At 68.6% G+C, this 55,933-nt stretch carries 52 protein-coding genes (2 of these 52 running past the window's edge); 18 read left to right on the forward strand and 34 right to left on the reverse strand.

Translation table 11 applies throughout. The features are described 5' to 3' along the window. Nucleotides 1-326: the 5' portion of a cache domain-containing protein gene (locus ACSFA5_RS13515; protein ID WP_435444548.1), read on the reverse strand. Its footprint begins 1,057 nt before the window's first position; only the first 326 of its 1,383 coding nucleotides appear in the window; its start codon is at nucleotides 324-326; the stop codon falls past the left edge of the window. 145 nt (nucleotides 327-471) lie between these two features. Here ACSFA5_RS13515 and ACSFA5_RS13520 point away from each other — a divergent pair, with 145 nt between their 5' ends. Next, the gene (locus tag ACSFA5_RS13520; RefSeq protein WP_435444549.1) at nucleotides 472-717 is read left to right on the forward strand and encodes a hypothetical protein; all 246 of its coding nucleotides are present in this window, start codon (nucleotides 472-474) and stop codon (nucleotides 715-717) included. Beyond that, entirely contained in the window at nucleotides 708-1,127 is a 420-nt protein-coding gene (locus ACSFA5_RS13525; protein ID WP_435444550.1) for a hypothetical protein, read from the forward strand. Before ACSFA5_RS13520 ends, ACSFA5_RS13525 begins: the two co-directional genes overlap by 10 nt. 61 nt (nucleotides 1,128-1,188) lie before the next feature. Here ACSFA5_RS13525 and ACSFA5_RS13530 read toward each other — a convergent pair whose 3' ends face one another. From ACSFA5_RS13530 to ACSFA5_RS13580, 11 genes are all read right to left on the reverse strand, one after another. Then, the gene (locus tag ACSFA5_RS13530; protein ID WP_435444551.1) at nucleotides 1,189-2,202 is read right to left on the reverse strand and encodes a hypothetical protein; all 1,014 of its coding nucleotides are present in this window, start codon (nucleotides 2,200-2,202) and stop codon (nucleotides 1,189-1,191) included. 15 nt (nucleotides 2,203-2,217) lie between these two features. Next, entirely contained in the window at nucleotides 2,218-3,498 is a 1,281-nt protein-coding gene (locus tag ACSFA5_RS13535; RefSeq protein ID WP_435444552.1) for an MFS transporter, read from the reverse strand. Nucleotides 3,499-3,633: 135 nt separating this feature from the next. Then, nucleotides 3,634-4,572: a DedA family protein/thiosulfate sulfurtransferase GlpE gene (locus ACSFA5_RS13540; protein WP_435444553.1), complete on the reverse strand. Its 939-nt coding sequence runs from the start codon at nucleotides 4,570-4,572 to the stop codon at nucleotides 3,634-3,636. A gap of 141 nt (nucleotides 4,573-4,713) precedes the next feature. Further along, nucleotides 4,714-6,099, reverse strand: coding sequence for a heavy metal sensor histidine kinase (locus ACSFA5_RS13545; protein ID WP_435444554.1), 1,386 nt, complete (start codon nucleotides 6,097-6,099; stop codon nucleotides 4,714-4,716). Then, nucleotides 6,096-6,821, reverse strand: a complete 726-nt coding sequence (locus ACSFA5_RS13550) for a heavy metal response regulator transcription factor (RefSeq protein ID WP_435444555.1) — start codon at nucleotides 6,819-6,821, stop codon at nucleotides 6,096-6,098. Before ACSFA5_RS13550 ends, ACSFA5_RS13545 begins: the two co-directional genes overlap by 4 nt. Before the next feature lie 43 nt (nucleotides 6,822-6,864). After that, on the reverse strand, nucleotides 6,865-10,038 hold the full coding sequence (locus ACSFA5_RS13555; protein ID WP_435444556.1) for an efflux RND transporter permease subunit: 3,174 nt from the start codon (nucleotides 10,036-10,038) through the stop codon (nucleotides 6,865-6,867). Continuing rightward, nucleotides 10,035-11,243, reverse strand: coding sequence for an efflux RND transporter periplasmic adaptor subunit (locus ACSFA5_RS13560; protein ID WP_435444557.1), 1,209 nt, complete (start codon nucleotides 11,241-11,243; stop codon nucleotides 10,035-10,037). Before ACSFA5_RS13560 ends, ACSFA5_RS13555 begins: the two co-directional genes overlap by 4 nt. A gap of 4 nt (nucleotides 11,244-11,247) precedes the next feature. After that, on the reverse strand, nucleotides 11,248-12,774 hold the full coding sequence (locus ACSFA5_RS13565; protein ID WP_435444558.1) for an efflux transporter outer membrane subunit: 1,527 nt from the start codon (nucleotides 12,772-12,774) through the stop codon (nucleotides 11,248-11,250). 339 nt (nucleotides 12,775-13,113) lie between these two features. Then, on the reverse strand, nucleotides 13,114-14,124 hold the full coding sequence (locus tag ACSFA5_RS13570; RefSeq protein ID WP_435444559.1) for an aldo/keto reductase: 1,011 nt from the start codon (nucleotides 14,122-14,124) through the stop codon (nucleotides 13,114-13,116). Nucleotides 14,125-14,227: 103 nt separating this feature from the next. After that, nucleotides 14,228-15,769 (reverse strand): alkaline phosphatase D family protein, encoded by a 1,542-nt coding sequence (locus ACSFA5_RS13575; protein ID WP_435444560.1) that lies wholly within the window; start codon nucleotides 15,767-15,769, stop codon nucleotides 14,228-14,230. An 81-nt stretch (nucleotides 15,770-15,850) separates the two neighbouring features. Then, nucleotides 15,851-17,155, reverse strand: coding sequence for a YVTN family beta-propeller repeat protein (locus ACSFA5_RS13580; protein WP_435444561.1), 1,305 nt, complete (start codon nucleotides 17,153-17,155; stop codon nucleotides 15,851-15,853). 150 nt (nucleotides 17,156-17,305) lie between these two features. Here ACSFA5_RS13580 and ACSFA5_RS13585 point away from each other — a divergent pair, with 150 nt between their 5' ends. Beyond that, complete coding sequence (locus ACSFA5_RS13585) at nucleotides 17,306-17,893, forward strand: sigma-70 family RNA polymerase sigma factor (protein ID WP_435444562.1); 588 nt, start codon at nucleotides 17,306-17,308, stop codon at nucleotides 17,891-17,893. Then, a complete protein-coding gene (locus ACSFA5_RS13590) occupies nucleotides 17,880-18,566 on the forward strand; it encodes an anti-sigma factor family protein (protein WP_435444563.1) in 687 nt (228 codons plus the stop codon). Before ACSFA5_RS13585 ends, ACSFA5_RS13590 begins: the two co-directional genes overlap by 14 nt. 16 nt (nucleotides 18,567-18,582) lie before the next feature. On the opposite strand, the gene ACSFA5_RS13595 is transcribed toward ACSFA5_RS13590, so the two are convergent. From ACSFA5_RS13595 to ACSFA5_RS13635, 9 genes are all read right to left on the reverse strand, one after another. Continuing rightward, complete coding sequence (locus ACSFA5_RS13595) at nucleotides 18,583-19,833, reverse strand: MFS transporter (protein ID WP_435444564.1); 1,251 nt, start codon at nucleotides 19,831-19,833, stop codon at nucleotides 18,583-18,585. 133 nt (nucleotides 19,834-19,966) lie between these two features. Further along, on the reverse strand, nucleotides 19,967-20,659 hold the full coding sequence (gene urtE / locus ACSFA5_RS13600; RefSeq protein WP_435444565.1) for an urea ABC transporter ATP-binding subunit UrtE: 693 nt from the start codon (nucleotides 20,657-20,659) through the stop codon (nucleotides 19,967-19,969). A 512-nt stretch (nucleotides 20,660-21,171) separates the two neighbouring features. After that, on the reverse strand, nucleotides 21,172-22,050 hold the full coding sequence (gene urtD, locus ACSFA5_RS13605; RefSeq protein WP_435444566.1) for an urea ABC transporter ATP-binding protein UrtD: 879 nt from the start codon (nucleotides 22,048-22,050) through the stop codon (nucleotides 21,172-21,174). Continuing rightward, nucleotides 22,047-23,273 carry an urea ABC transporter permease subunit UrtC gene (gene urtC / locus ACSFA5_RS13610; RefSeq protein ID WP_435444567.1) on the reverse strand — a complete coding sequence of 409 codons (1,227 nt, stop codon included), beginning with the start codon at nucleotides 23,271-23,273 and terminating at the stop codon, nucleotides 22,047-22,049. The genes urtD and urtC overlap by 4 nt, the downstream gene beginning before the upstream one ends. Continuing rightward, nucleotides 23,270-24,817 (reverse strand): urea ABC transporter permease subunit UrtB, encoded by a 1,548-nt coding sequence (gene urtB / locus ACSFA5_RS13615; protein ID WP_435444760.1) that lies wholly within the window; start codon nucleotides 24,815-24,817, stop codon nucleotides 23,270-23,272. Before urtB ends, urtC begins: the two co-directional genes overlap by 4 nt. 184 nt (nucleotides 24,818-25,001) lie before the next feature. Then, on the reverse strand, nucleotides 25,002-26,270 hold the full coding sequence (gene urtA, locus ACSFA5_RS13620; protein WP_435444568.1) for an urea ABC transporter substrate-binding protein: 1,269 nt from the start codon (nucleotides 26,268-26,270) through the stop codon (nucleotides 25,002-25,004). Nucleotides 26,271-26,414: 144 nt separating this feature from the next. Then, entirely contained in the window at nucleotides 26,415-26,738 is a 324-nt protein-coding gene (locus tag ACSFA5_RS13625) for a nucleotide pyrophosphohydrolase (protein WP_435444569.1), read from the reverse strand. Between the two features lie 112 nt (nucleotides 26,739-26,850). Then, nucleotides 26,851-28,320: an MFS transporter gene (locus ACSFA5_RS13630; protein WP_435444570.1), complete on the reverse strand. Its 1,470-nt coding sequence runs from the start codon at nucleotides 28,318-28,320 to the stop codon at nucleotides 26,851-26,853. A 75-nt stretch (nucleotides 28,321-28,395) separates the two neighbouring features. Further along, on the reverse strand, nucleotides 28,396-28,788 hold the full coding sequence (locus ACSFA5_RS13635; RefSeq protein WP_435444571.1) for a hypothetical protein: 393 nt from the start codon (nucleotides 28,786-28,788) through the stop codon (nucleotides 28,396-28,398). Nucleotides 28,789-28,907: 119 nt separating this feature from the next. Here ACSFA5_RS13635 and ACSFA5_RS13640 point away from each other — a divergent pair, with 119 nt between their 5' ends. Beyond that, complete coding sequence (locus tag ACSFA5_RS13640) at nucleotides 28,908-29,834, forward strand: AraC family transcriptional regulator (RefSeq protein ID WP_435444572.1); 927 nt, start codon at nucleotides 28,908-28,910, stop codon at nucleotides 29,832-29,834. A 9-nt stretch (nucleotides 29,835-29,843) separates the two neighbouring features. Here the strand turns inward: ACSFA5_RS13640 and ACSFA5_RS13645 are convergent, their stop codons facing one another. Both ACSFA5_RS13645 and ppk2 read right to left on the reverse strand, forming a co-directional pair. Continuing rightward, the gene (locus ACSFA5_RS13645) at nucleotides 29,844-30,887 is read right to left on the reverse strand and encodes an extracellular catalytic domain type 1 short-chain-length polyhydroxyalkanoate depolymerase (RefSeq protein WP_435444573.1); all 1,044 of its coding nucleotides are present in this window, start codon (nucleotides 30,885-30,887) and stop codon (nucleotides 29,844-29,846) included. Nucleotides 30,888-30,942: 55 nt separating this feature from the next. Beyond that, entirely contained in the window at nucleotides 30,943-31,863 is a 921-nt protein-coding gene (gene ppk2, locus ACSFA5_RS13650; protein WP_435444574.1) for a polyphosphate kinase 2, read from the reverse strand. Nucleotides 31,864-32,022: 159 nt separating this feature from the next. On the opposite strand from ppk2, the gene ACSFA5_RS13655 reads away from it, so the two are divergent. The 8 genes from ACSFA5_RS13655 (at nucleotide 32,023) to ACSFA5_RS13690 (ending at nucleotide 40,047) form a co-directional block, all read left to right on the forward strand. Further along, a complete protein-coding gene (locus ACSFA5_RS13655; RefSeq protein WP_435444575.1) occupies nucleotides 32,023-33,657 on the forward strand; it encodes an inorganic phosphate transporter in 1,635 nt (544 codons plus the stop codon). A 9-nt stretch (nucleotides 33,658-33,666) separates the two neighbouring features. After that, nucleotides 33,667-34,710 (forward strand): transporter, encoded by a 1,044-nt coding sequence (locus tag ACSFA5_RS13660; protein WP_435444576.1) that lies wholly within the window; start codon nucleotides 33,667-33,669, stop codon nucleotides 34,708-34,710. A 97-nt stretch (nucleotides 34,711-34,807) separates the two neighbouring features. Further along, entirely contained in the window at nucleotides 34,808-35,665 is an 858-nt protein-coding gene (locus tag ACSFA5_RS13665) for a 3',5'-nucleoside bisphosphate phosphatase (protein WP_435444577.1), read from the forward strand. Further along, nucleotides 35,662-36,639 (forward strand): DMT family transporter, encoded by a 978-nt coding sequence (locus tag ACSFA5_RS13670; RefSeq protein WP_435444578.1) that lies wholly within the window; start codon nucleotides 35,662-35,664, stop codon nucleotides 36,637-36,639. Before ACSFA5_RS13665 ends, ACSFA5_RS13670 begins: the two co-directional genes overlap by 4 nt. A gap of 16 nt (nucleotides 36,640-36,655) precedes the next feature. Next, nucleotides 36,656-37,291, forward strand: coding sequence for an L-threonylcarbamoyladenylate synthase (locus ACSFA5_RS13675; RefSeq protein ID WP_435444579.1), 636 nt, complete (start codon nucleotides 36,656-36,658; stop codon nucleotides 37,289-37,291). Nucleotides 37,292-37,333: 42 nt separating this feature from the next. Continuing rightward, the gene (locus ACSFA5_RS13680) at nucleotides 37,334-38,008 is read left to right on the forward strand and encodes a site-2 protease family protein (RefSeq protein ID WP_435444580.1); all 675 of its coding nucleotides are present in this window, start codon (nucleotides 37,334-37,336) and stop codon (nucleotides 38,006-38,008) included. Nucleotides 38,009-38,026: 18 nt separating this feature from the next. Next, entirely contained in the window at nucleotides 38,027-39,367 is a 1,341-nt protein-coding gene (locus ACSFA5_RS13685) for a tryptophan--tRNA ligase (RefSeq protein WP_435444581.1), read from the forward strand. A gap of 77 nt (nucleotides 39,368-39,444) precedes the next feature. Beyond that, the gene (locus ACSFA5_RS13690; RefSeq protein WP_409169709.1) at nucleotides 39,445-40,047 is read left to right on the forward strand and encodes a LuxR C-terminal-related transcriptional regulator; all 603 of its coding nucleotides are present in this window, start codon (nucleotides 39,445-39,447) and stop codon (nucleotides 40,045-40,047) included. Between the two features lie 90 nt (nucleotides 40,048-40,137). Here ACSFA5_RS13690 and shkS read toward each other — a convergent pair whose 3' ends face one another. Further along, on the reverse strand, nucleotides 40,138-41,553 hold the full coding sequence (shkS, locus tag ACSFA5_RS13695; RefSeq protein WP_435444582.1) for a surface-behavior sensor histidine kinase ShkS: 1,416 nt from the start codon (nucleotides 41,551-41,553) through the stop codon (nucleotides 40,138-40,140). Nucleotides 41,554-41,717: 164 nt separating this feature from the next. On the opposite strand from shkS, the gene ACSFA5_RS13700 reads away from it, so the two are divergent. Beyond that, on the forward strand, nucleotides 41,718-42,119 hold the full coding sequence (locus ACSFA5_RS13700) for a phage holin family protein (RefSeq protein ID WP_435444583.1): 402 nt from the start codon (nucleotides 41,718-41,720) through the stop codon (nucleotides 42,117-42,119). Nucleotides 42,120-42,250: 131 nt separating this feature from the next. Here the strand turns inward: ACSFA5_RS13700 and ACSFA5_RS13705 are convergent, their stop codons facing one another. The 8 genes from ACSFA5_RS13705 to ACSFA5_RS13740 are packed head-to-tail and all read right to left on the reverse strand — an operon-like array spanning nucleotide 42,251 to nucleotide 50,925. Then, complete coding sequence (locus ACSFA5_RS13705; RefSeq protein ID WP_435444584.1) at nucleotides 42,251-43,075, reverse strand: carbohydrate ABC transporter permease; 825 nt, start codon at nucleotides 43,073-43,075, stop codon at nucleotides 42,251-42,253. Then, nucleotides 43,072-43,947, reverse strand: a complete 876-nt coding sequence (locus ACSFA5_RS13710) for a carbohydrate ABC transporter permease (protein WP_435444585.1) — start codon at nucleotides 43,945-43,947, stop codon at nucleotides 43,072-43,074. The genes ACSFA5_RS13705 and ACSFA5_RS13710 overlap by 4 nt, the downstream gene beginning before the upstream one ends. 19 nt (nucleotides 43,948-43,966) lie before the next feature. Beyond that, nucleotides 43,967-45,298, reverse strand: coding sequence for an extracellular solute-binding protein (locus tag ACSFA5_RS13715; RefSeq protein ID WP_435444586.1), 1,332 nt, complete (start codon nucleotides 45,296-45,298; stop codon nucleotides 43,967-43,969). A gap of 28 nt (nucleotides 45,299-45,326) precedes the next feature. Beyond that, the gene (locus ACSFA5_RS13720) at nucleotides 45,327-46,421 is read right to left on the reverse strand and encodes an ABC transporter ATP-binding protein (RefSeq protein WP_435444587.1); all 1,095 of its coding nucleotides are present in this window, start codon (nucleotides 46,419-46,421) and stop codon (nucleotides 45,327-45,329) included. A gap of 27 nt (nucleotides 46,422-46,448) precedes the next feature. Further along, nucleotides 46,449-47,153, reverse strand: coding sequence for a cytochrome b family protein (locus ACSFA5_RS13725; RefSeq protein ID WP_435444588.1), 705 nt, complete (start codon nucleotides 47,151-47,153; stop codon nucleotides 46,449-46,451). 4 nt (nucleotides 47,154-47,157) lie between these two features. Next, on the reverse strand, nucleotides 47,158-48,270 hold the full coding sequence (locus ACSFA5_RS13730) for an ABC transporter substrate-binding protein (RefSeq protein ID WP_435444589.1): 1,113 nt from the start codon (nucleotides 48,268-48,270) through the stop codon (nucleotides 47,158-47,160). 34 nt (nucleotides 48,271-48,304) lie between these two features. Further along, nucleotides 48,305-49,411 (reverse strand): ABC transporter permease, encoded by a 1,107-nt coding sequence (locus ACSFA5_RS13735; RefSeq protein WP_435444590.1) that lies wholly within the window; start codon nucleotides 49,409-49,411, stop codon nucleotides 48,305-48,307. After that, complete coding sequence (locus ACSFA5_RS13740) at nucleotides 49,408-50,925, reverse strand: sugar ABC transporter ATP-binding protein (protein ID WP_435444591.1); 1,518 nt, start codon at nucleotides 50,923-50,925, stop codon at nucleotides 49,408-49,410. The genes ACSFA5_RS13735 and ACSFA5_RS13740 overlap by 4 nt, the downstream gene beginning before the upstream one ends. Nucleotides 50,926-51,140: 215 nt before the next feature. On the opposite strand from ACSFA5_RS13740, the gene ACSFA5_RS13745 reads away from it, so the two are divergent. Further along, nucleotides 51,141-52,151 (forward strand): LacI family DNA-binding transcriptional regulator, encoded by a 1,011-nt coding sequence (locus tag ACSFA5_RS13745; RefSeq protein WP_435444761.1) that lies wholly within the window; start codon nucleotides 51,141-51,143, stop codon nucleotides 52,149-52,151. Between the two features lie 6 nt (nucleotides 52,152-52,157). Here the strand turns inward: ACSFA5_RS13745 and ACSFA5_RS13750 are convergent, their stop codons facing one another. Both ACSFA5_RS13750 and ACSFA5_RS13755 read right to left on the reverse strand, forming a co-directional pair. Continuing rightward, nucleotides 52,158-53,231: an L-idonate 5-dehydrogenase gene (locus ACSFA5_RS13750; RefSeq protein WP_435444592.1), complete on the reverse strand. Its 1,074-nt coding sequence runs from the start codon at nucleotides 53,229-53,231 to the stop codon at nucleotides 52,158-52,160. Nucleotides 53,232-53,259: 28 nt separating this feature from the next. Then, entirely contained in the window at nucleotides 53,260-54,213 is a 954-nt protein-coding gene (locus tag ACSFA5_RS13755) for a 2-hydroxyacid dehydrogenase (RefSeq protein ID WP_435444593.1), read from the reverse strand. A 164-nt stretch (nucleotides 54,214-54,377) separates the two neighbouring features. Between ACSFA5_RS13755 and ACSFA5_RS13760 the strand changes: the two genes are divergently transcribed. The 3 genes in view from ACSFA5_RS13760 to ACSFA5_RS13770 are tightly spaced (at most 4 nt apart) and all read left to right on the forward strand, a layout consistent with a single transcriptional unit that may run on beyond the window. Next, nucleotides 54,378-55,139 carry an SDR family oxidoreductase gene (locus ACSFA5_RS13760; protein ID WP_435444594.1) on the forward strand — a complete coding sequence of 254 codons (762 nt, stop codon included), beginning with the start codon at nucleotides 54,378-54,380 and terminating at the stop codon, nucleotides 55,137-55,139. A 4-nt stretch (nucleotides 55,140-55,143) separates the two neighbouring features. Further along, complete coding sequence (locus tag ACSFA5_RS13765; RefSeq protein ID WP_435444595.1) at nucleotides 55,144-55,710, forward strand: gluconokinase; 567 nt, start codon at nucleotides 55,144-55,146, stop codon at nucleotides 55,708-55,710. Then, nucleotides 55,707-55,933, forward strand: the start of a protein-coding gene (locus tag ACSFA5_RS13770; RefSeq protein ID WP_435444596.1) for an NAD(P)-dependent oxidoreductase. The gene runs 667 nt beyond the window's last position; only the first 227 of its 894 coding nucleotides appear in the window; the start codon lies at nucleotides 55,707-55,709; the stop codon falls past the right edge of the window. Before ACSFA5_RS13765 ends, ACSFA5_RS13770 begins: the two co-directional genes overlap by 4 nt.

A 55,933-nucleotide genomic window follows, 5' to 3' on the forward strand; every position in this document is an offset into this window, starting at 1 on the left:
GAGTGCATGAGGGAGTTGCCCTCGAGGTCGTACACGAAGAAGTAGCCGTCGTCGCCGTAGTTCAGCGCGGCCAGCCGGCGCAGCGCCTCGTTGCGGGTGGCCTCGTCGTCCTGGCCCGATTCGTACAGCGGCAGCAGGTTGCTCACGGCCAGGTCGACGTAGCTGCGCAGCTCGCTGCGGCGCTGGGCCATGTAGCTGCGCTCGATGAGGGCCCGCTCGCGCTGCGCGAGGTCGTGCTCCTGGTGGCGCACGGCCAGGGCCACCAGCACCAGTGCGACGAGCAGCGGGGCCACGGCCAGCGCGACGATCTTGGAGCGGAGGTTCATCGGGGGGCAAGGCTACCACCGGGGTGAAAAAGCGAACCTGGCTCGCCGGTCTGTGCAGGAATTCCGATGCAGTGACGTTGGGTGACAGTGTCCGGCGACGTATCAGCCTAAAACACCGGCACACCAACTACAGAGGGAAGAAAACATGACAAAGGCACGCAAGACGGCGACGCCGAAACAGGACTTAGAAGGGTGGGAGTTGCTGCGTCCGGGAGAGGTCTTGCACTACCGAAAGGCATCCATTCAACGAGTCATCACGGGTTGGAAACCCATCACTGCGTCGAGCGTGGCGACTTACTACAACGCGGGTGGAGATGCGGTGTATGCCAGCAAACTGAGCTATGCCTTGACAGCGGTGCGCAAAGAAGCGGAGGCTCCTGCATGCAACTAGCCAAAGACATCGGACTGTGCCTGCTGGCATTCGCCTGCGCGACTGCCGCCGCCGATACCGCATTCACCGGGGCGTTCAGTGGCACCGGCAGGGCCTGCAACGGCACCCTCGATGTGCGCAGCAAAACCATCGAGTGGAAGTCGAGTTTCAGCGCCTGCCGAAGCAGTGCCTACGAGGTTCTGGAGCGGCGCCTGGTCGACGGGAAACGGGAGGTCGTCTTTCGTCTCAAGGCGCACGGTGGCAGGTGTCTGTACGAAGTGCTTTCGCTGACGCAGGTGGAAGGCACGGACTGGACTGCGGACGGCTATCCGTCCCTCGAGTCCTTCCGCCAGCGCGCACAACCTGAATGGCGCGATTCAGCTCGTTCGGAGCGGCTCGTGCTGGAGTGCCCGATGACGCAATGGCGATGAGGCAGCGCGGGCTTGTCCGCTGACGGCACCGGCTGCTGCAGCAACCAAGGTCACGGGCCGCTCAACGCCCGGCGTTCGCCTGCGGCAGCACGCCCCGCTCGCACAAGGCGTCCAGCAGCGCTTCTTGATCCGCGCCGCCCTCCAGCAACAGGTCTCGCCCCTTGCCCTCCTTCGGCCGAACGGCAAGAAAACTGAACTCGTAGCCAAGCCCGCTCACACGGCGATGGCTGACGCGGGCCTGCAGCAAGTCGGCCTGCCATTCACCGTCGATGCTGCGCAAGCGCGTGCCGTCAAGCGCGAAGGCGCGCACGCGCGTATGCGAGAAGGTGCTGATGCGCGAGAAAGGAACGGCCCACACCAGCCACGCGATCAACGGCATGAGCACGCACAACCCCACCACGGTCTTCAGGAACCCTGCGTCGGATGCGTTCAGCAGCAACGCGATGCCCGCGGCACCGGCCAGCGCGTAGCCCGCCCAGACCCAGGCGAGAAAGCACCGCCAGCAGAACACCATGGCACGGGTTTGCAGGGCGGTGGCGCGCGTTGCCTTGGGCGTTGCCCCGGCGTTGCTTGAGCGTTCGAGGTAGTGGTTGATGGCCGGGGCCAGCTCGTCGACGGGCGCCGTGAGCATCAGCTTCTTGAACGGCCGGGTGTGAACGATCAGGTAGTTGTCGCTGTCGGGAATGCCCTCGAGCGCCAGAACGTCGATCCAGTCGACACGGCCCAGGCCCTGCACGTGCAGGCCGTCTTCGCCGACCTCGACCTGGGTGCTCGCGTGGAACGGCGCCGGTCTGCGCTCGCCCGCTCGCAGCCAGTGCGTTTCGACCCAGATCCAGGCGCGCACGACGACCACCAGGCCCACCAGCCACAGCGCGAACAGCGCCAGCCAGGCCACCATGCCCAGCGCGATGTACCAGCCGGTCGCCTCCATGTCGATGACCCACACCGAGGCCGCGCCGATCAGCAGCGTGTAGAGCGCGCAGACCAGCAGGGTCGGCCAGATGCGCACCCCGTCGATCTGGGTGACCTGGATGTGCCGAGAAAAAACCGGCGGGCTTCCTGCCGACTGCAGCATCGGGTCGGACGCCGTTTATCGGCCCACGGCGACGGCCGCAGGCTGGCTGCGGAACTCGGTCGCGTAGTACAGGAGCGCCACCATCACGTACCCGCCGCCCAGCAGGCACAGCCCGGTCCACCCATGGAAGGCATACACGGCCGCCGCAATGCCCGAGGCCACCGCCGCGCAGATGAAGATGAAGGTCATGAACAGCCCGTTGAGCCGCCCGCGCAGCTCCGGCGCCAGCATGAACAGGCTGCGGAAGTTCAGCACCTGGCACAGCTGCACCGCGCCGTCGAGCAGGATGCCCGCCACCACCAGCCCCGCCAGCGAATGGAAGTGCATGGACACGGCACCCAGCACGAACGACAGCAGCGCCACCACGATGGCCCAGCCGGTGGCCGGGCGGGTGAGCCCTCGGTCGGCCAAGCGGCCCGCCACGGGCGCGAGCAAGGCACCGGCCGCACCGGCCAGCGCGAACAGCGCAATGCCGCGCTGGCCCAGGCCGAACTCGTGCACCAGCGCCAGCGGCACGGCCGTCCAGAACACCTGGAAGCCGGAGAACATCATTCCTTGATAGAACCCGCGGCGGCGCAGCAGCGGCGTGTTCCACACGATGCCGGGCAGCGAGGCCATGGTGCGCGCATAGCCCACCGACGCATGCGGCCGGCGCTCGGGCAGCGCGCGCCACAGCACCGCGATGAGCAAGGCCATCAGCGCGGCCGACACCCAGAACACCGCGCGCCAGCCCAGCGCCGAGGCCACCAGGCTGGCAAAAGGCCGCGCCAGCATGATGCCGCCCAGCAGCCCGGCCATGATGTTGCCGACCACCTTGCCGCGCGAGGCCTCGGGCGCGAGGTGCGAGGCGAAGGGCAGCAGCACCTGCGCCGCCACGGCGCACGTGCCCACGAGGAACGAGGCGGCCAGAAAGGTGACGGCCGAGTCCGACAGCGCAATGCCCACCAGCCCGATGACCGCGCCGAACAGCGCCCCCACGATGAGCCGGCGGTTCTCCACCACGTCGGCCAGCGGCACCAGCAGCAGCAGGCCGGCGCCGTAGCCGAGCTGCGTGAGCGTCATGATCAGCCCGGCCAGGCCGGCGTGCAGCTGCAGCGTCTCGGAGATGGGGCCGATCAGCGGCTGGGCGTAGTAGATGTTGGCCACGCACAGGCCGCAGGCGATGGCGAAGACCAGCGTAAGGGCCGGGCTGAGGCCGGGCGCATGCGCGGCCTCGGCTTGCGCGTTGGCCCGGTCGGACGCGTCGGCGCGGGCGCTCTGCGCGGCAGTGGGAAGGGGGGCGTCGGGAAGCGGCACGAAGGGCCTCGGTAGCTGTCGGGGAGTCGGGAGGTGTCGGGGACGACGGAGAAAAAGAGGGGTGGCCAAGGGTTGACCCGGGCCGGGGCACCTTAGCACGGCCACCCGGTTCCTGCAGGCCAGGCGCCGACCGGCTCAGTCGGTGCTGGTCGGCCGCCCCGAGGCCACCCAGGCATCGAGCCCGCCCGTGAGCGGCAGCGCCCGCCTGGCGCCGCGCGACAGCAGCACGCGTGCGGCCTGCGCGGCCGACACCTCGTTGGGGCAGTTGCAGTACAACACCACGTCGCGCCCCGCCGCATGCGACAGGTCGAGCCCGCGCTGCTGCAGTGCCTTGAGCGTGTACGACTGCGCCCCCGGTATGCGGCGCGGGTCGACCTGCATGCCGGCCTTGCCCCGCACGTCGATGATCAGCGGCGGCGCTTCGCCTTCGAGCAGTTCGTGCAGCTCGTCCACCGAGATGCGCGGCATGCCGGTGAGCCGCATGAACGCGCGGCGGCGCCAGTAGCGCACCGCCAGGATGACCACCAGCAGCACCGCCAGCGCGATGGTGGCGATGCCGCCGGCCTGCGCCATGACGGCCAGCACGTCCTGGATCTGGTTGCGAAACACCCAGCCCAGCCCGAGAAAGAGCCCCGTCCAGACCAGCGCGGCGCCAATGTCGAACCCGATGAAGCGCCGCACCGACATGCCCAGCGCGCCGGCCATGGGCGGTGCCACCACCGAGACGCCCGGCACGAACTTGGCCGCCACCAGCGACAGGCCGCCCCACTCGGTGATGAGCGATTCGCCGCGCCGCACGCAGGTGTCGGGCGACAGCGAGATGCGGCACAGCAGCCGCATGAAGCGGTAGCCGAAGCGCCGGCCCGCATAGAACCAGGCGCCGTCGCCCAGCAGGTTGGCCACCACCGCGGCCAGCACCACGCCGGGCACCGACACATCGCCCGCGGCCAGCAGCGCGCCGGTCAGCACCAGCACGGCGGCGGCCGGCACGGGCAGGCCCAGGCGGGCGGCGAAGCTGGCGGCGAACACCACAAGAATCGCGTTCTGCACGAGCAATGACATCAGCTGTGCCATGCGGGGTGTCCTGGGGGTGCGAGGGGTGCTGCGAGGCGTCGCGGGATGGGTGGGGGGTTCATGCCACCGTCGATTGTCCGGCATGGCCCAAGAACGTACCGGGGGCAGGCCATTGAAAAGCGGCTGAAGCCGGCCGGTTTGTCAGGCGGCGCGCGATACGCTGAATCCGAAGGTATTCAGTCCGTCTTCACTCGATGCAGAGACCTGCCCGCCGTGCATGCTCGCCACCGCCTTCACGATGGCCAGCCCCAGGCCGTGGCCGTGGTGCTCGCCGCCGCCGTCGTTGCGCGCGGCGTCCACGCGGTAGAAGCGGTCGAACAAATGCTGCAGATGCTGCGCGTCGATGGGCGCGCCGGGGTTCGACACGGTGATCCAGGTCGAGGCGGCCTCCTCGCGCAGCGTGACGGCAATCTGCGCGCCCGGCTTCGAATGCTCGATGGCGTTCTGCAGCAGGTTGGACATGGCGCGGCGGAACAGCGCGCTTTCCAGCCGGGCCTGCGCCAGCACGTCGCCTTCGATGGCCACCTGCGTGCGGGTCTCGTCGAGCACGAACTCGAAGAACTCGATGGTCTTGCGCACCTCCTGCGCCACCGGCGTGAGCACCAGCCCGGTGGCCACCTCGCCGCGGTCGGCGCGCGCCAGGAACAGCATGTCGTTGACGATGGAGCGCACCCGCTCCAGGTCTTCCAGGTTGGCCTGCAGCACCTCCTGGAACTCGCCCGCGCTGCGCTGGCGCGACAGCGCCACCTGCGTGCTGCCGATGAGGTTGGCCAGCGGCGTGCGCAGCTCGTGCGCCACGTCGGCGTTGAACGACTCGAGCTGCCCGTAGGCTTCTTCGAGCCGGCCGAGCGCGCCGTTGAAGGCCTCGGCCAGCGCCGACAGTTCCACCGGCAACGGCTCCGAGCGTAGCCGCTGCGACAGCGTCTTGGGCCGCAGCGCCTGCGCCTCGGCCGACAGCCGCTCCAGCGGCCGCAGCCCCACGCGGGCGATCCAGTAGCCCATGAAGGCCACCGCCAGCATGGCGCCCACGCCCAGCGCGACCAGGGCCGTCAGGAAGGTGTGCCGCGTGCGCGCATAAGGCTCGGTGTTGCGCCCGACGATCAGCCGCACGGCCGGGCGCTGCTCGAAGGCACCGATGTGCACGGACAGCGTGCGAAACGGCTTTTCTTCGCCCGGCAGCACGATGGCGCTGGTGTGGCCGTTGGCCTCGCGCGTGAGGCCGTCGATCTCGGCCAGGCCCTTGCCGTACTGGAAGCGCGGGTCGTCGCTGAGCACCCAGAAACGCACGCTGCCGTCTTCCGGCGTGAGCGTGTCCATGCGCGCCTGCACGCGCGCCCAGCGCTCGGGGCTGCCGATGGCGTTGATCCAGAACTGCAGGCTCTTCACGGTGGTGTCGAGCTCTTCGTACTGGTGGCGTTCGAGTTCGCGGGCCAGCACGTTGTGAAGCGCGAAGCCGGCCAGCGTGAAGGTGGCCAGCGCCGCGGCGGCGAACATGAGCACCAGCCGCGCGGTGATCGAGCGCTTCACGGCGCGGCGCCCTCCCCGTGCCGGCCTTGTTCACCGGCGGCGGCGTTGGCCTCGTCACGCACCTCCATCACATAGCCCATGCCGCGGATGGTGTGCAGCAGCTTGGTGCCGAAGGGCACGTCGATCTTGTCGCGCAGCCGCTTGATGGCCACCTCGACCACGTTGGTGTTGCTGTCGAAGTTCATGTCCCACACCAGCTCGGCGATGGCCGTCTTCGACAGGATCTCGCCCTGGCGCCTTGCGAGCACGGCCAGCAGCGCGAACTCCTTGGCCGTGAGGTCGATGCGGGTGCTGCCACGAAAGGCCTTGCGCGCCAGCAGGTCGACCTGCAGGTCGGCGATGCGCAGTTGCATCGGCTCCTGCTTGCGGCCGCGCCGGTTCAGCGCCTGCAGCCGCGCCAGCAGCTCCAGGAACGAGAAGGGCTTGATGAGGTAGTCGTCCGCGCCCTCGTGCAGGCCCTTGATGCGGTCTTCCACGCGGTCGCGCGCGGTGAGCATGATGACCGGCGTCTGCTTCACGGCGCGCAGTTCGCGCAGCACCGAGAAGCCGTCCTGCCCGGGCAGCATCACGTCGAGCACGATCACGTCGTAGTCGTGCGTGAGCGCCAGGTGCTGGCCGTCGATGCCGTTGTGCGCCATGTCGACGGTGCAGCCCTGCTCGGTCAGCCCCTTGGAGAGGTAGTCGGCGGTTCTCAGTTCGTCTTCGACAATCAGGATCTTCATGGCGGGGCGATGTCTCTGGTCGCTGTCGTGGTTCAGCAGGCGCTCATCCGTGCGCCTCGACGACCGGCGGCGCCTCGCCGGCGCGGGCGGCCTTGCGGGCCTTGCGCGCTTCCTTGCGGTTCATGTACCAGTAGTGGGCGCGGTCGAGGTACAGGTAGACCACCGGGGTCGTGAACAGGGTGAGTGCCTGCGAGAGTATCAGCCCGCCGACCATCGCGTAGCCCAGCGGGCGGCGCAGCTCGGAGCCCGAGCCGTGGCCCAGCATCAGCGGCAGGCCCGAGAGCAGCGCGCACATGGTGGTCATCATGATCGGGCGGAACCGCAGCAGGCAGGCCTGGTAGATGGCGTCGTGCGGCGACATGCCCTGCTCGCGCTCGGCCTTGAGCGCGAAGTCGATCATCATGATGCCGTTCTTCTTCACGATGCCGATCAGCAGGATGATGCCGATCAACGCGATCACGCTCAGGTCGTAGCCCCCCGCCATCAATATCAGCAACGCCCCCACGCCGGCCGAGGGCAGCGTCGACAGGATGGTCAGCGGGTGGATGTAGCTCTCGTACAGCAGGCCCAGCACGATGTACACCGCCACCAGCGCCGCGGCGATCAGGTAGGGCTGCGAAGACAGCGAATCCTGAAACGCCTGCGCCGTGCCCTGGAACGAGCCGGTGAGCGACTGCGGCAGCCCCATGTCGGCCTGCGCCTTGTTGATGGCGTCCACCGCGTCGCCCAGCGCATGGCCCGGCGCCAGGTTGAACGAGATGGTCACGGCCGGAAACTGGCCCTGGTGGCTGATCGACAGGTAGGCCGTCTTGCTGGTGTCCACCTTCACGAAGGTCGACAGCGGCACCTGCTGGCCGGTGAGCGGCGAGTTGAGGTACAGCTTGCTGAACAGCGCCGGGTCTTGCTGCAGCGCGGGCGTCACCTCCAGCACCACGTGGTAGCTGTTGAGCTGCGTGAAGTACTGCGCCACCTGGCGCTGGCCGATGGCGTCGTACAGCGTGGCGTCGATCACGGCGGGCGTGATGCCGAAGCTCGACGCCCGGTCGCGGTCGATGGTCAGCACGGCCGACGCGGCGGCGTTCTGCTGGTCGGAGGCCAGGTCGGTGATCTCGGGCACCTGCTTGAAGCGCGCGAGCAGTTGCGGCGCCCAGGTGTTGAGCTCGTCGAGGTTGGCGTCGGTCACCGTGTACTGGTATTGCGTGCGCGACGAGCGGCCGCCCACGCGAATGTCCTGCCCCGCCTGCAGGAACAGGTTCACGCCCTGCACCTTGGCCAGCTGCGGACGCAGCCGCGTGATGATTTCGTCGGCCGTGGCCGTGCGGCCTTCGTCCTTGGGCTTCAGGCTGATGAAGAAGTTGCCGGTGTTGTAGGTCGACGAGCTGCCGTTCATGCCGAAGCCGGTGATGTCGGGGTCCTTGCGCACCACGTCGGCCAGCGCCAGCATGCGCGCGTTCATCGAGGCGAAGGATGCGTCCTGCGCCGACTCGGCAAAGCCCGAGATGAAGCCGGTGTCCTGCTGCGGAAAGAAGCCCTTCGGAATCACGACGAACAGCACCGCCGTGGCCGCCACCGTGGCGAGGAACACCATGAGCGTGATGAACTGGTGGTCGAGCACCACGTGCAGCCCGCGCTTGTAGCCGTTGAGCATGGCGTCAAAGCCGCGCTCGCACAGCTGGTAGAGCCGGCCGTGCTTGCGCCCGTGCTCGTTCTTCAAAAAGCGCGAGCACAGCATGGGCGTGAGCGTGAGCGAGATCACCACGCTCACCACGATGGTCAGCGTGACCGTCACCGCGAACTCGCGAAACAGCCGCCCCACGATGCCGCCCATGAGCAGCAGCGGAATGAACACCGCGATGAGCGACACCGAGATCGAGATGATGGTGAAGCCGATTTCGCTGGCGCCCTTGTACGCGGCCTCCATCGCCGACATGCCCTCTTCCACGTAGCGGTAGATGTTCTCCAGCATCACGATGGCGTCGTCCACCACGAAGCCCACCGCGATGGTCAGCGCCATCAGCGAGAGGTTGTCCAGGCTGTAGCCCAGCAGGTACATGACGGCCACGGTGCCAAGCAGCGCGAGCGGCACCGTCACGCTCGGAATGAGCGTGGCCGGCACGTTGCGCAGGAACACGAAGATCACCGCCACCACCAGCGCAATGGTCAGCAGCAGCGTGAACTCCACGTCCTTCACCGACGCGCGGATGGTCTGCGTGCGGTCGATGATGGCGTTGACTTCCACCGTCGGCGGAATCGATGCCTTCAGGCGCGGCAGCGCGGCGTTGATGCGGTCGACCGTTTCAATGACGTTGGCGCCCGGCTGCTTGGTGATGGCCAGCACGATGGAACGGCCGTTCTGCACGGTGCTGCCTTCGGGCGCGGCGGCGCCCGCGTAGGCCCAGCCGGCGATCTTGGCGTTCTCGGGGCCGTCGACCGCCACGCCCAGGTCGCGCACGCGAATGGGCGCGCCGTTGCGGTAGGCCAGCACCACGTCGTTCCAGGGCTGCGCTTTCAGCAGCTGGTCGTTGGTGTAGACGGTGAAGCTCTGGTTGGGGCCGTCGATGGTGCCCTTGGGCGCGTTGACGGTGGCCGACGCGAGCACGGTGCGCACGTCTTCCAGGCCCAGGCCCAATGCGGCGAGCTTGGCGGGGTCGACCTGGATGCGCACGGCCGGCTTCTGCACGCCGCCGATGTTGACCAGGCCCACGCCCGATATCTGCGAGATCTGCTGCGCCAGGATGTTGTCGGCGTAGTCGTTCACCTCGGTCAGCGGCAGCGTCTTCGACTGCACCGACAGGATCAATATGGGCGAGTCGGCCGGGTTCACCTTGCGAAAGGTCGGCGGGCTCGGCAGGTTGGCGGGCAGCTGGCCGGTCGATGCGTTGATGGCGGCCTGCACGTCGAGCGCGGCGGCGTCGATGCTGCGGTCCAGGTCGAACTGCAGCGTGATCTGCGTGGAGCCCAGGCCGCTGGTCGAGGTCATCTGCGACAGGCCCGCAATGAGCGAGAACTGCCGCTCCAGCGGCTGCGCCACGTTCGACGCCATGGTCTCCGGGCTGGCGCCCGGCAGGTTGGCCGACACCTGGATGGTCGGAAAGTCGACCTGCGGCAGCGGCGCCACGGGCAGCAGCGGGAACACCGCCGCACCCACCAGCAGGATGGCCAGCGCCAGCAGCGTGGTACCGATGGGGCGCTTGATGAAGGCGGCGGAAATGCTCAATTGCTGCTCCCGCCGGCGGGCTTCTTGCCGTCCGCATTCTTCGCGGCGGGCGGCGGCTCCACCGTGCTCACGCCGGCCTTGAGCTTGTACTGCCCGTCGGTCACCACGCGCTGGCCGGCGTTCAGGCCCTTGTCGACGACGGCCGTGCCGTCGGCGATCTGCACCACGTGCACGGGCACGTTCTCGGCCTTGTTCTCGGCATCGATCACCCAGACGTAGGTGTCGCTCTGGCCGCGCTGGATGGCGGCGGCGGGCACGGTGAGCGAGTCGGCCCGGCGCTCCAGCTGCAGCCGCACGTTGACGTACTGGCCGGGCCACAGCGTGTGCTGCGGGTTGGCGAAGCTGCCCTTGAGCTGCACGGTGCCGCTGGTGGTGTCGATCTGGTTGTTCAGCAAGATCAGCTTGCCGGTGCCCAGCATCTGCGCGCCGCTGCGGTCGTAGGCCACCACCGCCAGCGGCTGCGTGCTTTGCTGCTGCACGCGGTTGATGTCCTGCACCGCGTCTTCGGGCAGCGTGAACTGCACGGCGATGGGGTCGATCTGGTTGATGACGACCAGGCCGTTGGCGTCGGTCGCATGCACGATGTTGCCGGGGTCCACCAGCCGCGCACCCACGCGCCCGTTCATGGGCGAGGCGATGCGCGTGAAGCTCAGCTGCACCTCGGCGTACTGCACCTGCGCGGCGTCGTTCTGCACCGATGCCTGCAGCTGGTTGACCAGCGCCTTCTGCGTGTCGACCTGCTGCTGCGTGGCGGCGTCCTGGCCCAGCAGCGTGGTGTAGCGCTGGAGGTCGGCGCGCGCATTGGCGAGCTGCGCGCTGTCCTTGGCCTTGGTGGCCTGGGCCTGGGCGAGCTGCGCCTGCAGCGTGCGCGGGTCGAGCTGCGCGAGCAGCTGGCCGGCCTTCACGTCCTGCCCCTCGACGAAGCCGACCTTGTCGAGCTGGCCGTCGATGCGCGCCTTCACCGTCACGGTGGCCATCGAGGCGACGGTGCCGATGCCCGAGCGGTAGACCTGCACGCTCTGCGAGGCGACACGCGCCGTGGTCACCTGCACCGGCGGCGTCTTGGGCGCGTCGGGCTTGGCGGCGTGGGCCGCATGGGGCGCGAGCGCCCAGGCGCCGCCGCCCACGAGCACCACGAGCGTGGCGGCGGCGAGCCAGGTGGCGCGGCGCTGGTGAAGGGGGGGCGTTGCGGTGGTCGTCGTCATGGCGTCAGTTTCCGGAAGTCTGGGATGCGGCGGCGGTGCTCGCAGCGGCGTTGTCGGTGGCGTTCCAGCCGCCGCCCGTGGCCGCGATCAGCGACACGCTGGCGGCCAGCTGGCGGCCCAGCACCTGCGCGGCGGTGCGCTGGTTGGTGAGCGAGAGCGTCTGCGCCGTCACCACGCTGAGGTAGGTGGCGGTGCCCGCGCGGTACTGGCTCAGCGCCAGGCGCTCGGCGAGCTGCGCAGCGCGCACCGCGTCGGCCTGCAGGGCAGATTCGCTGTCGAGCACGCGCAGCGTGGCCAGGTTGTCTTCCACCTGCTGGAAGCCGCCGAGCACGGTCTGCTTGTATTGCGCCACCGAGACGTCGTAGGCGGCCACGGCCTGGTCGCTGTGCGCCTTGCGCAAGCCGCCGTCGAACACCGTTTGCGCCAGCGCCGCGCCCAGCGACCACACGCGGCTGGGCGTGTTGAACAGCGATGCCATGTTGGCCGCGCTGAACCCGCCGCTGGCGCTGAGCACGATCTGCGGAAAGTACGCCGCCTTGGCCACGCCGATGTTGGCGTTGGCGGCCTGCACGCGGCGCTCGGCGCCGGCGATGTCGGGGCGGCGTTCGAGCAGCGCAGACGGCAGGCCCGTGGGCGTGACCGGCAACTGCACGCGCAGCGCGGCGGAAGAAGACAGCGACTCGGCCGTCGGCGGCTGCGACGGCGACGGCGACTCGAGCCGTGCCAGCGCGAACGAAGACGGCGCCTGTCCCGTCAGCACCGCGATGGCGTGTTCGAGCAGCGCGCGCTGGGCTTCGAGGTCCACGGCCTGGGCCTGGGCGGTCTTGAGCTGGCTTTCGGAAAGCGCCACGTCGGAGCGCAGCACGGTGCCGGCGGCGTACTGGTGCTGCGTGAGCTCGAACGCCTTGGCGTAGGCCGCGGTGGTGCTGGCGTACAGGTCGCGCTGCAGGTCGATCACGCGCACCTGCAGGTAGTCTTGCGCGAGCGTGGTCTGGATGCTCAGGCGCGCGCCGGCCAGGTCGTCGGCGCTGGCCTGTTCGCTGGCGCTGCCGGCCTCGACCGAGCGGCGCACGGCACCCCAGATGTCGGGCTCCCAGCTGGCGCCCAGGCCCAGGGTGTCGGCGGTGACCCGCTTGACGGTGCCGGTGCTGTTGGTCTGCGCGCGGCTGGCGCCGGCGTTCAGCCCGACGGTCGGAAAGAAGTTGGCGCGCGCAGCCGCGGTGATGGCTTGCGCCTCGCGGTATTGCGCCTCGGCGACGCGGATGTTCTGGTTGGCCGCGTTGGCCTGGACGATCAGGTCGCCGAGGGTGCTGTCACCGTAGGCGTCCCACCAGGGGTGGTCGGCGTCGATGGTCTGCGGTGCGGCGGTTTTCCAGGGGCCGCCGGTTTCCTTGTAGGCGACCGGCAGGTCCATCTGCGGGCGAACGTAGTCGGGGCCGACGGCGCAGCCTGCGAGGAGCAAGGCGGCCATCGCGATGGCGGACGGCCTGAAGAGCTTGCGCGATGGGGGGATTGCGGCGAGTGAATCCATGATGAAAGCACTCTAGGCACCTGCATCGAACCGCTTGCTGTCGGTTGACTGACAGTTCTGACAGTTTCGGCTGTTGCTCTTGCTCCCTCCCCTGCTGGGGGAGGGCTGGGGTGGGGGCAAGCGGCGCCTGCAAAAGCGCAGCGCCTGCTCGAAGGCCGCTTGCCCCCATCCCAGCCTTCCCCCAAAGGGGGAAGGAGCGGAGCCCGTCTTGCTCCCTCCCCTTCCGGGGGAGGGCTGGGGTGGGGGCACGGCGGCGCCTGCAAAAGCGCAGCGCCTGCTCGAAGGCCGCCTGCCCCCATCCCGGCCTTCCCCCGGGAGGGGAAGGAGAAATACCCGGGGTCAGCGGGGCGCGTCGCCCTTGCGGTATTCGGCGGTCAGGTCGTCCAGCTTCTGCTTCAACGCCGGGTCCAGCTTGTATTGCGCCGCGGCAAGCGTCGCGTCCAGCTGCTCGGGCCGGCTCGCCCCCAGCAGCGGCGCGGTGATGAGCGGATTCGCCATCACCCACGCCACCGCCAGCGTCGCCAGCGGCACGCCGGCTTCGTCGGCCAGCTTGTGCAACTGCGTCACGGTGTGGAAGCTGCGCTCGTTCCAGTACCGGTCCTGGTACATGTTGCCGGCGGTGCCCAGCGTGAAGCGGGTGTTCTCCTCGGGCTTCGCACCGGCCTTGTACTTGCCGGTCAGCAACCCGCCGGCCAGCGGGTTGTAGGGAATCACGCCCAGGCCTTCTTCACCCACCAGCGGCAGCAGCTCGCGCTCGATCTCGCGGAACAGCAGGCTGTAGCGCGGCTGCACCGACACATAGCGCGTGAGCTTGTGCAGCTCGGCCTTGCCCAGCGCCCGCGCCAGCCGGTAGGCCAGGAAGTTCGACACGCCGATGTAGCGCGCGCGCCCCGACTTCACGATGATGTCCAGCGCCTCCAGGCTCTCTTCGAGCGGCGTCTCGCGGTCGTCGCTGTGCAGCTGGTACAGGTCGACGTGGTCGGTCTGCAGCCGCTTGAGCGAGGCGTCGATGGCGTCCAGCAGATGCTTGCGCGACGCACCCTGGTCCCAGCTGTTGGGGCCGACCTTGCCGACCGCCTTGGTGGCCACGACGAAGCGGCGGCGGCCCGCGGGGCCCTGCTTCTGCAGCCAGCGGCCGATGATTTCTTCGGTGCGGCCGGTGGTCTCGACGGTGCCGCCCAGCGGGTACACGTCGGCGGTGTCGAGAAAGTTGATGCCGCCTTCGGCCGCCTTGTCGAGGATCTGGTGCGACACCGTCTCGTCGGTCTGCAGGCCGAAGGTCATGGTGCCGAGGGCCAGGCGCGACACGGTGAGGCCCGTGCGGCCGAGACGGGTGGTGGGAATGCTCATGGTGCTTCGCTCTCGGAAAGTGAGGAAAAAGGGCGGCGGCCATCATAGACACGGCCGTCCAATCCTTCAGGCGCACGCGGGTTTCAGGCGCCTCCAGGCACCTTCATGCACCTTCGACATGCACGCCCGGCGCACCGCGCTCCACGCCGAGGCGCGCCATGGTGCGCACGGCCGAGCCGGCCTGCGTCTCGTCGTCCACCGCGCGAAACTCCACCGCGGCGCCGCCGGCATCGAGCGTCACGAGCGCGTAGCCGCGCTTGTCCGCGCGCCCGTACCGCAGGTGCGGGTTCTTCGCGAGCATGTTCGCCACGCTCGCGGCGCTCGGCCCCTCCGAGGTGATGGCGCCGCCGACGAACTCGGTCGCGATGGCCGGAGCCTGTGCGTCGCGCCGCAGGTCGGCCGCCCAGAAGGCATGCACGTCGCCGCTGACCACCAGCGCGTTGCCGCCGTTCGCCTTGTTGGCGGCAATGCCGTCGAGCAGGCGCGTGCGCGCCGCGGCGTAGCCGTCCCAGCCGTCCATCCAGTAGCCGTGTTCGGGCCCGCGCTTGCGGTCGGCCTCAGCCAGCAGCGTGGGCTGCGCAAGCACGGTCCAGCGCGCGGGCGGCGCCGCGAGTTCACGCGCGAGCCAGGCCTCTTGCGTCGCACCGAAAAAACTGCGCTCGGGCGCGAAGCGGTCGGCGCAGTCGGCCAGCGGCGACGCGCTGCGGCCCGACAGGCACACATGGTGCGAGCGGTACTGGCGCCCGTCGGTCAGCAGCAGGTCGACCATGCGGCCGAAGCGATGGCGCCCGTAGATGGCCGCGTCGGCGCCGCGCGGGCGCATGCGCTCGGGCACGGGCATGTGCTCGTACCAGGCCTGGTAGGCGGCCGCGCGCATCGCGAGAAACTGCGCGGGGTCGGCGGTGCGCGGCGACACGTCGTTGGTGTAGTCGTTGGCCACCTCGTGGTCGTCCCAGGTCACCAGCCAGGGAAAGGCGGCGTGCGCGGCCTGCAGGTGCGGATCGCTCTTGTACAGCGCGTAGCGGTTGCGAAAACCCGCCAGCTGCGTCGGGATGCCGCCCTGGTGCTGGCGCACGCGACCCGCGCCGCGCGAGCTTTCGTAGATGTAGTCGCCCAGGTGCACGACAAAGTCCAGCGGCTGCTCGGCCATGTCGCGGTAGGCGGCGTAGAAGCCCTGCTCGTAGTGCTGGCAGGAGGCGAAGGCGAAGCGCACGGGCCGCGTCGACTCGTCGGCGTCGGCCGGCGCGGTGCGTGTGCGGCCTGTGGGGCTGCGCACACCGGCGGCCGTGAAGCGGTACCAATACGGCCGGCCCGGCGCGAGGCCGCTCACCTCGGCGTGCACGGAGTGCGCGAGCGCCTCGGTCGCGGTGGCCGAGCCCTTGGCGAGGACGCGGCCGAAGCGCTCGTCGTCGGCCACCTCCCAACGCACCTCGACCGGTGCATCGCCCATGCCGCCACCCTGCAGCGGATCGGGCGCGAGCCGCGTCCACAGCACGAAGCCGTCGGGCCGCGGCGTGCCCGAGGCCACGCCCAGCGTGAACAGCTCGCGTGAAGCCTGCTGCGCCTGCAGCCGAAGAAAGGGATGGCCCAGCGACGCCGCGGCCAGTCCGCCGCACAGCAGGCGCCGGCGCGAAAGTGGTTCCATCTTCATTCGCACGCGACGGTGCCCCCATGACTCATGCGCCGCACTGTCGTTCGCTTCGCTCGCTCCTGTCAACCCGGCAAGTCACGAGCTGGGCCGCGGCGCCACCACCACCGTGACCCGCGCCGTCATGTACGGGTGCACCGGGCAGGCGTAGTCGTACACGCCCGGCTTGTCGAAGCTGCGCGCGAAGGCCTTGCCGGGCAGCAGCAGGTCAATGCCGGCGGTGCCGTCCTTGAAGACCACGCCGTGCGGCGCGCCGTCGTCGTTCTGCCAGGTCAGCGTCTGGCCGACCTCGACGGTGATCTGCGCAGGCTCGAAGGCGAAGTTGCGGATGGCCACGTGCGCCGATGCGCCGGCATGCCCGCCTGGCGAAGCGCCTTGCGACGCACTTTGCGAGGCACTTCGAGATGGGCCGGTGTGCTGCAACGCGATCTTGCGCGGCGCATTGCCCACCGCCACCGTGTGCATCGGCCCGCCCGCCAGGTCGACCACGCTGACGTCGTTCGAGCCCTCGTTGCTCACCCAGAGCTTCTTGCCGTCGGCCGACAGGTCGAGCCAGTGCGGCTGCTTGCCCACGCCGATGCTGCGCACCGACGCATGCCCGACCGGGTCGAACAGCATCACCTCGCCCGGCCCCTGCACCACCACCACGCCGCTCGCCATGCCGGCGAAGTGCTGCGCGATGTGCGGCGACACGCCGGTCGGAATGGGCGCGCCCCACTGGTTGGTGGCCGGGTCCAGCACCTGCACCGCGGGCACGCCGGCCAGCGTGAGGTAGAGCGACTTGCCGTCGGCATCGAACTCCAGGTCGCGCGGCGGCTTGTCGAGCGCGATCTCGTTGACGACCGCGCGGGTGGCCATGTCGATGACGACCAGCGCGAAATGGCCGGGCTCCTGCGACGCGACATAGGCCTGGCGCCCGTCGGGCCGGATGGCGATGGTGTGCGGCTTGGGCACCGCCACGCTGGCGCTCACGCCGTGCGCCGTGGTGTCGACGAAGGCCACGCGGTCGTCGCCGTTGACGGCCACCAGCAGCCACTTGCCGTCCGTGGTCATGGCCAGGCCCTGCGGCCCCTTGCCGACGTCGATGCTGCGCGTGACGCGGTCGGTGGCCGCATCGATCTCGCTCACCGCCGAGGCGCCGGAGCCGCTGACGAACACGCTGCGCCCGCCCGGCGCGACGACGATGCCGTCCGGCCCCGCCGCGACGGGCACGGTGGCGACGACGCGCTCGGTGCCGGTGTCGATCACGCTGACGGTGCTGTCCTTGAAGTTGCCGACGTAGGCCTTGGGGCCCGCGGCGAAGGCAGGCGCGGCCGAGGCCGCAAGGGCGCAAAGCACGACGACGACGCGTGCGAAAACCGGAATGGCGGGCATGGCGATCATGGTGAAAACCTCCTGATGAAAAAAGCGCGAGCGCGCAGAATCCGCACAGGGCATGACGCATGACGTGCCCTGTTTATTCCACGCAGGTCCTTGTTTGAAAAAGAGGGAATAAAACGCCGGGCCGCCCCGTCATGCAGGAAGAAGGAGCCCTTGAGCCCGTTGACGCCCGACCGCACACGCCAGTTCGAAGCCGCCGCGCTGCCGCATCTGGCTGCGGCCTGGAACCTCGCGCGCTGGCTGCTGCGCGACGACCAGTTGGCCGAAGACGCGGTGCAGGAGGCCTACCTGCGCGCGTTCCGCTTCTTCGACGGCCTGCGCGGCGAGAGCGCGCGGCCGTGGCTGCTGGGCATCGTGCGCAACGCCTGCTACGACTGGATGCGGCAGAACCGGCAACTGGCCGACCAGGTGGAGTTCGACGAGCTGCGCGACAGCGAGGCCGCGGCCTTTGCCGCGCCGGTGGACGCGGCCGACCCGGCGCGCCAATGGGAGCTGCGTGCGCAGGGCGAGCGCATCGACGCCGCCATCGACGCGCTGCCGCCGCTGTACCGCGAGGTCGTGGTGCTGCGCGAGCTGGAAGAGATGCGCTACGAGGACATCGCGCGCATCGCGGGCGTGCCGCTGGGCACGGTGATGTCGAGGCTGTCGCGCGCGCGGGCGCTGCTGCGCGAAAGCCTGCGCGACGAACGGCCCGGCGGCCATGCGGACGAGGGAGGAAGGACGCACCATGTCAATGTCTGACGACGAACTGGGCCTGCTGATCCGGCGGCAGGCCGCGCGGCATGCGCCGCCCGGCGGGTTGGCGCAACGCATCGGGCGGGCGGTGCGTGCTGAAGCCGGTCTGGCGTCGGCGCCTGTTTCTGCGCCTGGCGTTGCACCGCAACGCCGAGGCTGGTGGCGCGGACTGGCCTGGTTCGGCACGGGCGCCGCCACCGCCTGGAGCCTTGCCCTGGTGCTGCTGTCGACGCCGGTGGCGCCCTCTTTCGGCGCGCTCGCCGACGCGGTCACCGGCAACCACGTGCGCTCGCTGATGGCCGCGCACCTGGCCGACGTTGCCTCCACCGACCAGCACACGGTCAAGCCGTGGTTCGCCGGCAAGCTGGACTTTTCACCGCCCGTGGTCGACCTGGCCGCGGAAGGCTTTGCACTCACGGGCGGGCGGCTGGACTACCTCGACGGGCGCACCGTGGCGGCGCTGGTGTACCGCGCGGGGCCGCATGTGATCAACCTGTTCGTGTGGCCCTCGGCCGATGGCAAGGTGCTGGCGCCCGCGTTCTCGACACGCCAGGGCTACCAGCTGGCGCACTGGGCGCAGGGCGGCATGCAGGCCTGGGCCGTGTCGGACCTGAATGCGGTGGAACTGCGGAACTTTGCGGCGCTGATGCACGAGCGCACCGCGCCGCGCGCGCCCTGACGCACTGCCGAAAGGCTCAGCAGGTGACGGCGGCCGGCTGCCGAGCCGTGGCGCGCGCGCTTGCCACGGCCCAGCCGAACACGCCCATGCCCGCCAGCGCCAGCAAGGCGCCGACCCAGCCGGTCGAGGTCCAGCCCAGGCCCGAGGCAATGGCCACGCCGCCGAGCCAGGCGCCCAGCGCGTTGGCCATGTTGAAGGCCGAGTGGTTGAGCGCGGCGGCGAGCGTCTGCGCGTCGCCGGCCACGTCCATCAGGCGGATCTGCAGCGCCGGGCCGATGGCCACCGTGGTGCCGATGAGGAACACGTTGAACGCCGCGGTGTAGACGTTGTGCGCCGCGAAGGTGAACAGCGCGAGCACCACCGCCGCATAGACCAGCAGGCCGCCGATGGTGCGCATGAGCGACTTGTCGGCCAGGCGCGCGCCCACGAGGTTGCCCATGACCATGCCCAGGCCGAACAGCGCCAGCACCAGGGGCACGCCGCCCAGCGGCAGGCCGGCCACTTCGATGAGCGTGGGCTTGATGTAGCTGAACACCGCGAACATGCCGCCGAAGCCGATGGCGCCGATGCCCAGCGTGAACCACACCTGCTTGCGCTTGAGCGCACCGAGCTCGCGCCACGGGCTGGCGCCGGCCGGCGCTGCCAGGTCGGGAATGTCGCGGCGCAGCAGCACGATGGCCACCAGCGCGATCACGCCGACGAACACGAAGGCCGCGCGCCAGCCGAAGACCTGGCCCAGCCAGGCGGCGATGGGCACGCCGACCAGCGTGGCGCCGGTGAGCCCCAGCATGACGAGCCCCACGGCGCGCGCCCGGCGCCCCGGCGGCGCGAGCGTGGCGGCCACGAGCGCGGCCACGCCGAAGTAGGTGCCGTGCGGCAGGCCGGTGGCGAAGCGCAGCAGGTTCAGCAACAGGTAGGTGGGGGCCGCGGCGCTGGCGAAGTTGCCGGCGGCGAACACGGCCATGAGCGCGATCAGCAGCGCGCGGCGGCGCCATCCTGCGGCCAGCACCGCGAGCACGGGCGCGCCGATGACCACGCCCAGCGCATAGGCGCTGATGACGTGGCCGGCCTGCGGAATGCTCACGCCGATGTCGTTCGCGACCTCGGGCAGCAGGCCCATGATGACGAACTCGCCGGTGCCGATGGCGAAGCCGCCGACGCCGAGCGCAAGCACCGCGCGCAGAAAGTTGACCGGCGCTGCGGTGGAAGAGGAAGAAAGGGGAATGTCGGTGTCCGCGCTGTCCAGCGCGGGTGGGGAGGCGTTCAAGGCCAGGCTCCTGAGAAGGTGCCCGGCGGCCGCGGGCGGAAGCCGGATTTTAGGGTAAACCCTGAAACCGAACCGGTACGCAGATGCCAAAGACCCTGTACCGGCGCCGCCTCGAAAGGCCTTGCCCAGCGGCTCAGATGGCCACGAGCTGGCGCACGCCCTGCGCTTCCATGTCCTTGCCGAGGCCGCGCGCAATGACTTCGCCGCGCTCCATCACGAGGTAGTCGTCGGCCAGTTCCTGGGCAAAGTCGTAGTACTGCTCGCACAGCACGATGGCCATGTCGCCACGGTCGGCCAGCATGCGGATGACGCGGCCGATGTCCTTGATGATGCTGGGCTGGATGCCTTCGGTGGGCTCGTCGAGGATCAGCAGGCGCGGCTTCGGCGCCAGGGCGCGGGCGATGGCCAGCTGCTGTTGCTGCCCGCCGGAGAGGTCGCCGCCTCTTCGGTGGATCATCTGCTTGAGCACGGGGAACAGTTCGTACAGCTCGGCTGGAATGGGGGTGCTGCCGCTCTTGTAGGCCAGGCCCATGCGCAGGTTTTCTTCGACGGTGAGCCTGGCGAAAATTTCGCGGCCCTGCGGCACGAAGCCGATGCCGGCCCTTGCGCGGTCATAGGGCGTGGCTTTCTGGATAGGCTTGCCTTCGAGCTCGATGCTGCCGCTCTTGATGGGGACCAGGCCCATCAACGATTTCAGCAAGGTTGTCTTGCCCACGCCGTTGCGCCCCAGCAGGACGGTGACCTTGCCCAGGGTGGCCTGGAAGCTCACGTCCCTGAGGATGTGAGAGCCGCCGTAGTACTGGTGGATGTTTTTGACTGTCAGCATTTTTTCAGGCCCTTCCTTTGGCTTTGTTGGAGGCGCCCGGTACGCGGTACGGCCCAGACAGCCCCACTGCGCCGGCCCTTCGGGCTTCCCTGCGGTGCTCGCGTTTCGCGGGGTCTCGCAGAACTCGCCTTCGGCTCAAACAGCTGCGAGCCCTGATCCGCGAAACGCTGCGCTCCTCGGCGGCACAGAGGGGCTGTCTGGGCCGTACCGCATACCGAGCGCTTGCTGTGGCGTTGAGGCTGTGGCCCTCACCCCGACCCTCTCCCAGAGGGAGAGGGAGGAAGTCCAAACACACGACGGCTCTGACCACGGCGATGGGGGTTGAGCCCTTGGGCGGCCGTTGAGGCACCGCCGAGCAGCGGCGCGTCAGGCGGATCAGGGCTCGCCCTTGTTTGAGCGAGGCGAGTTTGGGCGAGACCCCGCCTGACGTGAGCAGCGCAGGGAAGCCGCGAAGCGGCCGGTGACGTCGGCCGCCCAAGGGCTCAACCCCCATCGCCGGACCCCGAACAACATCAGCGCCCAAGATAAACCTCGATCACACGTTCATCGGCCTGCACCTCGTCCAGCGTGCCCTGCGCCAGCACCGAGCCGTCGCACAGCACGGTCACGATCTCGGAGATGGTGCGGATGAAGCTCATGTCGTGCTCCACCACCATCAGTGAATGCTTGCCCTTGAGGGTGAGGAACAGCTCCGCCGTGCGCGCGGTTTCCTCGTCGGTCATGCCGGCCACCGGCTCGTCGAGCAGCAGCAGCTTGGGGTCCTGCATCAGCAGCATGCCGATTTCGAGCCACTGCTTCTGGCCATGGCTCAGGTTGCCTGCCAGGCGCGAGACGCTGTCGGCCAGGTGAATGGTCTGCAGCACTTCCGCCAGGCGGTCGCTCTGCGCCGAGTCGAGCCTGAACAGCATCGACGCGCGCACGCCCTTGTTGGTCTTCAAGGCGAGCTCGAGGTTCTCGAACACAGTGAGGTGCTCGAACACGGTGGGCTTCTGGAACTTGCGGCCGATGCCCAGCTGCGCAATGTCGGCCTCGCGGTGGCGCAGCAGGTCGATGGTGCTGCCGAAGAACACGGTGCCCGAGTCGGGCCGGGTCTTGCCGGTGATGATGTCCATCATCGTCGTCTTGCCCGCGCCGTTCGGGCCGATGATGCAGCGCAGCTCGCCCGGCGCGATGTCGAGCGACAGCTTGTTGATGGCCTTGAAGCCGTCGAAGCTCACGCTCACGTCTTCCAGGTACAGGATGCGGCCGTGCGTGACGTCCACCTCGCCGGGCGTGACGTGGCGGCCGAAGTCGGCGCTGCGGCCGCCCGACTCGGTACTGCCGCTGTCGTACGGCATGCCGTGGGCACGCGCGGCGCGCTCGGCGCCGGCTTCCATCAGGTCGGGCGTCATGCGCGCGCTCCCTTCGGTTCGGCGGCCAGCGGCGCGAGAAGCGACTCCGGCTCCATGCCCTGCGATGCCGCGAGTGCGCGTTGCGCTTCTTCTCGACCGTCGCTCACGGCGGCAGCGGGCGTCTTCTCGCGAGACATCCACTTGCGCACCAACCCCACGATGCCGTTCGGCAGGAACAGTGTGACAGCAATGAACAGGGCCCCCAGAAAGTACAGCCAGTACTCCGGGTAGGCCACGGTGAGCCAGCTCTTGGCGCCGTTGACGATGAAGGCGCCGATGATCGGACCGATCAGCGTGGCGCGTCCGCCCACCGCGGCCCAGATGGCGATCTCGATGGAGTTGGCCGCGCTCATCTCGCCCGGATTGATGATGCCGACCTGCGGCACGTACAGCGCGCCGGCCACGCCGCACATCACGGCCGAAATGACCCAGATCGTGAGCTTGTAGGGCAGCGGGTTGTAGCCCGAGAACATCACGCGCGTTTCGGCGTCGCGAATGGCCTGCAGCACGCGGCCGAACTTGCTGCCGATGAGCCACTTGGCGAACAGGAAGAAGCCCAGCAGCGTGAGACCCGTGAGCGCGAAGAGCGTCATGCGCATTTCCTGCGTGGCGATCGGAATGTTCAGGATGCGCTTGAAGTCGGTGAACCCGTTGTTGCCGCCGAAGCCCGTCTCGTTGCGAAAGAACAGCAGCATGGCCGCGAAGGTCATGGCCTGCGTGATGATCGAGAAGTACACGCCCTTGATGCGCGAGCGGAAGGCGAAGAAGCCGAACACGAAGGCGATGATGCCGGGCACCGCAATGATCATCACCAGCGTCATGACGAAGCTGCCGCTGAAGGTCCAGTGCCAGGGCAGCTCCTTCCAGTCGAGGAACACCATGAAGTCGGGCAGCTCGCTCTTGTAGTTGCCGTCGCGCCCGATCTGGCGCATGAGGTACATGCCCATCATGTAGCCGCCGAGCGCGAAGAACAGGCCGTGCCCCAGCGACAGGATGCCGGTGTAGCCCCAGATCAGGTCCATGGCCAGCGCGCAGATGGCGTAGCACATGATCTTGCCGACGAGCGCCACGGCGTAGTCGCTCATGTGCAGCGGGCTGTCGGCGGGTACCCAGATGTTGAGCACCGGCGCCACCGCGCACACCACGATCAGCGCGACGAAGAAGGCCGTCCAGCCCTTGCCGCTCAGCAGCGGGCCCTTGGTGGGAAGTACGACCTTGCTCATGCCTCTGCGCTCCGGCCCTTCATCGCGAAGATGCCTTGCGGGCGCTTCTGGATGAAGATGATGATGAAGACAAGCACCGCGATCTTGGCGAGCACCGCGCCCGCCCAGCCTTCGATGAACTTGTTGAGAATGCCCAGCCCCAGCGCCGCATACACGGTGCCTGCGAGCTGGCCCACACCGCCCATCACGACCACCATGAAGCTGTCGACGATGTAGCTCTGGCCCAGGTCGGGGCCGACGTTGCCGATCTGGCTCAGCGCGCAGCCCGCCAGGCCCGCGATGCCCGAGCCGAGCGCGAAGGCGTAGGTGTCGATGCGCGCGGTGTTCACGCCCATGCACGAGGCGATGGGGCGGTTCTGCGTGACGCCGCGCACGAACAGGCCCAGGCGCGTTCTGCCGATGAGCCAGCCCATGGCCAGCAACACCAGCACCGCGAAGATGATGATGCCGATGCGGTTCCACGGCAGCGTGACGTTGCTGAGCATGGTGAAGCCGCCGCTCATCCAGCCGGGGTTTTCCACGCCGACGTTCTGCGCGCCGAACAGCGTGCGCACCAGCTGCTGCAGCATCAGGCTGATGCCCCAGGTGGCGAGCAGCGTCTCCAGCGGGCGGCCGTACAGGAAGCGGATGACGCCGCGCTCCAGCACCGCGCCCACCAGCGCCGACGCCATGAACGACACCGGAATGGCGGCCACCAGGTACCAGCCGAAGGCCGACTCCGGCAGGTACTTCTGGAAGATGCCCTGCATCACGTAGGTGGCGTAGGCGCCGATCATCATCAGCTCGCCGTGCGCCATGTTGATGACGCCCATCAGCCCGTAGGTGATGGCCAGGCCCAGCGCGGCCAGCAGCAGCACCGAGCCCAGGCTGATGCCGCTGAACACGGCGTTGATGCGGTCGCCCCAGACCAGCGAGCTGTCGATGCTGGCGATGGACGCGACGATGGCCGCCTTGACGTCGGCCTCGGTCTCGTCGGCCAGGCGCTGGTTGAGCAGCAGCTTGGTGTCGGGGTTGCGGTTGTTGCCCAGCTCTTTCGCGGCGGTGAGGCGCTTGGCCTTGTCGGTGCTGGTGAGCATGCCGGCGGCGCGCACGAGTTCGAGCTGCGCCTTGATCCTGGGGTTGGTCTCGGCGGCCAGCGCCTTTTCGACTATGGGGATTCGGGATTCGTCGGGGTCCTTGAACAGGGCCTGCGCGGCTTCGGCGCGCACCGCGTCGTCTTTGCTCGTGAGCTTGAGCGCGGCCTGCGCGGCGTCGAGCGCACCGCGCATGAGGTTGTTGTTGACGACGTCTTCGGCGGTGTCGGGCACCTTCAGTTCGGCGCCGGTGACGGGGTCGTAGCCTTTGTCGTCCTTCATCACGAAGACCTTGTCCTCGGTGTGCTTGACCGCGTCGTCGGACATGGCCTGGATGAACGCGGCGGTCTTGTCGTCGGCCGTGAGCACGGCCTTGTTGAGCGCGGCGATGCGGGCTTCGGACTCGCCGGAGGCGATGGCCCGGGCTTCGTCGGCGGTCAGCGCGTGGGCGGCCGTTGCCATGAGCAGCATGGCGGCGAGTGCGCAGTGAAGGGTTCGTCGAAGCATGGTGAAAGTGGAAGTTGGGGTTGGCTCCCTCCCCTTCCGGGGGAGGGTCGGGGTGGGGGCACGCGGCGCCCGGACAAGCGCAGTGCTCGAGTCGACCGCCGTCAGCCCCCACCCCTGCCCTCCCCCAGCGGGGGAGGGAGAAACACACTTACATCGACTTGCCAGCCGGGTAATCCGGCTTCTTGTCGTTGCCTTCGATGTACGGGCTCCACGGCTTGGCCTTGACCGGGCCCGGCGTCTTCCACACCACGTTGAACTGGCCGTCGGCCTTGATCTCGCCGATGAACACGCTCTTGTGCAGGTGGTGGTTCTTCTCGTCCATCTTCGACACGATGCCCGAGGGGGCCGTGAAGGTCTGGCCGGCCATGGCTGCAATCACCTTGTCGGTGTCGGTCGACTTGGCCTTCTCGACCGCCTGCTTCCACATGTGGATGCCGATCCAGGTGGCTTCCATCGGGTCGTTGGTGAGCGGCTTGTCCTTGTGGCCGGCGATGTTCTTGGCCTTGGCGTAGTCGCTCCACTGCTTGATGAACGCGGTGTTTGTCGGGTTCTTGATCGACATGAAGTAGTTCCATGCGGCCAGGTGACCCACCAGCGGCTTGGTGTCCACGCCGCGCAGTTCTTCCTCGCCCACCGAGAAGGCCACCACAGGCACGTCCTTGGCCTTCAGGCCGGCGTTGCCCAGTTCCTTGTAGAAGGGCACGTTGGAGTCGCCGTTGATGGTCGACACCACGGCCGTCTTGCCGCCGGCCGAGAACTTCTTGATGTCGGCGACGATGGTCTGGTAGTCGCTGTGGCCGAAGGGGGTGTACTTCTCGTCGATGTCGGTGTCCTTCACGCCCTTGCTCTTCAGGTAGGCGCGCAGGATCTTGTTGGTGGTGCGGGGGTACACGTAGTCGGTGCCCAGCAGCACCCAGCGCTTGGCGCCGCCGCCTTCCTTGCTCATCAGGTAGTCGACAGCCGGAATGGCTTGCTGGTTGGGCGCGGCGCCCGTGTAGAACACGTTCTTCGACAGCTCCTCGCCTTCGTACTGCACGGGATAGAACAGCAGGCCGTTCATTTCCTCGACCACCGGCAGCACCGACTTGCGCGACACCGAGGTCCAGCAGCCGAAGATCACCGAGACCTTGTCCTGGCCGAGCAGCTGCTTGGTCTTTTCAGCGAACAGCGGCCAGTTGGAGGCGGGGTCGACGATCACGGGCTCGAGCTGCTTGCCCAGCACGCCGCCCTTCTTGTTGATGTCTTCGATGGCCATCAGGACCGTGTCTTTCAACACGGTTTCCGAGATGGCCATGGTGCCCGACAGCGAGTGCAGCACGCCGACCTTGATGGTGTCGGCAGCGAATGCCGGCGCAGCAGAAATGCTGGCCAGCGCGACGGCGGCGGTGAGCGCCTTGAGTGTGAAACGACGTTGCATGTGGACTCCTGCTCCGGGGTGGTTTGAACGGGGTCGCCAGCACTGTGCTGGCGTGGAGAGGAGTCTGCGGAATGCACCATGAAGGTGAAATACGCCGGGTGGCGTACACGGAGGTACTCAGCCGGTTCGCCCCGTTCGGCGAATTCAGGCGGGCGGCGGTGCGGGGTACTTCTGCGCGTTCAGCACCATCTTGCTTCTGGCCGCCTCGATCACGTCGATGCCAAGCTTGTCGGCCAACTGCAGCAGGTAGAGGAACACGTCGGCGATCTCGGTGCCGATTTCGGCGCGCTTGTCGGCCGGCAGCGAGCGGCTCTGCGCTTCGGTGAGCCACTGGAAATGCTCCAGCAGTTCGGCCGCTTCGACCGAGAGTGCGGAGGCGAGGTTCTTGGGTGAGTGGAAGGGCTCCCAATGTCTCGCCTCGGCGAAGTCGCGGAGGTCTTGAATCAGCCCGTGGAGATCGGTTGCCATGCGTGTCGTTCCTGTTGTGCGGAAACGAGTGTGGCACGCGCCGGAAAGCCCAGATTGGGCATGAAGCTACCCAATTTGGGCAGGTTGCCCACAGGGAACGAGCCGCTCGTCCCTACGCGCTGGCCTTGCCGGCCCCTCGCCGATGCAGCACCGCCACCACCAGTGCACAGACCATCAGATACACCAGCGCGACACAGAACGCGCCCGCATAGCCCGCCGCATCCGGCGCGCTGCCCAGCCGCCCATAGAACAGGATGCCGATCAACGCCACCCCCAGCGCGTTGCTCGCCTGCTGCACCATCGACAGCACGCCCGACGCCACGCCCGCGTGCTGCGGCGGCAGGCCGGCCAGCACGGTGGACACCAGCGGCGCCATCACCATGCCCAGCCCCGCGCCTTGCAGCAGCAGCAACGGCACCATCAGGGCGACCACATGCGAGTGCCCGACCCATCCGGCGATGTTGACGAGCTGCAGCGCGTGGCCCGCGGCCAGCACGAGGGCGCCGAGCGCGATCGGCGGCTTGCCGCCGAAGCGTCGTGCAAGCCGTGCACCGGCCATCGAGGTTGCGAAGAAGCCGATCGCCAGCGACGTGAAGACGATGCCCGAAGTCAGCGGGTCCAGCGCCAGGCCTTGTTGCAGGTAGAGCGCCAGCACGAAGTAGAGCGAAGCATTGCCGACGTAGAAGGCCAGCGTGGTGACAAGCCCCATCACGAAGCGGCGGTTCGCGAGCAGTGCCGGCGCCACCAGCGGCGCACCGCCGGTCGCGGCAAGGCGGCGCTGCTGGAAGGCGAATGCGGCCAGCAGCGGCACCGCGGCCGCCAGGCACAACCAGCTCCACAGCGGCCAGCCTTGCTCGCGCCCCTCCACCAGCGGCAGCACCACGGCCACGGAACCCGCTGCCACCAGCAGCATGCCGACCAGGTCGAGCCTGCTGGTGCTGCTGTTCCTGAGCGGCGGAATGACACGCGGGGCCAGCACCCATGCCAGCAGGCCGATGGGTACGTTGATCAGGAAGCAGCTGCGCCATCCCAGCCCCGCCACATCGGCATGGATCAAAAGGCCACCCACCAGTTGGCCCAGCGTGGCACCCAGGCCCAGCGTGAGCCCGTAGGCTGCAAAGGCCCGCGCCCGGTCTTCGCCGGTGTAGGCCAGGCCGATCATCGCCAGCACCTGCGGCTGCAGCAGCGCACCGGCCAGGCCTTGCAGCACGCGGGCGGCCACCAGCAACTCGGCATTCGGCGCGAAGCCGCAGGCGGCCGAGGCCATGGTGAACAGCAGCAGGCCCAGCATGAACATGCGGCGCCGACCGAACAGGTCGCCGAGCCTGCCACCGGTGATGAGGCCCGCGGCGGTGGCCAGGCCGTAGCCGGCCACCACCAGCTGCAAGGTGGCCGTGCTGGCCAGCAACTCGCGCTGCATCGACGGCAGCGCAACGTTGACGATGAAGAAGTCCAGCACCACCAGGAAGGTGCCGCTGAGCATGACCCACAGGCCCAGCGGGCCGGGCTTCGTCGCGGCCCCGCCTTGAATGCCTGGGGAGGAAGGCGATGTGGCCGAAGCAGCGGGGTTGGATGAGGTCATGGTGGGCTCGAGTGTTGGGGTGACGGCGCGTGGCGGCAATTACCTCGAAGGTCATGGCCGGGCTTCTTCAGGCGATCAGACGGCAGGCGTGGGCAGGATGAACTGGTAGTCGATGGCGATGCGGCCGTCTTCGGCCAGCTGCAGGAACTCCAGCCCGACAGCAGCCACGGGGCCGCCGGCGGCGGGGACCATTTGCCAATGGAACATCACGGTGTCGCGCAGCAGCTGGGCGTCGCCGGTGGCGCGGAAGACGAAGCCGGCGTCGCGCACGTTCTTTTCGTGCGAACTGGTGACGCGCTGATCGAGCGCCTCGTAGCCCTTCGCCTGCAACGTGCGTACATGGTGCTCGCCCTGCGGCACCCAGAGGCTGGCGATGGCATCGCGGCGGGCGCCGGCGTCGCTCAGGTTCCAGAGGGCGATGTAGCGGTCGGCGAGCTCGGCGAAGTGGGTGTGGGTGTTGGCGTTCATGGGGTCTGCTCCTGGTTGTCTTGAGGGTGAGGCTGCAGTTTCTTCCCCGGCGGGTGGACAGTGAATGCCTGCAAAGCCGACAATCTTGTCCATTCGTCCACCGCTATCGGAGCCACCCCATGGACCCACTCGACGACGTTTTCGCCGCCATGCGCGTGCGCAGCGCCTTGTATGCCCGGCTCGAAGCCGGCGCGCCCTGGGGCGTGAGCCTGGCGGGCGGCGAAAGCGCCCGCTTCGGCCTCGTGGTGCGCGGGGGCTGCCTGCTGGAGGTCGAGGGCGTGGCGCAGCCCGTATCGCTGGCCGCCGGCGACTGCTATGTGCTGGCGCACGGCACGCCCTATGTGCTGCGCGACCACCCGAACACGCCCACGGTGAGCTGCGCCTCGGTGATCCGCGACCGCATCGGTGGGCTGGTGGAACTCGGCGGCACAGGCACCTCGGCCTCGGTGATCTGCGGCTGGTTCCACTTCGACCAGCGCGCTGCGCGCCCGCTGCTCGACCTGCTGCCGGTGCTGCTGCACGTGAAGATGGAGCAGGCGCGTGCGCTGGCCCTGCAGGGCACGCTGCAACTGCTGGCAATGGAGACCGGCGAACCCGGCCTGGGCTCCAGCCTGCTCGTGAGCCGGCTGGCCGACATCGTGTTCGTGCAGGCGGTGCGCGCCCACGTGGCGGCTGCCGGCGATTCGCAGACGGGCTGGCTGGCCGCGCTGGGCGATGTGCGCATCGGCCCGGCGCTGCGCGCGATGCACAAGGACATGGCCCGCGACTGGACGGTGGAATCGCTGGCCTCGGCCGCGAACCTGTCGCGCTCGGCCTTCGCGCAGCGCTTTCGCGAGCGCGTGGGCCAGGCGCCGATGGAGTACCTGACGCAGTGGCGCATGTTCAAGGCCGGCAACCTGCTGGGCCAGGGCAATGCGGCGCTGGGCACCATCGCCGGTGCGGTGGGCTATGAGTCGGAAGCCGCGTTCAGCAAGGCCTTCAAGCGCGAGAAGGGCATGGCGCCGGGTGCCTGGCGCTCGGCGGCGCGCGAGAGCGTCGCGGCCTGACGCGCGGCTTCAGGCCTTGGCCGCGTGCTTGAACTGCGTGGTCGCAAAGGCCCAGGTCATGCGCGTGGCATCGGGCCCGGCCGCATCGCTGAACAGCAGCTTGGACGCACCACCGCTCCACGCATGCCCCAGCCCCGTGATCTCGCACAGCGTGACCACCGTGCGGCCCTTGCGCTTGAAGTCGGTCACGCGCATCGGGCGGCGCTTGCCGCGCTGAACGTCGCGCGGCAATCCGGGGCGTGCGCCCATGGCCGTGGCCCATACCGCGGCGCTGTTGACGGCATTGCTGGGCACCACCACCGCATCCGCATCGCCGTGCAGCACCAGCATCGGCGGCAGGGTCGAGAAGACGGCCGCGGCGCCCATCGCCTTGCCGACCGCCGTTGCGGGCATGGGCGGCACGTTCTGGCCGCGCATCGCGCCGAGCGCGGTGGCCGACGACTTGGCCGCGCCGGGCGCCACGCCCGAATGCATGACGACCGCACGAAAGCGCTGCGGATAGCGCGTGGCCACCAGCGCCGCCATGCTGGCACCGGCCGAGAGGCCGACCAGCACGACGCGCTCGCGGTCCGCGGGGTACAGCACGCAGGCCTGGTCGACCGCGGCCATCAGCGTCGCGGCCTCGGCGTCGGCCTTGCCCGAGCGGCGCTCGTACCAGTTCCAGCAGCCCTGCGGATGCGCGAGCCGGTCTTGTTCGGGGTAGAGCACCAGGAAGCGCTGGCGCACGGCCAGCGCGTTCATGCGCGTGCTGGCGGCAAAGTCGCGCCCGCTCTGGCCGCAGCCGTGCAGCATGACCATGAGCGGCAGCTTCTCGCCGGGCTTCAATTGCAGGCCGGCCGGGCGAAACAGGTGATATCCGCGCGCCCCGCCGGCGCCGATCGCCACGCCGCTGAGCCAGTCGCCCTTGCCGGGCGGCGGCTTGAGCCGCTTGGCGGTGGCGCGCTGCACCTGGCCCGCCACGCGCCTGCTGTTGCTCAGCGTGATCTTGGTGAGCGCCTTCAGGTTGCGCTCGTAGGCGCGGGCGAAGACGGAAGCGGTGGAACGACGGACCATGGCGCAGTGTGAGGGCAAAGCGCCGGCCGGCCAAACGGCCTCGGGCCGCGAGGCCTCAATAGATCTCTGGAACGATCATGTCGGCTGGCACGGCCTGGCGCAGGTAGTCGTCGTGACGAACGCGCGACGGCAGCTCGACCGGCGCATGCGCCACCTCCTGGTACGGCAGCTGGCCCAGCAGGTGGCTGATGCAGTTCAGCCGCGCCTTCTTCTTGTCGACCGCCTGCACCACCCACCACGGCGCTTCGGCGATGTGGGTGCGCTCCAGCATGATTTCCTTGGCCTTGGTGTACTCCTCCCAGCGGCGGCGGCTCTCCAGGTCCATGGGGCTCAGCTTCCACTGCTTGAGCGGATCGTGGATGCGGCCCAGAAAGCGCATGTGCTGCTCGTCGTCGGTGATGGAGAACCAGTACTTGATGAGCTTGATGCCCGAGCGCACCAGCATCTTCTCGAACTCGGGCACGGTGCGGAAGAACTCCTCGTACTCGTCGTCCGAGCAGAAGCCCATCACCCGCTCCACGCCGGCGCGGTTGTACCAGCTGCGGTCGAACAGCACCATCTCGCCGGCGGCGGGCAGGTGCGCGGCATAGCGCTGGAAGTACCACTGCGTGCGTTCGCGGTCGTTGGGCGCGGGCAGCGCGGCCACGCGGGCCACGCGCGGGTTCAGCCGCTGCGTGATGCGCTTGATGACGCCGCCCTTGCCCGCCGCATCGCGGCCTTCGAACAGGATCACGACTTTCTGCTTGCTGTGCTGCACCCAGTCCTGCAGCTTCACGAGCTCGCCCTGCAGGCGGAACAGCTCCTTAAAGTAGGCCTGGCGGGCGGCCCTGTCGTTGGTGGCATTGGCCGCAGGGTCGAGCCCGTCGATGTTGCGGTCCTCGATTTCCAGCTCGAGCTCTTCGTCGTAGCTGTCGATCAGGTCGCGGGCGATGCGTTGCATCAGGTCTTCGTGGTCCGGGAGGGCGCTGTTCAGCATGATGGAAGGCTCGAATGGAGAGGCGAAGAAAAAAGCATGCTGCGCTGCAGATATGACCGCTGCGTGACGGACGAACGCTCTTTTACAGGTCCCGACACAAAGTTGTCATATGGCCGGAACACCATCCGCGGCATACCAACAGCCTAAAAAAACGCCGCCATGAACACCCTCGCCGCCCCCCAAGCCGAGATGCCGCAGGCGCCCGGCGCCGCGCACCGGCCCAAGCTCGACGCCAAGCCCGGCCCGGTCACGCTGATCACCTTTGTGGGCCTGCTGGCCGCGGGCCTGCTCTTCACGGCCTGGAGCCTGGTGGGCGACGTCACCGCCTCGGGTGCGCCGGTCACCACCTGGGTGCCCTACATCCTGCTGGGCGTGGCGCTGCTGATTGCGCTGGGCTTCGAGTTCGTCAACGGCTTTCATGACACGGCCAATGCGGTGGCCACCGTCATCTACACGCACTCGCTGCCGCCCAATTTCGCGGTCGTGTGGTCGGGCTTCTTCAACTTCCTGGGCGTGCTGGTGTCCAGCGGCGCGGTGGCCTTCGGCATCATCGCGCTGCTGCCGGTGGAGCTGATCCTGCAGGTGGGCTCCGTGGCCGGCTTTGCGATGGTGTTCGCGCTGCTGATCGCCGCCATCATCTGGAACCTGGGCACGTGGTGGCTGGGGCTGCCGGCCTCTTCCTCGCACACGCTGATCGGCTCGATCATCGGCGTGGGCGTGGCCAATGCGCTGATGCACGGGCGCGACGGCACCAGCGGTGTCGACTGGGTGCAGGCCACCAAGGTGGGCTATTCGCTGCTGCTGTCGCCGCTGGTGGGGTTCGGCTGCGCCGCCCTGCTGCTGCTGGCGCTGCGCGCCTTCGTGAAGAACCGCGCGCTGTACGAAGAACCCAAGGGCAGCGAGCCGCCGCCGTGGTGGATCCGCGGCCTGCTGATCCTGACCTGCACGGGCGTGTCGTTCGCGCACGGCTCCAACGACGGGCAAAAGGGCATGGGGCTGATCATGCTGATCCTGGTGGGCACGGTGCCGATGGCCTATGCGCTGAACCGAGCGATGCCCGCCGACGAGACCATCAAGTTCGTGGCCGTGGCCGAGATGGCGCAGAACACGCTGAGCCGCGGCGTGCCGACCTCGCTGCCGGCGCTGCAGCCCGCTGCGGCGCGCGACACGCTCTCCACATACGTGCGCACCCGCGAGTTCACGCAGGCCGTGGTGCCCGCGCTGGCCGCCACCGCCGGCAGCATCGGCGAGCAGGTGCGCAAGCACGGTTCGCTGGCCGCCGTTCCGGCCGAGGCCGTGGCCAACGTGCGCAACGACATGTACCTGGCCTCGGAAGCCATTCGCCACCTCGACAAGAGCGGCGCGGCCAAGTTCGACGCCGAGACGAAGATGCGCGTGAACGCATTCCGCGAAGAGCTGGACAGCGCCACGCGCTTCATTCCGCTGTGGGTCAAGGTGGCCGTGGCCATTGCGCTGGGCCTGGGCACGATGATCGGCTGGAAGCGCATCGTGGTCACCGTGGGCGAGAAGATCGGCAAGACGCACCTGAGCTACGCGCAAGGCGCATCGGCCGAACTGGTGGCCATGGTCACCATCGGCGCGGCCGACATGTACGGGCTGCCGGTGTCGACCACGCACGTGCTGTCTTCCGGCGTGGCCGGCACCATGACGGCCAGCGGTTCCGGCCTGCAGATGTCCACGTTGCGCAACCTGGCGCTCGCCTGGGTGCTGACGCTGCCGGTGGCGATGCTGCTGTCGGGTTCGCTGTACTGGCTGTTCACCCGCTTTTTCTGACCACGCACCTTGTCGGCATTCCATGACCTCGCCGCCCAGTCCTATGGCGGCGACGAAGCCGGGCTGATCTCCGGCTATCTGTTCGACGCCTCCGCGCCGGAGCCTGCACGCGCCATCGACTCGGCGCAGGCCGCGGCGTGGCTGGCCGAAGAGCGCGACCGCGAATGCACCGCGGACGATCCGGCCTACGTGTGGCTGCACTTCAACCTGAGCCATGCGCACGCGGAACGCTGGCTGCTGCGGCACGCGAACCTGTCGGACACCTTCTTCGAGACGCTGCACGAAGGCTTGCCCTCCACGCGCATCGAGCGCGCGGACGACTCGCTGATCGCCGTCATCAACGATGTGCACTTCGAGTTCAGCTTCGAGCCCTCGGACATTTCCACGCTGTGGATCAGCGTAGGCCCGCGCCTGGTGGTCACGGCACGCACCAAGCCGTTGCGCTCGGTCGATGCGCTGCGCACCGCGGTGAAAGCGGGGGACGCGCCGCGCTCGAGCACCGAGCTGCTCGAACACCTGCTGCGCGCGCAGGCCGACGTGCTGGTGAAGATCGTGCGCGGTGTCACCGCGCGCATCGACCGCATCGAAGACGAGTTGCTCGCCGGCCGGCTCGACAACAAGCGCGCGCGGCTCGGCGTGCTGCGCCGGCTGCTGGTGCGGCTGCAACGCCTGCTGGCGCCGGAGCCCGCCGCCCTCTTCCGCCTGCTGCAGGGTCCGCCGGCGTGGATGTCCGAGCCCGATGCGCAGGAACTGCGTGGTTCGACGGAAGAGTTTTCGGTGGTGCTGCGCGACATGCAGGCGCTGCAGGAGCGCATCAAGCTGCTGCAGGAAGAAATTGCCGCCAACGTGAACGAGGACAACAACCGCAGCCTGTTCGTGCTGACGGTGGTCACGGTGCTGGCGCTGCCGATCAACATCCTGGCCGGCCTGTTCGGCATGAACGTGGGCGGCATTCCGCTGGCCGACCACAAGCACGGCTTCTGGATCGTGGTCGCCATCGTGGCCACTTTCACGGCGGTGGCGGCATGGGCGGCTTTTCGCAAGAAGCGCTGAGCCGCATGCAGCGGTGCGGTAATGCTATTTATTTAGTAGCGCAGTGCGCAGCATCCATGCGCCCGCACCGATGTTCCAGACCCCATAGAATGCAGGAGTGTCCTCCATTCTCAACGCCGATCTTCACTGCCATTCCGTGGTCTCCGACGGCACGTTGACGCCCGAGGAACTGGCCGCGCGCGCGGCCGCCAACGGGGTGGAACTCTGGGCCCTCACCGACCACGACGAGGTGGGTGGCCAGCACCGCGCCGCGGCAGCGGCCCGCGCGAACGGCATGCGCTACCTCACGGGCACCGAAATTTCAGTGACCTTCGCGAACGAAACGGTGCACATCGTCGGCCTGGGCTTCGACCCCGACGATGCCGCCATCTCGCGGGGCCTCTACGACACGCGCGGCGGCCGCGGCAAGCGCGCACAAGAAATGTCCGAGGGGCTGGCCAAGGTCGGCATCCAGGGCGCCTACGAAGGCGCGCTGCGGTTCGTGGGCAACCCCGAACTCATCTCCCGCACGCACTTCGCACGCTTTCTGGTCGAACAAGGCCACTGCCGCGACACCCCCGAGGTGTTTCGCAAGTACCTGACCGAAGGCAAGCCGGGCTACGTGCCGCACCGCTGGGCCTCGCTGAAGGACGCGGTGCACTGGATCACCGACGCCAAGGGCATGGCCGTCATTGCGCACCCGGGCCGCTACAAGTTCACGGCCAACGAGGAGTACGCGCTGTTCCTCGAATTCCAGGCGCACGGCGGCAAGGCGATCGAGGTGGTCACCGGCAGCCACACGCCGGCCGAGTATGTCGAGTACGCCGACAAGGCGCTCGAGTTCGGTTTCGCCGCCTCGCGCGGCAGCGATTTCCACAGCCCCGACGAAAGCCATTGCGACCTGGGCAAGCTGCCGCCGCTGCCCGGCGCGCTCACTCCCGTGTGGGAACTGCTCGGCGACCGCATCCAGCAGTGAGCCAGAGCGCGCGGCCCGGCAGCGACAGTGCGGCAACCGCTGCGCTGGCCAATGCACGCGCCGCCGAGCAGCAAAGCCGCAGCCGCGAGTCCGAACGCATCCTCGCGGGCATCGGGCTGGTGATTCTGGCGGTGGGCTGCTTCGCCACGCTCGACACCGCCACCAAGTTCTCCACCCTCGGCGTGCCGATCCTCATGGGCGTGTGGTTCCGTTATGCCTTCCAGGCGGTGGCGACCACGCTGGTGCTGCTGCCGCTGCACGGCACCGCGCTGCTGCGCACGCGCCATCCGCGCTACCAGGTGCTGCGCGGGACGCTGCTGCTGGCGTCGAGCGTCTTCGCCTTCTTCAGCCTGCGCTACATGCCGCTGGCCGAGTTCACGTCGATCGTGCTGATCGCGCCGCTGGTGATCACGCTGCTGGCGGCCACCACGCTGAAGGAGCACGTGTCGCCGCTGCGCTGGACGCTGGTGGCGGGCGGCTTCGCGGGCACGCTGGTCATTCTTCGTCCGGGCGGCAGCGCCTTCAGCTGGGCCATCCTGCTGCCGCTGGGGCTGGTGCTGACCAACGCCTGGTTCCAGGTGCTCACCAGCAAGCTCGCGCAGACCGAGAACCCGCTGACCATGCACTTCTACACCGGCTGGGTCGGCACGCTGATCGCCTCGGTGGCGGTGCCCTTCGCGTGGACGGCGCTGCCCTCGTGGGAATGGTGGGCGCTGCTGTGTCTCATGGGTTTCATGGGCACGGTGGGACACTTCATGCTGATCCTGGCTTACCAGCGCGCGCCGGCATCCACGCTCACCCCTTATCTTTATGCGCAGATCGCGTTCGCGATGCTGGGCGGCTGGCTCATCTTTTCGCATGTGCCCGACCGCTACTCGCTCATCGGCATGGCGATGATCGCGGTCTGCGGCGCCGCCGGCGCCTGGCTCACGGTGCGCGAGCGCCGCGTGCCGATAGAACCCGCCGAATCCTGATCAGGAGACATCTCTTATGGCCCAGTACTTCGAAGTCCACCCCGAGAACCCCCAACAGCGCCTGCTGAAGCAGGCCGTGGCGCTGCTCGCGCGCGGCGAGATCGTCGCCGTGCCCACCGACTCCAGCTATGCGCTGGCCTGCCACCTCGACGACAAGGACGCGGTCGACAAGCTGCGCCGCATCCGCCAGGTCGACGACAAGCACCATCTCACGCTGCTGTGCCGCGACCTGAGCGAGCTGGCCAACTACGCGCGCGTGGACAACAAGCAGTACCGCCTGCTGAAGGCCGCCACGCCCGGGCCGTACACCTTCCTGCTCGAAGCCACCAAGGAAGTGCCGCGCCGCGTGAGCCATCCGCAGCGCAAGACCATCGGCCTGCGCGTGCCCGACCACAAGGTGCTGCTGGAGCTGCTGGCGCTGCACGGCGCGCCGCTGCTGGCCACCACGCTGATCCCGCCCGGCGAGACCGAGGCACTGAACGACGCCGCCGAGATCCGCGAGCGCTTCGAGAAGCAGATCGGCGGTGTCATCGATGCCGGCGCCTGCCCGTCGCAGCCCACCACGGTGGTCGACCTCACGCCCATGGGCACGGGCGACGATCCGGTCGTGGTGCGCCAGGGGCGCGGTGCATTGGCCGTGCTCGGCCTCTGAAATCGGGGCTGAGAAGCACGCCCCGTCTGACACAATCGCCCCGTGGATATTTCCAATCTGATACAGACCGTACTGATCTACGCACTGCCGGTGATCTTCGCGATCACCGTGCACGAGGCGGCTCACGGCTATGTGGCGCGCCATTTCGGCGACAACACGGCCGAGGTCATGGGACGCGTCACCCTCAACCCGCTCAAGCACATCGACCCCATCGGCACCATCCTCATGCCGCTGATGCTGTACTTCGCAACCTCGGGTGCCTTCCTGTTCGGCTATGCCAAGCCGGTGCCGGTCAACTTCGGGCGGCTGCGCCATCCGAAGCGCGACATGATCTGGGTGGCGCTGGCCGGGCCGGTGTCCAATTTCATCCAGGCCATCCTCTGGGCTGTGCTGTTCGTGGCGCTGGTAGCGGCCGGCTTCGACAATGAAAACTTTTTCATCCAGATGGCGCGTGGCGGCATCCTGGTCAACCTCGTGATGTGGGCCTTCAACCTGTTCCCGCTGCCGCCGCTGGACGGTGGCCGCGTGCTGGCGGGCCTGCTGCCCAACGGCCCGGCGCAGCAGTTCCTGGCGCGCATCGAGCCGTACGGCTTCTTCATCGTGATGGGCCTGGTCATCGCCGGCGTGGTCAGCAACTACTGGCTGCGCCCGCTGATGGACGTCGGCTACTACGTCATCAACCTGCTCATCACCCCGCTCAAGGCATTGCTGCTCTAGGTTCTTCCCTTTCGTTCCATGGCTACGTCTCCCCAAGCTCCCCTGCGCGTCCTGACCGGCATCACCCCGTCGGGCACGCCGCACCTCGGCAACTACGTCGGCTCGATCCGCCACTCGGTGCGGCAAAGCGTCGCGCCCGGCGTGCAGAGCTTCTTCTTCCTGGCCGACTACCACGCGCTCATCAAGGTGCAGGAGCCGGCGCTGATCCAGCGCTCCACGCTCGAAATCGCGGCCAGCTGGCTGGCCTGCGGGCTCGACCCCGAGCGCGTGACCTTCTACCGCCAGTCGGACATTCCCGAGATCCCCGAGCTGACCTGGTTCCTCACCTGCGTGACCGGCAAGGGCGTGCTCAACCGCGCGCATGCCTACAAGGCGCAGCTCGACAAGAACGTGGCCAAGGGCGAGGACCCCGACGCCGACGTGACGGCCGGGCTGTTCATGTACCCGGTGCTGATGGGCGCCGACATCCTGATGTTCAACGCCCACAAGGTGCCCGTGGGCCGCGACCAGGTGCAGCACATCGAGATGGCGCGCGACATGGCGCAGCGCTTCAACCACCAGTACGGCGAGCACTTCACGCTGCCTGACGCCGAGATCGACGACGCCGTCGCCACCCTGCCCGGCCTGGACGGCCGCAAGATGAGCAAGAGCTACGGCAACACGATCCCGCTGTTCGCGCCGCGCGCGCAGTTGCAAAAGCAGATCGCCAGCATCGTGACCGACTCGCGCGCGCCCGGCGAGCCCAAGGACACCGAAGGCTCGGCGCTGTTCCAGATCTACCAGGCCTTTGCCAGCGCCGAAGAAACCGAGGCGCTGCGCAAGGCGTATGCCGAGGGCATCGGCTGGGGCGACGCCAAGCACACGCTGTTCGAGCGCATCGACCGCGAAGTGGCGCCGCTGCGCGCGCGCTACGACGCGCTGATGAACGACCCGGCCGAGATCGAGCGCATCCTGCTCATCGGTGCCGAGAAGGCCCGCGCGCTGTCGAAGCCCTTCCTCACCCGCCTGCGCCATGCGGTCGGCCTGCGCAACCTGGCGGCAGGCAAGGACAAGGCCGGCGCCAAGGCGGCCAAGGGTGCCAAGGTCGCGGTGGCGAGCTTCAAGCAGTACCGCGAGAAGGCCGACGGCCTGTTCTATTTCAAGCTGCTGGACGCACGCGGCGAGACCTTGCTGCAAAGCCGCGGCTTCGCGTCGCCGCAGGACGCGGGCCGGGCCGTCGCGCTGCTGCAGGCGCAGCGCGGCGAGGCACTGGGCACGCTGGGCGCACAGCTCGAACCCATCGACCCACAAGGAACACACGCCATCACCGAGGCGCTGGAGGCACTGGCGGAGGCAACTTCCGCCACCCAAGGGAGTTGACCTGCCAAGCCCACCGGCCGACCCGCCGGTGAGCAGGAAGACAGAGAGAAGACGGTGCGATCACAAAGGAAGAAAACATGAGCATTTATGTCATCGACGACCACCCCCTGATGCGCGACGCGATCGTCATGGTCCTGCGGCGCCTGCGCCCGGCCGAGAACATCGTCGAGCTCGAGCGCCTCGACAAGCTCGCGAGCTCGGTGCAGCAGCGCGGCGCGCCCACGCTCTTCTGCCTGGACCTGAAGCTGCCGGACACCAACGGCGTGTCGGGCGTGATCGCGGTCAAGCAGGTCTATCCGAACGTGCCGATCGCCGTGTACTCGGCGGCACCGGCAGCCGACATGGAAGACGCCTGCATCGAGGCCGGTGCGGACACCTACATCGAGAAGTCGGCCAGCTCCAACGAGCTGGCGGCCGCCCTGCGCGGCCTGCTGATGGCGGGTTCGGAAGAGGAAGACACCGACATGCCGGCCGCCAACAGCGGCAAGCTGTCCAAGCGACAGACCCAGCTGATCGCCATGCTCGACAAGGGCATGAGCAACCGCGACATCGCCACCGACCTGGAGATCAGCGAGCACACGGTGAAGGTGCACCTGTGGCGCCTGTTCCGTCGCCTGGGCGTGAAGAGCCGCACGCAGGCCCTGCACTACGCGCGCACCAACGGGATGCTGTCGGGCTGAGCAGTTTTCCGCTCACATGAATGAAAAAACCGCGCAACAGCGCGGTTTTTTCATGGGCGCTCGTTCGCTCGTGCGCTCCTGCGTTCCCCGTCAGCCGCCCGAAGCCGTCACCCGCGCCTGCGCCACCGCCTCGTCGGCATCGTGCAGCGCCACGCGGAACACGCTGCCGCTGCCCACGCGCGAACGCACGCTGACGGGGTGCCCCAGCACGTGCGACAGCCGCGCCACGATGGCCAGGCCCAGGCCGAAACCGTCGGACGTACCTGCATGGTCGGCCACCTTGTAGAACTCCAGGAACACATCGCGCAGGTGCTCGGGCGCAATGCCGATGCCGGTGTCCCACACCTCCACGCGCAGGCCGTCGCGCGTCGTGCGCGCGGCCAGCAGCACACCGCCCTCGCTGGTGTACTTGATGGCGTTGGCCAGCAGGTTGCCGATCATGCGGCGCACGCGGATCGGGTCGGTCAGGAACGAGCCTTCGCACACGTGCACGCGAAAGTCCAGGCCGCGGCTCTCCGCCACCGGGCGGTATTGCAGCTCCAGGTCGTGCAGCAGTTCGGGCACGTCGACCCGCTCCACGTGCAGGCGCACCTGGCCGGAGTCGATGCGCGCCAGGTCGAACATGGAGTCGAACAGCGCATTCACCGCGTGCGTGGCGCGCACGATCTTCGGCGCCAGCTCCAGCACCAGTTCGGGTTCGTTGCGCAGCCAGTCGGCGTACAGCGACAGCGCCAGCACCGGCTGGCGCATGTCGTGCGCGGCGCTGGCCAGGAAGCGGTTCTTCATGGCCACGGCCGACACCGCCGCCTGGCGCTGCTGCGTGAGCGACTTGATCAGGATGTGGTTGTGGAACAGCAGCTCCAGGCTGTTGCGCGCGGTCTCGTGGATGTGCCGGCCGGCACGCAGCAGCAAGAACCAGTGCAGCATGGGCAGCACCGGCATCAGAAAGCCGTACTGGAAGTGCACATGCTGCAGCTGCAGGCTGATCATGCGCAGCACCACGGCGCCGAGCATGGTGATGAACAGCGTGTTGACGTAGCGCTTGAGCAGCGGCGGGTGCAGCGCCAGCCCGTTGAGCGGGAAGGTGCCCACGCCGGCCACGATGAGCCAGCTCATGAACTGGTTGACCTGCGGCGAACGCTCGAAGAACAGCAGCACCGAAAAGCCCCAGACCACCGCGCTGGTGCTCCACACGAAGCCGTAGCGCTCGGTGAACTGCTGCTGCGCCGCGGCGCTGCGCCCGGCGTAGCGCACCGCGTAGACGCGCGCCCCCCAGGCCCGGCAGGCAGTGGCCAGAATGCCGGCCACCAGCCAGGTGAACAGTTCCCAGCGGGCCGCGTAGCCCCAGTTCAGCCCGACCATCGCCGGCATCAGCAGCGCGGACACCAGGTACGAGCCCTTGGCGGAGCGCATCAGGCTGCGGATGAGCTCGCCGCGGACCCACGATTCGGCCTCGTCGGCCGAAGCCGGGGCGGGTGTCATGCTGGCGATCGACGCATTGGCCATGGGGCGCACGATCCTGGTTGGTCAGGCGACAAAGAAAGCCCCGTGTCTGTCGACCATGGGCGCGAAAGCGGCGATCTTAACGGGCTGTGTGTCATTGTTTCGCTGGGTAACAATCGGAAGCAGCCCGGGGATAATCGATGGCCGTCCCGCCACACTCCTGTCTCATGCTGAACAACCTGACCCCCTTCCTCATCCACTGGGCCATCACGGCCGTCTCGCTCTGGGTGGCGAGCCATCTCTTTCGCGGACTGAAGTTCGAAAGCACCGGCGCGCTGGTGGTCTCGGCGCTGCTGCTGGGCCTGGCCAACGCCGTCGTGAAGCCGCTGCTGATCGTGCTCACGCTGCCGCTGACGCTGGTGACCTTCGGGCTGTTCCTGCTGGTCATCAACGCGCTGATGATCCTGCTGGTGGCGGCGCTGGTGAAGGGGTTCCGGGTGTCTGGTTTCTGGACGGCGCTGTTCGCGAGCATCTTCATCTCGCTGCTGAGCATCGTCATCGGCTCGTTCGTGACGAGCAACGATCCGGCGGAGAAGGTGCAGATGCCGCAGAGCGGCAACTGGCTCTGAAGGGCCGGGCGCCCCGCCATCCGATGTTCTGCCAGCGGACATCGCCCCGCGGCTCCCTGCGACCCGCCTCGCCCGGCTTCAGGGGCCCGCTCGCCACCCTGCGCACGAAGCCGGAGACGAAGTGACCTGCCTCAGCCCTTCACCGCGCCCGCGGTCAGTCCGGTGATGATCTGCCTTGCCGCCACGAAGGTGAAGATCAGCGGTGGAATCGCGATCAAGCTGCCCATCGCCATCACCTTGCCCCAGTCCACGCCCATGTCGGTCACGAAGAGCGAGGCCGCCACCGGCAGCGTGCGCGTCTGCCGGTCGGTCAGCACCAGCGCGAGGATGAACTCGTTCCAGGCGATGCGGAAGGTGAAGATCGATGCCGCCGCCAGGCCCGGCCCCATCAGCGGCAGCAGCACCTTGGTGAACACGCGCACCGGCCCGCAGCCGTCGATGGCGGCGGCCTCCTCCAGCTCGATCGGCACCTGCAGCACGAAGCCGTAGAGCAGCCAGACGGTGAACGGCAGGTTCACCGCCACGTACAACAGGATCAGCCCCCACAGGCTGTTCACCAGATGCCACTGGCTCCAGATCATGAACACCGGAATCGCGAGCACCGCCAACGGCACGGTGCGCAGCAGCAGCGTGGCGTAGCCCACTGCCTTGCGGCCCGGGAAGCGCAGGCGCGCCAACCCGTAGGCCGCCATGCAGCCGAGCACCAGCGTGATGGCGGTGGCGATCACGCCGACGAACAGACTGTTGCCCAGGTAGCGCCCCAGGTTGTCTTCGGTGAGCACCGCGCGGTAGTTCTCCAGCGTGGGCATGAAGATGAAGTTCAGCGGTTCGGCGAATATCTGCACCTGCTGGCGCAGGCTGGTGGCGAAGATCAGCACGATAGGCGCCACGCACAGGAGCCCCAGCGACACGAGCATCGCGTAGTGCGCCACCACCCAAGGCAACGGCCGCTTCACGCCGAGTCCTTCATCGGGTTGGACAGGCGCAGCGCGCCCCACGACAGCGCCGCCACCACCGCCAGCAGCAGCACCGACACGGCGGCCGCCACGCCGAGCTGCTGCCCCACGAAGGCGGTCTTGTAGATGTGCAGCGACAGGATCTCGGTGCTGTCGCCCGGCCCGCCGAAGGTCAGCACGTAGATCACCTCCAGCACGCGGAAGGCGTCGATGAGCCGCATCATCAGCGTGATGGCGATGACGTTCATCACCATCGGCAGCTTGACCCTGAAGGTCATCTGCCACCAGCGCGCGCCGTCGATGCGCGAGGCCTCGATGACCGCTCCGTCCACGTTCGCCAGCGCCGCCACCATCATGATGAAGACGAAGGGTGTCCACTGCCAGACGTCGGCGATGACGATGGCGATGAAGGCCAGCGTCGGGTCCGCCAGCCAGCCCAGGGGCGCCACGCCGAACACGCTCAGCAGCGCATTGAGCAGACCGAACTGCGCATCGAAGATGTAGCGCCACGCCAGCCCCACGGCGATGGGCGCGATCATCATCGGCAGGATGAACAGCGTGCGAAAGAACGCCGTGCCGCGCACGGGGTGCTCCAGCGCCAGGGCCAGCGCAATGCCCAGCACCATCTCGGCGCTCACGCACACGGCCGCGAACATCAGCGTGGTCCACAGCGACGACCAGACGCGCGGGTTGGAAAAGGCCGAGACGAAGTTGGCGAGGCCCACCCAACGCGCCTCGGACCACGGCGTGCCCAGGCTCCAGTCGAAGAAGCCGAGCTGGATCGCGCTGACGACGGGATAGAGACAGGCGGCCGCCATGACGAGCACGGCCGGGCCGACGTAGAAGGCGGCAAGCCAGGCGGGTCTGCGCATGGCGGTTCGTGCCGTGGCGTCAGACCGCATAGCCGGACTCGCGCATGATCTGCGTCACCGTGGGCACCAGCCCGTCGAGCGCGGCTTCGGCCGTCTTCTTGCCGATGAGCGCCTCGGAAATGCCCACGCCGAGCGCCTGCACGTTGATCTTGTCCCAGGCCGGAATGATCGGCCGCCAGTCGGGGTTGGCGTACTTGAGCGCCTCGCGAAACACGATGTACTCGGGGTACTGGCGCACCAGGTCCGCATCGGCCATGGTCGAGTTGCGGATCGGCACGCCGCCCGCGCGCGCGACCGCCTTGTCCTGCGCCTTCGACGTCAGCCATTGCATCAGCAGGAAGCCGGCGTCGGCGTTCTTCGCGTTTTTGGGAATCGCAAGGCCCAGCCCGCCCGACTGCGACGAACGCCGCGTGCCCGCGGGATGCAGCGCCCAGCTCACCTTGCCCGCGACACGGCTCTTGGCCGGGTCGTTGACCAGGCCGGCCAGCAGGGTCGAGTCGAGGTACATCGAGGCCTGCCCCTGCAGGAAGGCGGTGTTGCTCTCGCCCTGCCCGTAGCCTGCAATGCCGGTCGGCCCGGTGGCGACCACTTCCTGCAGGAACTTGAGCGCGGCCACGCCCACCGGATCATTGAAGCGCGGCTTCCACTTGTCGTCGAAGATCGCGCCGCCCATCGGGTTCAGGTGCAGCAGCCAGGCATGCACGCATTGGTGGCCGGCCTGTCCGCGCGAGGCCAGCGCGCCGATGCCTTCCTTTTCCTTGATCAGGCGCAGCAGCTTGCCGAACTGCTCGTAGTTCTCGGGCGGTTGCAGGTCGTGCTTGGCGAAGATGTCGCGGCGATAGGCCAGCACCGAGGTCTCGGCCCCGTACGGCAAGCCGTAGAACTTCGCGCCCGCGCCGGGCAGGTAGCCCTTGGGGCCTCCGACGAGGCCGAGGTTCTCCAGGTAGATCGGAACGATGTCCTTGATGTCGTAGGCCGGATCGGCGAGCGCCGCGTTCGCCAGGTAGGGCTCCAGCGGGCGGACCAGGTTCTTGGCGACGTACTCGCCCTTCCACATGACGACGTAGCTCACCAGGTCGTAGTCGCCCTGCGGCTTGGCCATTTCGAGCAGCTGCTTGTCCTTCAGGCGCGCCATCGCGAGCTTGTCGATCTCCACCTTGATGCCGGTCTCGCGCGTGAACTCGGGCAGCAGCTTCGCCATTGCGTCGTAGTGAGGGTGCGAAGGCACGTTGAAGGTCACGGTCTGGCCGGCGTACCTGGCGTAGCGGTTCTGCGCAATGGCGCCGCTGCAAGGCAAGCCCGCGCCGAACACCGTGATCGCCGCGCGCTGAATGATTTCTCTGCGTTGCATGGAACTCTCCCCGTAAAAAAGAAAGCGCTCAGGAGCGCAGCGAACGACCGCTGGCCGTGTCGAACAGGTGCATGTCATCGGGGTTCGCCACCAGGCCCACCTCGGTGTGAAGCAGGCCGTGCGCGTCGCCCTGCACCGTGGCGGTGACGCGGGCGCCGCCCGGCACGGCAAGACGGCCGACCACCTGGCTCTCGGTGCCGAGGTACTCGACCACATCGACCCGGACGTTCAGCGGCGCCTGTGCGGGGGCGATATGCAGGGCCTGGGGGCGAATGCCCAACGTGAGCGGCAGGTCCGCCTGCGCGGCACACCCGCGCAGCCAGCCTGGCGCGGGCAACTCGAAACCTTCGCCGAGCAGCACACCGTGACCCACCGGCCTGTCTGCGAAGCGCACCGGCAGCAGGTTCATGCCCGGCATGCCGATGAAAGCGGCGACGAACAGCGTTGCCGGCCGGTTGAACACTTCGCCGGGCGTGCCGACCTGCTGGATGCGCCCCTTGTCGAAGATCACGATGCGGTCCGCCAGCGTCATCGCCTCGATCTGGTCGTGCGTCACATAGACCGTGGTCTTGGCCAGCCGCTCGTGCAGCAGCGCCAGCTCGGCGCGCATGTGGCCGCGCAGCTTGGCATCGAGGTTGGACAGCGGCTCGTCGAACAAAAACACCTTGGGCTCGCGCACGATGGCGCGCCCGATGGCCACGCGCTGGCGTTGCCCGCCCGACAGCTCCTTCGGCCGGCGCTGCAGCAGGTGCTCGATGTTCAGCACCTTGGCGGCGGCGGCCACCTTGGCCTGGATCTCGACAGCCGGACGGCCCGAGAGGCTGAGCGCGAAGCTCATGTTCTGCGCCACGTCCATGTGCGGATACAGCGCGTAGTTCTGGAACACCATCGCGATGTCGCGCGCCATCGGCGCCAGCGCGGTCACGTCGCGCCCGCCGATGCGGATCTGCCCTTCGCTCACCGTCTCCAGCCCCGCCACCATGCGCAGCGTGGTGCTCTTGCCGCAGCCCGACTCGCCCAGCAGCACGACGAACTCGCCTTCGTGCACCGCGAGGTCGAGCTGCTGCACCACGGTGACATCGCCGAATCGCTTGGCGACGTTGTTCAATTCCAGTCCCGTCATGTCCGTCCTCCCTTTTTTTGTATGTACTCAACGCAGGGGGCGGCGCACGCCCCAGCCGACCGGCGGTAATCGATTGCCGGGATGCACGGGGTCCGGCCCCCATATCGCCTGGTAGGTATCGATGCAGCGCCCGCGCGCTTGCAGCGAGGCGAACGCAAGGCCGAGCCCGAGCCACCACATGCCCAACGCGAAGAGCATCCAGCGCGGCGCGTCGGCCACCACCAGGCCCAGCACGATGACGCCGACAGCCGCCACCACGGCGAGCCAGCCTGCGGTCTTGTGGATGCGCTCGAAGGCCAGCCGCCACGGCGTCATGTCGTAGTGATCGCCTTGCATCCGCGTGTCGGTGGGACCGCCCTTGCTTCCCCGAAGAAACGCACCCGCCACCTGCGCCCACCCCGCCAGGCACAGCGCCCAGCCGGCCACGGCGTGAATGCGCGCGAGCCCTCCGGCTCCCTGCACGCCGCGCCACGCGAGGAACACCCCCACTGTCATCGCCAGCACGCCGCTCCACTGCAGCACGCGGTGCGCATGCCACCAGAAGGGGTTGTCGAGCCGGCGCGGCCAGCCCTGCGACGGCATGACCTTGCAGAAGCGCGCCACCAGCGCACCCAGCGGCAGCAACAAGCCCCATCCCAGCACCATGAGCCGCGCGTGCCAGGCGGCCCAAGGTGCGATCTCGTGGGTCGCCGCACCGCTCAACGGTGCCAGGAGCCAGTCGAGCAGCGGCATGGGCCTACTTGCCCCAGACCGCCTTGTACTGGTTGCGATAGCCGTTGTCGGGGTCGAACACGTTCTTCGGCCCGCCGTCCTTGCCCACGTTGCCCACCGTCACCAGGTGCACCTTGGGCACGTAGCCCGACCACTTCTCCTTGGAGAAGGCGCGGTTGAGCTCGTCCACGATCTGCCAGCCCTGCATGTTCAGCGGCTCGGGCACGGTGCCGGCCTGGAAGCGCTGCGTGCGGATGCGCTGGTAGGCGGCCTCGGAGCCGTCGCCGGCCGACACGGCCTTGGGCGCGCCGTCGCCCTTCTTGCCCGCCGACGTGAGCGACGGGCCCATGAAGTCGAAGTACAGGTCGTTGATGGCCAGCGAGTGCGTCCACTTGTCGCCGAAGCGCTGCAGCAGCGAGGTGGTCAGCTGCGGCATGCGCGTGGAGCTTTCGGAAATGGGGCTGTCCTCGAAGCTCAGCACCGTGCAGCCGCCGCATTTCTTGATGACCGCCTCCATGGCGCGCGCCTTGTACAGGGCAATGGCGTACTGCGAGTCGGTGAAGATCACCACGCCCGCCTTGCCGCCCGAATCGGCCACCACCCACGAGGCCGCGACATCGGCCACGTCGTCGGTCACGGTGGTCACGTTGGCGTACAGGCCGGCCTTGTCGTTGGGCCCGGGCTGCTCGCCCGAATGCCAGCCGACCAGCGGAATGCCCGAGGTGGCCGCGCCCGCGAACGCGGCCTTCTGCTCGGTGGTGTCGAAGCCCCCGACCACGATGCCCGCGGGCTTGACGGCCAGCGCCTGGTTCAGCGCGGCGGTGCGCCCGCTGACCGTGCCCTGCCCGTCGATGACGCGCACCGTCCAGCCGATGGCGCGGGCCGCTTCTTCCACGCCCTTGCTCACACCCACGATGCCGCCGTTCTTCATGTCGCCCGCCACGAAGACGATGGTCTTGCCGGCCACGGCCTTGGGGCCGGTGGTGGGACCGTCCCACTTCTCCTTGGTCATGGTCGCGACCTCGACCTTCTTCTTCGCCGCGTCCAGAAAGTCGTCGGCCATGGCCTTGTGCGCCAGCGTGGCGGCGCACAGGGCCAGCACGGCGGCGGCCGTGCGTGCGTGAACACTCTTCTTCATGCTTGTCTCCAGTCGTTGTGGTGAATCGCCGTCGTCATTTCGACGGCGCGGGGGAAACAGGTTGCGCTTGCGCCATGGGATCGGCCTGGTCGAGCTGCCGCTCGGCAATGCGCCGCTTGATCGAGCGGTTGCGCCGCTGCTGCGCCCAGCCCGCGATGCCGATGGACACCAGCAGCGTCAGGCCGTTGAAGAGCGGCTCCACGTAGAAGGCGCCGCCGAACTGCTGGATGCCCGAGATGCCGATGGCCAGGATGGCCACGCCCACCAGCGTGCCCCACACGTTCACGCGCCCCGGCCGGATGGTGGTGGAGCCCAGGAACGCGCCGACCAGCGCGGGCAGCAAGAATTCGAGCCCCACGCTGGCCTGCCCGATCTGCAGCCGCGAAGCCAGCAGCACGCCCGCGAACCCCGACAGCAGGCCCGACGCCACGAACGCGCCCATCACGTGCTTGCGCACCGCGATGCCGTTGAGCTGCGCCGCCTTCGGGTTGGCGCCGATCACGTACAGCGCGCGGCCCAGCGGCGTGAACTCGGTGACCACCCACAGCGTGACGCTCACCGCCAGCACATAGAACGCGCCGACCGGCAGCCCCAGCAGGTTGCCGCCCGCGATGCCGACGAAACCGTCGGGCAGTTCGCCCACCACCTGGCGCCCGCCGCTGTGCCACATGGCCACCGCGTAGATCACGGTGCCGGTGCCCAGCGTGGCAATGAAGGAGTCGATCTGCGCCAGCTCGACCAGCAGGCCGTTGAGCACGCCGAACAGCGCCGCGCACAGCAGCACGACGAGCACCGCCACCGGCCACGGCAGGCCCAGCTGCGTCTGCAGGCTGATGGCCAGGATGTGCCACAGCACGATGCCGTAGCCCACCGTGAGGTCGATCTTGCCGGTGATCATCGGAATGGTCGCGGCCAGCGCCAGCAGCGCGATCACCGACTTGTCGGCCAGTATGGCGCGCAGGTTGAACAGCGTCGGAAAGGTGTCGGGCAGCAGCACCGAGAACAGCAGCGCGAGCGCCACCGTGAGCATCACGAGCCCGTAGACCGGCAGCGCGCGGCCGATGCGCTGCGCGAGCGACGCGGCCTCGCCGTCGAGGGACTTGTCGGACTCCAGCGCGGTGGACTTGATCGAACTGCTCATGCCAGGACTTCCTCGCGCGTTGCCGCGCCTGCTGCCAATGCCAAAAGTTTTTCCACCGTGATCGCGTCGCCCGTCAACTCGGCGGCGATCAGCCCGTCGCGGAACACCAGCACGCGGGTGCAGACGGTCGCGATTTCCTCGAAGTCGGTGGACACCACGACCAGCGCGGTGCCGGCCTCTGCGCGCTCGCGCAGCACGCCGTAGATCTGCCGCTTGGCGCCCACGTCCACGCCGGCGGTCGGCTCCTCGAGCACCACCAGCGGCTTGTCGAGGTGGAACCAGCGCGCCAGCACCACCTTCTGCTGGTTGCCGCCCGAGAGCTGCTGCACCTCGGCGGACGGCGCGGGCGGGCTGATGCCGAAGCGGCGGATGAGGCCCAGCGCGCCGTCGTTCTCGCGGCGCGGCCGGTCGAAGGCCAGGCCGCGGTCGCCGTGCAGCGCGGCGTTGGGGAACAGGTTCTCCAGCACGCTCATCGCGCCGCACAGGTTTTCTTCGAGCCGCTCGCCGGCCACGTAGGCCACGCCGGCGCGGATGGCATCGGCCGGGCACGTGAAGCCGCAGGGCTTGCCGAGCAACCGCATGCGCCCGGCCGACAGCGGCTCGCGCCCGAAGATGGCGCGGCTGATGGCCTCGTGGCCCGCGCCGCGCAGGCCGACCAGGCCGAGCACCTCGCCGCGGTGCACCGCAAGGCTCAACGGCCCAGCATTGCCGCTGGCCGCACCGTCGAGCTGCAGCACGGGCTCGCTGCGCGCGGGCGCCTTCGCCTTGGCCACCGAGGCCGACAGCGCCTTGCCGACGATCAGGCCCACCAGCTCGCCCTCGTTCGTCTGCGCGGTGGTCTTCACCGCCACCAGCTTGCCGTCGCGCATGACGGCCGCGCGGTCGGAGATGGCCATCACCTCGTCGAGCCGGTGCGACACATAGAGCATGGCCATGCCCTGGCGCCGCAGTTCGCGCAGCACGCCGAACATGCGCTCCACGTCGCTCATCGGCAGGCTGGCCGAGGGCTCGTCGAGCACCAGCAGGCGCGCCTTCACCTCGAGCGCGCGGCCGATGGCCAGCAGCGATTTCTCGGCGCGCGTGAGCGAGAAGATGCGCCGGCCGGGGTCGATGTCGCAGCCCACGCGCGCCATCACGCGGCGCGCCGTGTCGCTGGCGGCGCGCCAGTCGATCAGCCCGAAGCGGCGCGGGTAGCCGGTGCCCAGGCACACGTTCTCGGCCACCGTCATCCATTCGACGAGGCCCAGGTCCTGGTGGATGAAGGCCACGGGCTGCTCGCGCCGGTCGCTGCGCCGCCACGCGGCCTGCGGCTGGCCGTCGAACACGATCTCGCCCTGGTCCGCGGGGTAGATGCCCGCGAGCAGCTTGATGAGCGTCGACTTGCCCGCGCCGTTCTCGCCGAGCAGCGCGAGGATTTCTCCGGCATGCACATCGAGCGTGACGCTGTCGACCGCCTGCGTGCCGCCGAAGCGCTTGCTGACGGCCTGGAACTGCAGCAGGGGTGGGTGGTGCATGGCCGCAGTCTGGCACCACAAGAGATACCGGTAACTTAGGCTTTTCCCGTACGCCTTGGAGTGCCAATTCCACTCTTGGGTGGGGGCTTCGCGCTGTATGCTCCGCTGCATCGAAAACCGAAGCCCACAAGGTATCGGTATCTTTTTACCGCAATGCCCAGGACAGCACCTTGCCCCCGACCAAAGCACCCGCTCCGCTCACCCGCCCCGCGACGATGGCCGACGTGGCGGCGCGCGTCGGCGTGTCGAAGATGACGGTGTCGCGCGCGCTCAACCGCGGCGAGAGCAGCGACCGCGTCACCTCCGAGGCGCTGCGCCAGCGCATCCTGCAGGCCTGCGAGGAGATGGGCTACGTCATCGACCAGACGGCGCGCACCTTCTCCAGCAAGCGCTCCGGCTTCATCGCGGTGCTGATTCCCTCGCTCAACAACTCGAACTTTTCCGAGACCGCGCAAGGCATCACGGCCGCCGTGGAAGCGCGCGGCCTGCAGGTGCTGCTGGGCTACACCGACTACCGCGTGGAGACCGAAGAGCGCCTGCTGCGCGCCATGCTCGCGCGCCGGCCCGAAGGCGTGATCCTGACCGGCGGCGCGCACACGAACGCCGCGCGCGCCATGCTGCAGGCCGCGGGCGTGCCCGTGGTCGAGACCTGGGACCTGCCCGCCACGCCCGTCGGGCATACGGTCGGCTTCTCGAACGCGCAGGCAGCCGCGGCGATGGTGCGGCACCTGCACGGCAAGGGCTACCGGCGCATCGCCTACATCGGCGGCACGTCGAACCGCGACACGCGCGGCGCGGACCGCCAGCGCGGCTATGCGCAGGCAATCCGTGAACTGGGCTTGCCCGACGGCCGCGTCATCAGTTTCGGCCAGCCGCCGATCTCGATGGCGCAAGGCGGCGAGGCGGTGGCGCAGCTGATCCACCAATGGCCCGACGTGGACGCCGTCCTCTGCGTGTCCGACCTGTCGGCCTTCGGCGCGCTGATGGAATGCCAGCGGCGCGGTTGGAGCGTGCCGGGCCGCATCGCGATCGCGGGCTTCGGCGACTTCGAGGTGGCGCGCGCCTGCCACCCGCGCATCACCACCGTGGCGGTGGACTGCGTGGGCATCGGCAAGGCGGCCGGCGAACTGCTGCTGCGCGTGCTCGACGGTGCGCGCGAAGGACATCGGCCGCCGGCGGAGACGGTGCTGATTCCGTTCCACATCGAGCAGCGCGAGAGTTCCTGAGCGGGCTCAGGCCGGTACGGTTTGCGCGCCCACGTCCGCGAAATCGATCAACACCTTCATCGCCTTCTGCCGATCGCTCGCCAGTTCGAAAGCCGCGCGCGCCTGCAGCATCGGGAAGGTGTGCGTCACCACCGGCGACAGGTCCACGCGCCCTTCGTTGATGAGCTTGACCGCCAGCGCGAACTCCGCATGGAAGCGGAACGAGCCGCAGATGCTGAGCTCCTTGGACACCACCATGTTCTGCGGAATGCTCACGTCGCCGCCCAGGCCCAGCTGCACGACCACGCCGCGCGGGCGCATCACCTCCAGCCCGTCGCGCAGCGCGCGCTCGTTGCCCGAGCATTCGAGCATCACGTCGAAAGTGCCCTTGTCGGGCGAGTAGCGCGACACCCACTCCTTGTCCTTCGCGACGTTGATGACCTGGTCGGCGCCCATGGCGCGCGCGATGGCCAGCGGCTCGTCGACCACGTCGGTGGCGGTGATCTCGGCGGCGCCGTGCGCACGTGCCGCCGCGATGGCAAGCACGCCGATGGGCCCGCAGCCCGACACCAGCACGCGCTTGCCCAGCAGCGGCCCGGCGCGCGACACGCCGTGCAGCCCCACCGAGAACGGCTCGGCCAGCGCGGCCAGGCGCAGCGGCACGTGGTCGGCGACCTTCTCGCACTGCGTGGCCTCGCACAGCAGCATGTTGCGAAACGCGCCCTGCACGTGCGGCGTGCGCATGGCGCTGCCGTAGAAGCGCATGTCCAGGCACTGGTTGGGCAGGCCTTCGAGGCAGAACTTGCAGGCGCCGCACGGGCGGCTCGGGTTGATGGCCACCTTGTCGCCGATGCGAACGTTCTGCACGCCCGGCGCCACCGCCACCACCGTGCCGGCCACCTCGTGGCCCAGCACCATCGGCTCCTTGATGCGCACGGTGCCGAAGCCGCCGTTGTGAAAGTAATGCAGGTCGGAGCCGCAGATGCCGCCCATGCCGACCTTCACCAGCACCTGGCCGGGACCTATTTCGCCGGCGTCCTGCTCGTCCAGACGCAGGTCGTCGGGGGCGTGGATCACGAGGCACATGCAACGCAAACGCATGATGTTTCTTTCTTCAGTTCGGTTCAGGTCAGGCGACGGGGGTGATCAGGGGACGGCCCGAGAAATGGGCCTCGAGGTTGCGGCGCACCAGCTCGCCCATGGCGCGGCGCGTCTGCTCGGTGCCGCTGCCGTGGTGCGGCGTGAGCACCACGTTGTCGAGCGCGGCAAAGCGCGGGTCGATGCGCGGCTCGTTGAGGAACACGTCGAGCGCCGCGCCGGCAATGCTTTTCTGTTCCAGCGCCTCCAGCAGCGCGCCTTCGTCGACGGTGGTGCCGCGCGACACGTTCACCAGCCAGCCCCTGGGGCCCAGCGCCTTCAGCACCTGCGCGCTGACGATGCCGCGCGTGGCCTCGCCGCCGGGCAGGATGACGATCAGCACGTCGCACCAGTCGGCCATGGCCTCCAGGCTCGCGAAGTGGCGGTGCGGGCTGTCGGCCTTGGCCGTGCGGCTGAAATAGCCCAACTCCACGTCGAAGCCCGAGAGACGGCGCGCGATGGTTCCGCCGATGCGCCCGAAGCCGGCGATACCGACGCGCTGGCCGAACACGCGCGTGGCCAGCGGCACGCCGCCGTTCGCCCAGGCACCGCTGCGCACGAAGGCGTCGCCCGCCGGAATGCGCCGCTGCAGGGCCAGCGTGAGGCCCACGGCCAGGTCGGCCACGTCGCCGTTGAGCACGTCGGGCGTGTTGCTCACGCGGATGCCGCGCGCGCGGCAGGCGGCCAGGTCGATGCCGTCGGTGCCCACGCCGTAGCAGGCGACGAGCTCCAGCTTCGGCAGCGCCGCGATGAGCGCGGCATCGGCGCCCAGCTCGCCGCGCGTCGCGATGGCGCGGATGTTCGCGGCATGCTCGGCGATGAAGGCGGCCCGGTCGGTCGCCTCCCAGAGGCGGTGCAGCGTGTAGGCCGACTGCATGGGCGTCATGTCCCATTCCGGGTAGGTGCCGGGCATCAGCACGTGGGGGGAGGTAGCGGAAGCGGTCAAGCGGATGTCTCCTGCGGATGACGACAAGGGAAGAATTGAATAAGATACCGGTAACTTTAACCCGCTGCCAATGAAAATGGCAACACAGGTTTCACCGGTTGACGACCTTCCCGGATACCGGTAACTTATCCGCCATCACGCTTTCACCGCCCCAGGAGCTTTTCTTGAAACTGTTCGACCTTTCCGGGCGCACCGCCCTCATCACCGGCTCCAGCAAGGGCATCGGCTTTGCGCTGGCCGAGGCGCTGGGCAACGCCGGCGCGCGCGTGGTGCTCAACGCACGCGACACCGCATTGCTGGGCGCCGCCCGCGACACCCTGCGCGCCAAGGGCATCGCGGCCGAGGCCGCGGCCTTCGACGTGACCGACGCCGCCGCGGTGGAAGCCGGCGTGGCCGCCATCGAGGCCGACATCGGCGCCATCGACATCCTCGTGAACAACGCCGGCATGCAGCATCGCGGTCCGTTCGCCGAATTCCCGATCGATGCCTGGCACAAGATCACCACCACCAACATCGACAGCGTGTTCCTGGTGGGCCGCTTCGTGGCGCAACGCATGATCGAGCGCCAGCGCGGCAAGATCATCAACGTGTGCTCGGTGCAAAGCGAGCTGGGCCGCCCGGGCATCGCGCCCTACGCCGCCACCAAGGGCGCGGTGAAGATGCTCACCAAGGGCATGGCGATCGACCTGGGCAAGTACGGCATCCAGGTCAACGGCCTGGGCCCGGGCTACTTCAAGACCGAACTCACGCAGGCGCTGGTGGCCGACGAGGCCTTCACGGGCTGGCTGTCGGGCCGCACGCCCGCCGGGCGCTGGGGCGACGTGGAAGAACTCGGCGGCGCTGCCATCTTCCTGGCCTCGGATGCGTCGAGCTTCGTGAACGGCCACATCCTGTACGTGGACGGCGGCATCACCGCGAGCCTCTGACACCGTGAGCGTTGCAGCCTCCCCGCCGCGACACCGCCTGAGCGTGGTGGTCATGGGCGTGTCGGGCACGGGCAAGAGCAGCGTGGCCGCAGCGCTGGCCAAGATGCTCGGCGTGCCCTGGGTCGACGGCGACGACCTGCACGTGCCCGAAGCCGTGGCACGCATGCGTGCCGGCCAGCCGCTGGCCGACGCGGACCGCTGGCCCTGGCTCGACCGCATCGGTGCCAGCCTGGCCGATCGCACCGCCGCGCCGCAGGGCGTGCTGGTGGCGTGCTCGGCCCTGCGCCGCGCCTACCGCGACCGGCTGCGCGCCGCGTCGCCAGGGTTGCAGTTCGTGTTTCTCGACGGGCCGCCCGCACTCATCCGCCAGCGCATGGCGCAGCGCACCGGCCATTACATGCCGCCCGCGTTGCTCGAGAGCCAGTTGCAGACGCTGGAGCCGCCCGACGCGAGCGAACCCGACGTGCTGCATGCCAGCGTCGACATGCCGGTCTCGCTGATCGTGGCGGACGTCGGCGCGCGGCTCCTTCAACGCACGGCAAGTGCCACCACCACGAAAGTTTCCGCATGACACCCCCTCGCCAGCGCGTGGCCGTGATCGGCGTCGGCATCATGGGCTCGGCCATTGCGCGCCGTCTGCTCGAATGCGGCCACGACGTCAGCGTGTTCGACCCCGACACCGCAAAGGTGGCCGCGCTCCAAGCGCACGGCGCCAAGGTTGCCGGCACCGCGCAGGCGGCCGCGGCAGCGAGCGACTTCGTCATCACCAGCCTGAACGCGGCCGCCACGGTGGA

The sequence above is a fragment of the Variovorax monticola genome, assembly GCF_051216855.1.
Lineage (GTDB): Bacteria > Pseudomonadota > Gammaproteobacteria > Burkholderiales > Burkholderiaceae_C > Variovorax.

What these genes read in the sequence shown, in the direction of transcription:
- ACSFA5_RS13560 (WP_435444557.1), bottom strand. Translation starts at nt 11,243, where the DNA reads ATGACGACGACCACCGCAACGCCCCCCCTTCACCAGCGCCGCGCCACC.
- ACSFA5_RS13520 (WP_435444549.1), top strand. Translation starts at nt 472, where the DNA reads ATGACAAAGGCACGCAAGACGGCGACGCCGAAACAGGACTTAGAAGGG.
- ACSFA5_RS13630 (WP_435444570.1), bottom strand. Translation starts at nt 28,320, where the DNA reads ATGACCTCATCCAACCCCGCTGCTTCGGCCACATCGCCTTCCTCCCCA.
- urtD (WP_435444566.1), bottom strand. Translation starts at nt 22,050, where the DNA reads ATGACGCCCGACCTGATGGAAGCCGGCGCCGAGCGCGCCGCGCGTGCC.
- ACSFA5_RS13645 (WP_435444573.1), bottom strand. Translation starts at nt 30,887, where the DNA reads ATGGTCCGTCGTTCCACCGCTTCCGTCTTCGCCCGCGCCTACGAGCGC.
- ACSFA5_RS13750 (WP_435444592.1), bottom strand. Translation starts at nt 53,231, where the DNA reads ATGCGTTTGCGTTGCATGTGCCTCGTGATCCACGCCCCCGACGACCTG.
- ACSFA5_RS13720 (WP_435444587.1), bottom strand. Translation starts at nt 46,421, where the DNA reads ATGACGGGACTGGAATTGAACAACGTCGCCAAGCGATTCGGCGATGTC.
- shkS (WP_435444582.1), bottom strand. Translation starts at nt 41,553, where the DNA reads ATGGCCAATGCGTCGATCGCCAGCATGACACCCGCCCCGGCTTCGGCC.
- ACSFA5_RS13625 (WP_435444569.1), bottom strand. Translation starts at nt 26,738, where the DNA reads ATGGCAACCGATCTCCACGGGCTGATTCAAGACCTCCGCGACTTCGCC.
- ACSFA5_RS13675 (WP_435444579.1), top strand. Translation starts at nt 36,656, where the DNA reads ATGGCCCAGTACTTCGAAGTCCACCCCGAGAACCCCCAACAGCGCCTG.
- ACSFA5_RS13575 (WP_435444560.1), bottom strand. Translation starts at nt 15,769, where the DNA reads ATGGAACCACTTTCGCGCCGGCGCCTGCTGTGCGGCGGACTGGCCGCG.
- ACSFA5_RS13700 (WP_435444583.1), top strand. Translation starts at nt 41,718, where the DNA reads ATGCTGAACAACCTGACCCCCTTCCTCATCCACTGGGCCATCACGGCC.
- ACSFA5_RS13540 (WP_435444553.1), bottom strand. Translation starts at nt 4,572, where the DNA reads ATGGCACAGCTGATGTCATTGCTCGTGCAGAACGCGATTCTTGTGGTG.
- ACSFA5_RS13525 (WP_435444550.1), top strand. Translation starts at nt 708, where the DNA reads ATGCAACTAGCCAAAGACATCGGACTGTGCCTGCTGGCATTCGCCTGC.
- ACSFA5_RS13745 (WP_435444761.1), top strand. Translation starts at nt 51,141, where the DNA reads ATGGCCGACGTGGCGGCGCGCGTCGGCGTGTCGAAGATGACGGTGTCG.
- ACSFA5_RS13735 (WP_435444590.1), bottom strand. Translation starts at nt 49,411, where the DNA reads ATGAGCAGTTCGATCAAGTCCACCGCGCTGGAGTCCGACAAGTCCCTC.
- ACSFA5_RS13570 (WP_435444559.1), bottom strand. Translation starts at nt 14,124, where the DNA reads ATGAGCATTCCCACCACCCGTCTCGGCCGCACGGGCCTCACCGTGTCG.
- ACSFA5_RS13725 (WP_435444588.1), bottom strand. Translation starts at nt 47,153, where the DNA reads ATGCCGCTGCTCGACTGGCTCCTGGCACCGTTGAGCGGTGCGGCGACC.
- ACSFA5_RS13710 (WP_435444585.1), bottom strand. Translation starts at nt 43,947, where the DNA reads ATGCGCAGACCCGCCTGGCTTGCCGCCTTCTACGTCGGCCCGGCCGTG.
- ACSFA5_RS13580 (WP_435444561.1), bottom strand. Translation starts at nt 17,155, where the DNA reads ATGATCGCCATGCCCGCCATTCCGGTTTTCGCACGCGTCGTCGTCGTG.
- ACSFA5_RS13565 (WP_435444558.1), bottom strand. Translation starts at nt 12,774, where the DNA reads ATGGATTCACTCGCCGCAATCCCCCCATCGCGCAAGCTCTTCAGGCCG.
- urtC (WP_435444567.1), bottom strand. Translation starts at nt 23,273, where the DNA reads ATGAGCAAGGTCGTACTTCCCACCAAGGGCCCGCTGCTGAGCGGCAAG.
- ACSFA5_RS13730 (WP_435444589.1), bottom strand. Translation starts at nt 48,270, where the DNA reads ATGAAGAAGAGTGTTCACGCACGCACGGCCGCCGCCGTGCTGGCCCTG.
- ACSFA5_RS13640 (WP_435444572.1), top strand. Translation starts at nt 28,908, where the DNA reads ATGGACCCACTCGACGACGTTTTCGCCGCCATGCGCGTGCGCAGCGCC.
- ACSFA5_RS13655 (WP_435444575.1), top strand. Translation starts at nt 32,023, where the DNA reads ATGAACACCCTCGCCGCCCCCCAAGCCGAGATGCCGCAGGCGCCCGGC.
- ACSFA5_RS13550 (WP_435444555.1), bottom strand. Translation starts at nt 6,821, where the DNA reads ATGAAGATCCTGATTGTCGAAGACGAACTGAGAACCGCCGACTACCTC.
- urtA (WP_435444568.1), bottom strand. Translation starts at nt 26,270, where the DNA reads ATGCAACGTCGTTTCACACTCAAGGCGCTCACCGCCGCCGTCGCGCTG.
- ACSFA5_RS13530 (WP_435444551.1), bottom strand. Translation starts at nt 2,202, where the DNA reads ATGCTGCAGTCGGCAGGAAGCCCGCCGGTTTTTTCTCGGCACATCCAG.
- urtE (WP_435444565.1), bottom strand. Translation starts at nt 20,659, where the DNA reads ATGCTGACAGTCAAAAACATCCACCAGTACTACGGCGGCTCTCACATC.
- urtB (WP_435444760.1), bottom strand. Translation starts at nt 24,817, where the DNA reads ATGCTGCTCATGGCAACGGCCGCCCACGCGCTGACCGCCGACGAAGCC.
- ACSFA5_RS13590 (WP_435444563.1), top strand. Translation starts at nt 17,880, where the DNA reads ATGTCAATGTCTGACGACGAACTGGGCCTGCTGATCCGGCGGCAGGCC.
- ACSFA5_RS13740 (WP_435444591.1), bottom strand. Translation starts at nt 50,925, where the DNA reads ATGCACCACCCACCCCTGCTGCAGTTCCAGGCCGTCAGCAAGCGCTTC.
- ACSFA5_RS13685 (WP_435444581.1), top strand. Translation starts at nt 38,027, where the DNA reads ATGGCTACGTCTCCCCAAGCTCCCCTGCGCGTCCTGACCGGCATCACC.
- ACSFA5_RS13690 (WP_409169709.1), top strand. Translation starts at nt 39,445, where the DNA reads ATGAGCATTTATGTCATCGACGACCACCCCCTGATGCGCGACGCGATC.
- ACSFA5_RS13635 (WP_435444571.1), bottom strand. Translation starts at nt 28,788, where the DNA reads ATGAACGCCAACACCCACACCCACTTCGCCGAGCTCGCCGACCGCTAC.
- ppk2 (WP_435444574.1), bottom strand. Translation starts at nt 31,863, where the DNA reads ATGCTGAACAGCGCCCTCCCGGACCACGAAGACCTGATGCAACGCATC.
- ACSFA5_RS13715 (WP_435444586.1), bottom strand. Translation starts at nt 45,298, where the DNA reads ATGCAACGCAGAGAAATCATTCAGCGCGCGGCGATCACGGTGTTCGGC.